Here is a 57671-nt window from a genome sequence, read left to right on the forward strand (position 1 = left end):
TTAGCTAAATACCCATAAATTAATTCAGCAAACATTACTACAAAAGTTACTATAAAGCTTAATAATAATGCTTTTTTATTCTTAGTAAAATCATAAGAATGAGTATGAGAATGATTGTGGTCTTCGTGGGAGTGATTATGGTGTTCTTGTGAGTGATTATGGTGTGAGTGATTACAAGAATGATTGTTTGAATGTTGTTTTATTGGTTTATGAATTAAGTCTTGATAGGTGCAAGTCATTGTTGTTCCTTTAAATTTAGTTTTAGGATAACTTTAATCCTTTTTAATTTTTGTGATTATAATTCATATTTAAGTAAATGTAAATTACTTACGAATTTGTAAGTATAAAGGAGTTTTTATGCAAATAAATATGAATAATGTAACCTGTCCTTTGCAAGTAGCTGCAAATATGATAAATGGAAAATGGAAAAGCATAATCATTTTTCAATTAAGTTTAGGTAATTCTTCTTTATCAAAATTACAAAAAGATATAATTGGAATTAGTCAAAAAATGCTTCTTGAACACCTAAATCAATTAAGAGAAAATGGCTTAGTAGATAAAATAACTTATGATGGCTATCCACTAAAAGTAGAATATTTTTTAACAAATCGTGGAAAGCAAATGTTAAAAGCTATTATTATTTTTCAAGAAATAGGCATTGAAGTTTTAAAAGAAAAGAAATTATTTAATGCTTTAAATGAAAAAAGCTTATCATACATACGAAAAAGTAAGTAATTTACAATTATTTTTAAAAAAGATAATATCTATCCTTTAATTTAAATTAAGGAGATTTTATGAATACAAAAGTTCAATTAATTAGAAGTGCTTGTGTAAAAATCACTATAAATAATGTGTGTTTTTTAATAGACCCTATGTTAGCACCAAAAGGCACTTATGAAGGTTTTGCAAATACTTATAATTCACATTTAAAAAATCCTTTAGTGGATTTGCCATTTAGTTTTGAAGAAATTATAAATGATGTAAATGCTGTAATAATTACTCATAATCACTTAGACCATATAGATGAATATACCTATAAAAAATTAGATAAAAATATTAAAGTTTTCGTTCAAGATAATCAAGATTATAATTATTTTAAAGATTTAGGATTTAAAAATCTTGAGATTTTAAGCGATACTTTAGAATTTCAAGGAGTAAAACTAACAAAAACTAAAGCAAAACACGGAAGCGAAGAAATATATAAAAACGAAGAATTAGCAAGGCTTTTAGGTGATACTATGGGAGTTATTTTTAGTGCAAAAGATTGTAAAAGTGTTTATTTAATAGGAGATAGTGTTTTAACAAAAGATGTTGAAAATACTTTAAAACAAAATTATGATATTGTTATTGTAAATGCTGGAAATGCTATGGTTTTAGGATTTGATGATAGTATTATTATGAATGAAAACGATATTAAAAATATTGCTAAAATATCAACTAGTAAAATAATAGCCGTTCATTTAGAAGCTATTAATCATTGTATTTTAACTAGAAAAGCTTTAAAAGAATTTGTAAATAAGAATAATTTAAACGATAGAGTTTTAATCCCAGATGATGGGGAAAGCTACATTTTTTAAAGGAGATAAAATGAAAAAATATGAGATTTTTAATGTAAATTGCAATCATTGTGTAAATAAGATAAAAAATGCTTTAGAAGAAGATTTCGGAACAATTAATTTTAGTGATGATTTAAAATATATTTTTATAAATGCGAATAAAGAAGAATTTGAAGATGAGCTTTTAGAATTAGGATTTAGATTAGGTAAATTAGTATGAAAAATGTAAGGCTTTTTATTAACAGAATGCATTGTGTAAATTGTGCTAATTCAATCAAACAAGAAGCCTTAAAATTAGGCGTAATAGATGCAAGGGTTGATTTTATCAATAAATTTGGAGAATTTAGTGTAAATGATGATTTTGATAGTGAAAAGCTAATTTTTACTATCAAAAAACTAGGCTTTGAAGTAAGCTTAGAAAAAATAAATGCAAAAAAAACTTACGAAGGCATTAGGCTAATTTTTTTAGCGATTTTTAGTGTTTTAACTTTTATTGATTTTAGCTTTTTATTCTCTTGTGTTTTTGCAAGTTTGGCTATTTTACTTTCGCTTGATTTTTATAAAAGAGTAATATTTCATAAAAGCTATGGAATGGATTTACTTGTAGTGCTTGGAATTAGCATTAATTATTTTTATTCATTTTTTAGTATTCATCATCATTTCTTTTTTGAAAGCACTTTTGTCTGCTTTGTGATTAGGCTTGGAAAATTTATTGAAAATAAAGCAAAAGCTAAAGCAAATTCTTTAATCACACCAAGCAAAATCCCTACAATAACCCTAGCAAACAATAAAATAATAAAAGCAAATCAAATAAATAAAGATGATGAGCTACTTATTAAAAACGGCGAAGAAATCTTAGTAGATGGAATATGTCTAAATGAAGCCTTAATTGATGAGAGCGTTATTAGCGGAGAAAGCTTTAGTCTAAGCAAAAAAATAGGAGAATTAGTCTATGCAGGTAGCATTAATAAGGGCGAATTATTAAAGATAAAAGCAACTAGCACTTATTATGAAAGCTCACTTGAAAAGCTTAAAGATGAAGCAATGAAAGCTAATAATAAGGATTTAAAAGCCTTTAAATTAGTTGATAAGATTAGCAAATATTTTGTATTAATAATTTGTATAATTGCTAGTATTACAGGACTTACTTGGTATTTTATAGATTCTTCTAAAGTGTTTTTTTATGTTAGTAGTGTGTTGTTAATCTCGTGTCCATGTGCCTTAGGACTTGCAATTCCTATGGTAATAGTAATTTGTATTAATTTATGCTTTAAAGAAGGAATAATTTTAAAAAATCCAGAGCTAATTAACTCAATAAAAGATATAGAATGCTTTGTTTTTGATAAAACAGGCACACTTACAAATTCCGTGCAAAAAATATCACACGATTTAAGCGAAGCTGATTTTAGGCTAATTGCAAGTATTGAAAATACTCAAAATCACCCAATAGCTAAGAGTATTACGAATAATTTTACTGATTTTTTAGATTTAAATGGAACTTGTGCTTTAAAGGATAATTCTTTAATTTATACTGATGAGAATTTAAAAGTAGAAATAAAACCTTGCGAAAATGAGTTTTTATGCTATAAAAATGATTTATATTTAGGCAAAATTACTTTAGAAAACGAAATTAATGAAAATGCAAAAGAATTAATTAGCTTTTTAAAATCACTCAATAAAAGAATAATAATAATTAGCGGAGATAGTAAAGAAAGAGTAGAAAATCTAGCAAACAAACTAGAAATTAGCGAATATTATTTTAGAGTTACACCTGAAAATAAAGCTGCAATAATAAAGAATTTAAACGCAAAAAGCGTATTTATTGGGGACGGGGCTAATGATATTAAGGCATTAAGAACGGCTAATTTTGGTATATCATTTAGCAACGCAAATGCAATTGCTAAAAATAAAGCCGATGCGATATTGCTAAAAAATGATTTGATTAAAATCATAAAACTTTTTGAGATTTTTGATAAAGCTTATAGTAAGATTAAGCAAAATTTATTCATATCCTTTTTTTATAATTTCATAGGAATTGCTCTAGCTTGTGGGATTTTTAGCGAGATTAATTTGCATTTAAATCCTGCACTTTGTGCTATGCTTATGAGTATTTCATCGCTTGTTGTGGTGTTTAATTCTTTGCTTTTGTTTAGAAAAAATAATTTATCTAGTTAGTAGTAACTAGATAAATACTAAATACTAAAATTTTTAAAATTCTGCCTTAAGGCTTCCGAGCTTAAAAACGCAACGCTTTGAGCTAGATTAAGCGACCTGCCATAGCTTTTCATAGGTATTAAAAAGGTATTTTCATTACTTAAAATCTCTTTAATTTCAGGCTGCGGCAAACCAAAACTCTCGCTTCCAAACACTATGAAATCTCCTTCATTAAAACTAGCGTTAAAATAAGGATTTTTTGATTTTGTGCTAGCGAATTTCATTTTAGCAATATCATTATTAGCTAAAAAATCCTTTGCATTATCCCAAAAAATCGGCTCAAGTTTATCCCAATAATCAAGACCTGCGTGCATAATCTTTTTACTTGAAAAGTCCAAAAAATGAGGTCCAACAAGATGTAATTTAAAACCTAAGTTATAGCACATTCTACCTATTGTCCCTACATTTCCTGCAATTCTTGGCTCAACTAAAACTATATTAAACATTTTTCATATACTCCTTAATGGCTTTTTCTTCGCATATTAGTGCTTCTTCTTTTGAGCTAATATTTTCATATACGACTTTTATTTTGTCATTATAAATTCCTAATTCTTTAGCTCGTTTTACAATATCCTTATTTAGTCCAAGCCACTCTCTAAGCGGCATTTTAATAGCAATTTTACATAAATTATAGTCATTTAAATCATTAAAATTTGGCTCTTTTGTTAAAAAGAAAAGCATTTTTTTATAAGGCATAAATTGATAATATATATTAAAATAATCAATAAAATAAAAAAACATTAAAGCAAATCTTTTTTCCTTACAAACTAAATTCTTATTATCTTTAATCTTTTTTAAAATAGCAAAAAATTCATATTTGCTAACACTAAAACCAAAACATTTTTCAAATAAATTTAGTTTATATAAATAATAAAGCCCAATTTCAGGGTATTTTGCTTCAAATAATTTTATTAATTCATTATAAATTCTATCCTTGCTAAGGTTTGAAATATCAATTTTTTTTAGATACCTTAAATCCTTTTTCTTAGTCTTTAGCTTAAATCTTGCGATAAATTGAATAAATCTTAAAAGCCTTAGCGAATCTTCTTTGAATGTAGAATAATTCACTATTCTAATTAGCTTTTTTTTACAATCTTGAATGCCTTTATGTAAGTCTATTATTTCTTGTGTAAAAATATTAATCATTATTGTATTCATACGAAAATCTCTTCTAAGCGAGCCTTTGTATATGCTTTTTTCAACTTTTACACGAAAATCCGTATGTAAATCGCCTGTTTTTTTCTCTGTTCTTGCAAGTGCTAAATCATAATTTGCTTTTTTATATACAAAAAAGCTTTTGCCTACACCTAAAGCGTTTAATTCTTTAGCAATCTGCTCCATTTTACTAGGACTTACATCATAAATCTCTATATCATAATCATTTGTATTATTACTTAGATAAATATCTCTAACACAACCACCCACAAAATAAGCTCTTTTTGTGTATTTTGATAAAATTAATTGTATTGTTAAAAAAGTCTCATCATCCCAAGGAAGCATTAATTTTTTAAACGCTCTTCAATACTTGCTAGTAAAAATTCAATAAAAGATATTGTTATTTCTAATCTTTTTTGTAAATCTTCTTCATTTTGCTTGGTGTTTAAAGCTTCAAAAAGAACTAAAATTCTTTCTTTAATTTTCAATAAATATTGCTTTTCATAAGTTGATAGCATAGCTGTGCTAGTAGTTTCTTTAGCTCTTTGAATATCTTCAATCTTAGCTATTATCTCTTCTTCGCTACTGATTTCATTTACTGCTTTTACTTCATTTATTTGCTCTTCTTCAGTTTTTTCATATTCTTTTTTAATCTCTTCTGCTGCTACTTGAGATAATCTATCAATCATTTGTGATAATTCTTCATTATTCATATATTTATTAGCCACCTTTTAAACTCATTATATTCTTGTTCGCTTTTAGCATTCATAAAAAAATCATACATTAATAAATTAAGCTCAAGTTTATGCACCTTAGCACCACTTAATCTATAAATACCTTCTTTAGCTGCTTGATTGTTTTTATCACGCTTTAAAATATTTTTATATATTTCAAGGGCTTCTTCTCTTAGCCCTTGTTCTTCATAAATCTTTGCTGCGGTTATTGTTTGCATTAGCAATACTTCGCTACTAATTCGCCCATTTCTTGGGTATTTAATTTAATTTTTGCATTAGCTAAATCAGCACATCCATAGCCTTCGCTTATTACTCTTTTTACTGCGTTTTCTATTTTTGATGCTGATACTTCATCGTTTAATGCAAATCTTAGCATCATAGCAGCACTCAAAATTGTAGCAATTGGATTTGCTATGCCTTGACCAGCAATATCAGGAGCACTTCCGTGAATTGGTTCATAAAGTCCAACTTTTCCACCTATACTAGCACTTGCAAGTAATCCGATTGAGCCAACTACCATACTAGCTTCATCACTTAAAATATCTCCAAATAAATTCTCTGTTAAAATCACATCAAATTGCTTTGGATTTTTAATAAGTTGCATAGCAGCATTATCTACATACATATAGCTTAATTCAACTTCAGGATAATTTACAGCCAACTCATCGCAAACTTCTCTCCATAAAGCCGAAGTTTCAAGCACATTAGCCTTATCTACCATACATAATTTTTTGCGGCGTTTCATTGCACTTTCAAAACCAATTTTTGCAATTCTAATTATCTCATCACGAGTATAAACCATTGTATTATAAGCTCTATCTTCTAATTTTTCTCTAGGTTGTCCAAAATAAATTCCACCCGTTAATTCTCTTACTACAAGTAAATCAACGCCTTTTACAACACTAGCTTTAATAGTGCTAAGCTCTTCAAGTCCATCATATACAAAAGCAGGACGAAGATTTGCAAATACTCCTAAAGCTTTTCTAAGCGCTAATAATCCACTCTCAGGTCTTAAATGGCGTTCTAGCTTATCCCATTTTTCTCCACCAATTGCACCAAATAAAACTGCATTAGAATTTAATGCTACATCAATAGTTTCTTGTGGTAAAGGAACTCCAACAGCATCAATCGCAGCCCCACCCATTAAGCATTCAGTATATTCTAAATCAGGGCGAACTACTTTTAAAACTCTTATAGCTTCATTGATTATTTCAGGGCCTATTCCATCGCCTTTAATTACACAAATTTTATTCATTTTGCAACCTTACTAGCGTATTCAATCAAACCACCCGCATTTAATAATTCTTGCATAAATACAGGGATTGGATTTATTTTATAGCTTTCGTTTTTTGTGATATTTTTAATAATTCCATTTGTAATATCTATATCTAATTCATCATTTTCTGCAATTTTATCAGTATCGTTGCACTCTAATATTAAAAGCCCAGTATTATATGCGTTTCTATAAAAAATTCTCGCATAAGTTTTTGCGATTACACATTTAATATTTGCAGCTTTAATAGCAATTGGTGCGTGCTCACGACTAGAACCACAACCAAAATTCTCTCCTGCAACTATGCAATCATTTTCTTTAATTTCTTTAAAAAATCCAGGTCTAGCATCTTCCATAACATAACTAGCTAATACTTTTTCATCACTTGTATTTAAATATCTTGCGGCTATGATTAAATCTGTATCTATATTATCGCCAAACTTAAAAACTCTCATTAAAGCTCCTTAAAAATTATAATTAATACCCAACATAAACTTATTAGCAAAATAATCTTTAGCATAATTTAACTTATAATTTATCCCAAGATTAAGCCTATCGTTAAAAGAATAACCTAAACCTAAATTAATATTAGTTAATAGTTTTTTTGAAAAACCATTACTAATATCAATGCTATTTTGATAGCTTATATTTTTTGCCTTTAATAAATAATGTTTGTAAAAATTATATTCTAAATCAACACTAGCTAACAAGTTTAAATAATTTAAATTTTTCTTATACTCAAGTCCTATATTTGAATAAGTAAAAAACTTTTTAAAGCTATTAACACTTACGCTAAAATCATTACCTAATTCATTAAAAGAATTTTGTTTATAAAAAATACCATTTAAAGCGACAAAAGGATAAAAATCATTCAATTTATAAGCAAATTTTAAAGTATATGCTAAAGAATTATCATAAAATTTCGCATAATTGCCAAATCTTTCTGTCTTATTTAAAGTATTAATATAACTTAATTTATTATTGATATAAAAATCATCTAAATTAAAATTCGCATTAGCAATTAAGCCAAGAGTTCTTGCATTGTTTTTAAAATCATCATTATAAATATTTGAATTATTATAAACAAAACCTAAAGCGAATTTAAAATCATCTTTTATTAAAGCATTGCTAATTAAAGTCTCATTTGAGCTTTCTTTTAAAGAATTAATTTTATTATATTTATAGCTTTGTTCTATATTAAAATCATCTTTTAAATCATTTGCTTGAATACTTTTAACCTTTGCAATATTCATTAAACTATTATCGTATAAATCATTAGCAAAAAGCTTATTTGTATTTTTTGCTAATTCGTCTTGGGTAGTATTTAAAATACTAGCATAAAACAAATCAGCTCTTCTTAAATTGTATTCAGCTTCGCTTAAATGCCCATCTAAATTAATATTATTATAAGCTAAATCATCACTTGTTTTATCTCTTTTGCCAACTTCGTATTCTAAATAATTATCAAGTTGATTAAACAATAATTGATAATTTTTGCTTGCAAAATCATTTAAATTATTAATTTTATTCAAATCAATTCTTTTAACCATAACGCTTACTTTATTATCAGTATAAGTTGGCTCATTAATTTCTAAAAAGGTTACCAATGATTGCACTGATTTAAATCTATTTTCAATGCTTTTTGCCGTTAGAATATCTACATTTTGACCTTGAGTTATATTTGCACCTGATTTAACACCTACTAAATTAAATTCCCCGTCTAATTTAGCATTACCTAAAACTCTAAAACTCTCGCCTAAATTAGAATAAATCTTGCTATTTGCACCTAATTCAAGGCTACCTAAAGTTAAACCTTCGTTTATTAAAACACTATTATTTGTAATACCACTTGCAGTTGTATTGCTTACTCTTAAAACACCATTTGTATTTGTAAAATGCGCTTGATTTTTCTTGCCAGTTAGCCACAATGTGCCGTTTTTAATCTCGCTATTACCTTTAAAAGTATTATCCCCACTTAATACTAAAGTCCCAATTCCATCTTTAATAAGACCAAAATCACCTTTAATATTATTTGAAAATACATATAAATTATCTAAATCCACATTAGCATAAAAGTCTTTTCTAAACTCAGCAACCCCATTCATAGCACGAGTAGGATTTAAAATCCCTACCCCAAAACGAGCCTTAATATCATCAGCATTATTTGTAGTGCTTGTAACCTTAAATGCAGTTGTAAATAAACTCTCTTTAATATTATCATTACTCATCCAAGGGTATTTTTCATAAATTAAAGCCGCCACACTAGCAGTTATTGGGGTGCTATAACTTGTGCCTTCAACTCCATTTATCTCAAAAGGAGCTGAAATACAATCATCCCAACCATTTTTCTTGCAAGTATTTCCGTGATGAAAAACTTCTTTAATTGCCCCATCATTATCTTGTATGTAAAAATGCTTACCATATTCATCTACTCTTGCAGCATTGGTTTTATATCCTAAAACAATTACCCAACCTTTTCTTAAAGGACTATCAAGTGGGATTGCGTGGGTTGTAAAAGGCTTATTAATATTATCAGTAATATTACCTGCTGCGTTAAAAACTAAAGCATTATTTTTCATAATTGCTGTATAAAATATGCCTGTATTTGGACTTGAATAATCTAAATTACTATATTCATAAGATTGATTAAAAAACCTAACTCCACTATTTGATAAAGCATCAATTGTAGCGGCTAAATTAATATCATCGCCAATTTCACTTTTACTAATAGGATTTACTATATTTGCAAATTTAATCTCACTTGCAATTGTATTTGCAGTATTCATTACATTTTTGCCGTGTAAAATAGGACTATTATTGCTATCTTTTAAAAAAGAATTTGAATAGTTTTTACTTATAAAATTATCATCATCTATCCTATTTGCCAATGAATTCCATTTAGTTTGATTTGTCTTTTTATAATCAAAATGCTTATTTACTAAGACATTTTTTAAATCATCAGTCCCCGAATCATTTACCCCGATAATTATTCCTTTTCCTAAAAAGCCTTGATTCCAATTAGGGCTAAATCCATAGCTAGTTTGATTATTATTTGACCTTAAAACTTCTTTGTTTGAATAGCTTGATGGATTATTTGCACTTTGAAAAGTAGCTAAATTTGTATCATAAAGCTTAGCAAAAACACTAATAGTAGCAGTATCAGTTTTAGTGTTTAACTTAGTGGCTATATTGGTTTTTTTAGGTGTATTAATTACAGGCAAATTAGAATAATCCGAAGTTATTTTGGCATTTTCAACTATGTTTTGAAAATTCTCATTAGTTGATACTTTAGCTGTAGGTTTATATGGTCTTGAAGTAGAAGTATCTTGTGAAGATTTTATATTAGGAGTTTGAGTATTAGCTTCGCCTCCACCACCACAAGCACTTAATAAAAATATAGAAGCAATTAATGATAGTTTAAAATTCATATAAAAATCCTAAATTAAATTTATTTGCAAAATAATTCTTAGCAAATGAATTATTATAATCAAAATTAAAATTAACTTTATCATTTAAACGATAAGATAAATTAATACCTAAATTAAATAAATATTGTTTATAAAAGCCATTTGATATTTTTAATTCATCAGAAAAATCATATTTAGCTAAAAAATAATAATCTTTATTGAAATTATATTCTAAATCAGCATAAGTTTTAAGATTTAGCTTTTTAAAAGCAAAATTAGAATTAATTCCTAAATTAGCATAATAAAAGTCTTTATTAAACTTATTAAACGATAAAGCTAATAGATTGCTATTTTCACTAAAACTATCTTGAAAATACTTCAAATAATTTAACCTAAAATAAGGACTAATATTATTATTTAATCCTAATTCACTTGAGATTAAAAAGGCTTTATTTTTAAATTTTGAGCTTAAATCAAATCTATTTGCATTATTTTTAATATCAAAATACGAAATCAAATTCTTAGAATAATAATCATCTAAATCTATTTTATAACCTGCTAAAAAGCCTAAAGTTCTTGAATTGTTTTTAAAATTATCATTATAAATCCTAGCGTCATTATAAACAAAAGCAAGACCTAAATTATCAAAATTATTAGCTATTTTATATTCACTTGAACTTTCTTTTAAATCACTAATTTTATTGTAATTATAACTTACTCCGAAATTATCAAAACTTATTTTATTTAGTGATTTTATCCTTGCGATATTTAAAATTGAGTTTGTATAAATATCTTCTGCAAATAATAATTTCGTAGTAGATGCTAATTCATCTTTTGTTGTATTTATTATCGCATTTGCAATCATATTGTATTTTAAAAACTCGCTTTCGCGTAAATCACCATTTAAATTCACTTCTTTATAATTTGCCGTATCCAATGGTAAATCAGGCTTTTTTGTTTCATAAAGCAATCTATCAAATTTTGAAAATAAACTTGTGTAATTTTTCTTAGCATAAGCATTTAATTCAGGTAAAGTATTTAAATCATCAATTTTATCTACCTTAATACTTAAATTATTTTCATCATATATTGGTTCGCTTAATTTCAAAAATGTAGAATTTGGTTTTATATTTTTAAACTCACCTTCAATACTTCCTGCTGTTAAGATATTTTCTCTTTCTTTATTTAAAGTATAGCCGTATTTAACCCCAACTACATTTAAATCCCCATTAAGAGTAGCTTTATTAATTACATTAAATTTTTCGCCTATATTTGTATAAACTACGCTTGTATTAGCTAATTTTAGATTATTAACTTCCATTCCTTCATTAACTAAAATTCCATTATTAGTTAAATTTGCAGCACTAGCATTACTCATTCTTAATATAGAATTATTAGTGATACTAGCTTTATTTGAATTACTAAGCCACAAAACACCTTTTTTAATACTTATATCTCCTGTAAAAGTGTTTGCTCCACTTAAAGCAAGAGTTCCAATCCCATCTTTAATAAGCCCTGCATTACCACTAATATCATTTGAGAATACATATAAATTATCTATATCTACATTGGCATTAAAATCATGCCTTAAACTTGCAACTCCATTCATTGCTTTTGCTGGATTTATAATGCCTTCTCCAAAATGAGCTTTAATATCGCTTTCACTTGCTCCATAAACCTTATAAGCCGTTGTAAAAATACTCTCTTTAATATTATCATTACTCATCCAAGGATATTTTTCATAAATTAAAGCACCAAGAGTTAAAATAGCTGGGGCACTAAAGCTAGTTCCTGCATTATTATTTATTACAAAAGGAGCTGCTATACAATCATCCCAACCATATTTTTTGCAAGTATTTCCTGCAGAATATACATATTTTTTAACCCCATTATCCATAATATAATAAATATTTTTGTAATCTTCTTTTGGTTTATCATAATAACCAAGTGCAATTATCCAACCTTTTCTAAGTGGGCTATTAATAGGTAAAGCATGAGCTGAAAAATCTCCTGTTGTTTCCTCATTTCCCGCTGAACTAACTACAAGAGCATTATTTTGCATAATAGCTGGATAAAAATTCCCAACTAATTCTTCGCTTTTATTAATTTCGCCTATTTCTGCAAATGAGCGGTTAAAAAACCTTACCCCACTATTTGATAAATAATCAATTGTAGCGGCAAGATTTATATCATCTCCTGAACTTAACTTATTTTTATATGCATCAAGTAAAGGCAAAGGCACATTAGCAAATCTTATATCCTTTGCCAAATGATTTGCTGTATTCATTACTAGCATTCCATGAGTTGCTTTTGCTTTTGTTTTTTCATTAATCAAAACAGAGCTTTTGTAAGTTTTTTGAGCAAAATTAGCATTATTAACTCTATATTCTAAATCATTCCAATATAATGTTGCGTGATTATTGTAATCATAATGATTATTAAAAGCTAATTTGCTTAAATCACTTGTCCCTGTATCTAGGATAGCTAAGATTATTCCTGTTCCTAAAAAACCTTGATTCCAATTAGAGCTAAAGCCTATATTTGTAACATAGCTTGATGAAGAATTTTGCGGTGTGAATTTTAAATAACTACTATTATATAAACTATCTTCTAAATTAAAATTAGCAGTAGGCAAATAATTTGTATAATCTTTATTAATTGTGCTTTGATTATTTGAATTATTTGGCTCTACACTAGCAGCACCACCGCCACCACCACAAGCACTCAAAAACAATAAACTAAGTAATAAAACACTATATCTCAATTTAAATTCCTAAAAAATAATTTCGTGTAAAACATAAAAAACACAAGTTGCTAAAATAATGCTAATAAAACCTTTTTTAAACATTATATGAGAGATTAAGGCAACAAGCCCAGCCACCAAATAATCACTTGCATAAGGTGGGTTTTCATAATCTAATCCTTTATATAAAAAGCAAACTAAGATAACCATAATCAAAAGTGGCATATGTTTTTCAAGATACATTAAAAGCTCATTTGGTTTTTTTGTCCCAAAAAATATATAAGCTAAAGCCTTTAAAACAACAGCACTAAAACCAGCAATTAATAAAGCACTCATCGTATAAGACATAATTTCTTTCCTAAAATCAATATAAAAATTCCTGAAAAAATACAACTTAACATCATATATTGTTTATCTATGAAAAATAAACCTATAAGCCCAAGAGTTAAAGCTATGAAAAATACTTTATTTTCTTTATGTTTTATGTAAAGTTCGTAAGCTAAAACTATAAATAAAGCATTTAAAGAAAATCCTAAAGCACTATAATCAGCCTTAGCAAAACTTGCTATAAAATACCCTACAATACAACCAAAAATCCAATAAAAATGATTAAAAGTTAGAATTAATACGGCAGTTTTTTTATCATAATCTTTTGCACTAAGTAAGGCAAAACTCTCATCAGTTAAAGTAAAAATCGCATAGTATTTTATAAAGCCTAAATCTCTAAAATATTTTAAAGCTCCTAAAACATAGAAAAAATGTCTAAGATTTAGCAAACTTGAAGCTATTAAAATCTCTACTAAACTAGCACCCGAGCTAAGTAAAGATAATAATAAAAATTGCAATGATGCAGAAAAAACAAAAACAGCAGCCACAAAAACTTCAAAAAAACTAAAAGAATTTGAATAAGCAAGAATGCCAAATGCAATACCAATTACTATATAAGCAACAGCAACGGCAAAAGTATCAATTAAAGCTTGTTTTATCATTTTGTATACTTTTTGATATATTCATCTACATTGCTTACTTCTTGTTTTTTTATAACTTTTTCTTGTTTTACATTATTATCATCATCTTGAAAATATATGTAATCAATCCCAAAAAGTATTCCTATAAATATAATTAATGGTATTAAAAAAATCATTTTCTCTCCTAAATGTATGCTTATAAATAATAACAAATTTTTTTAAAAAAACAATTCAAAAATTTTAAAAAAATCCCCTTAAAATAGAACTTTTAAAAGGATTTATAATTTATTATTTAATTCATAAAACTTTTAAAAATAATTAATACTTTAATTATTTTTCATCAATCAATCTAGTAATTTCACTATCTTTTAAATCTTTTGCTAATTCGCTTAATTCTTTTTTGTTTTTAATACCTAAGGCTTTTAGATTTTCTAAACGAGAACTAATACTGCCTTTACCATATAAATGAGTATCAATTTTTAAAAAACCATTTTCGCATTGTTTTTTTAATTTTTCATAATCTTCATAAAAACTAGCATATTTATCATAAAATTTACCAAATTCATTAAAGACTTTTAAAGCGTTTTGATTTACTTCATAGTTTTTCCAGCCAAAATAAATCATTTTAAGTCCCATAAAAAGTGTCGTAGGACTTACTAAAAATATCTTTTTAGCTTCGGCTTTTTTAAAAATCTGCGAATCACTTTCTAAGGCTAAATCTAAAATATTTTGATAAGGCACAAATAAAATCACATATTCATTTGCAAAATCAACTGCTAATTCATAATCTTTTTTCGCAAGTTCATTTATCCTAGCATTTAAATTATTTGCAATTTCATCTTTATAAACTTCTAAATTATCACTACTTGGTAAAGAAAACTTAGAATCAATAATAACGCATTTGTTAGGTTCAAAATACACAATCGCATCTGGTCTTTTTGTATTATTATCACTATCTTTAAAGCTTTCTTGCATAAAAAAATGCTCGTTTTCAATAAGCCCACTAGATAATAAACACTGCTTAAGCATAATCTCGCCAAAATCCCCACGAGCCTTTTTATCACCTTTTAAAATATTAGCAAATTCATCAGCCTTTTTGCCCAAATTCTGACTTGTTTCAAACATTGTTTTTATATTGTTTTCTATACTTGTATTTTGCTTTAATAAAGCTTTTTCATATTCGCTAATTTGCTCTTTTAAAGGGCTAAAAATCTTGTTTAAAAGCTCATTTGAATTATTTAATAATACTTTTGTGTTTTCTTCATAAATTAATTTTGAGCTTTTTTCATTTTGCTCTTTTAGGTTATTTTCTAAGGTTTTTAAAGTATTTTCATATTTTTCTTCTAAAGATTTTAAATTGTTTTCATACAATTTTACTTTTTCGTTTAAAGCTTCGTTTTTAGCATTTTCTAAATGGTATTTAGAAGATAAATTATCTAAAATATCTTTTGTATTTTTTAAGTTTTCGCACTCTTTTTCAAATTGCTCTTTAGTATTTTTAAGCTCTTCATTTAGCCTTGAAAGTTCTGTATTTAAAATTTCATTTTGATTACGCTTGTTTGCTATTTCAGCATTTATAAAATTATTCTCGTTTTTTAATTCTTTATAATCATTTTCAAGATTACTTATTTTTTCGCTTAAAGCCGAGTTTTGAATATTTAAATTATTTCTTTCATTTTCAATTTGCACTAAATTATTTTTATAATTATTTAATTCTTGTTTTAAATTCTCACTCAAAACACTCAAATATTCTTTATCTTTAGCAAGAGATAAAAACTCGTTTTTAAGCGAGCTTTCACTCTTAAAAATATTTATATAACGAATATAAAAAATAATGCAAACTATAAAAAATACAATACTAATAATGGCTAAAATTAGCTCATTTGTCATTTTCTAAAACCTGCAATAATCTTTCGTAATCAGCCTTTGTATCAATACCAAAAGACTTTGTATTAATCTCGCACATTTTAATGATTTTGCCATTTTCAATAGCTCTTAATTGCTCTAATTTTTCAATATGTTCTAAGCTTGATTTAAGAGTTATAAATTCTTTTAAAGACTTAGCTGTATAAGCATATATGCCTAAATGATGATTGTATTTTACACCCTTTTTATCTCTATCGTAAGGAATTGATGCTCTTGAAAAATATATAGCATTTTGCTTAGTATCAAGGACTACTTTTACCATATTTTCATCACTTGGAGTATCTTTTATAGTATAGCAACTCGCCATAAAAAATTCATTCTTAAATTCATTGCAAAATTCTTTAAACTTAATTAAATTGCTAAGCTCAAATAAAGGCTCATCTGCTTGAAGATTTATAATTAACTCATCATCATTAAGACCTAAAATATCAACGCATTCAGCTAATCTTTCAGTCCCACTTTCGTGAGTTTGCTTTGTTAAAATAGCTGTTAAATTATATTCTTTTGCTAATTCTAATACCTTAGAACTATCAGTGGCAATCACAACCCTATCAGCCTTACTAGCATTTAAAGCTGTGTAAATACACATAGGAATGCCTTTGATTGGCACTAAAATCTTTTCACTAAAACGACTTGATTTAAGTCTAGCAGGAATTATAATCATTGTTTTATCCATTCTATTATTGTTTTTTTAATCTCATCTACTTTTATATCTTTTGCATAATAATTAGTTGAATTTAAAGCATTTAAAAGACTATCATTAAGCTTATAATTATACTTTTTAGCCAAATCTTTAATGCCACTTAATTCATCTTTAAATATACCTAAAGCTTTTTGAATACTAGGGGTAAACTTAGTCCATTCAGCAGTAGAGCAAATCACATTAAAACTATCATCAAGAGCATTAATAGCTGTTGCTGTGTGTGGGTCTAATAAATAATTTTTATAAGCTTTAATATTTTCTAAAGTTTCGGTATCACTGCATTTATAAGCTATAAAATGTTCTTTTAATCTAGCAAGTTCATCTTTAGTAATTTTAAAATATTTATCACTTTCAAGACTTAAATATAATTGTTTAGTTCTACTAGCTCCGAAGAAATAATACATTAAGCGTTCAAGATTTGATGATTTTAAAATATCCATAGCAGGAGAATAAGTGCATTTAAACTCACGATTTCTTAAATCATATTCACCTGTAGTAAAGAAATCATAAAGAATTGTATTTTCATTGCTTACGATTTTGATTTTATCTATATTTGCACCCATTTGCTTAGCATAAAAACAAGCAAGTGCATTACCGAAATTCCCACTAGGAATTATCACATTTATTGGGTTTTTGTATTGAAGACTAAGATAATAATGATATAGCAATTGATAAGTAATTCTTCCGAAATTAAGTGAATTTGCAGCACTTAGATTTAAGCCTTGATTTTTTACAATTTCTTTAAATTCTTTATCATTTAATAGATTTTTTAATGTGCTTTGAGCATCATCAAAATTACCATCAATTGCTAAAACTAAAGAATTACCATAATCTACATTAGCCATTTGACGCTCTTGAACAGCACTTGTTTTTCCTTTTGGGAAAATACAAACTACTTTTGAGCTTTTGTTTTTACTAAATGCACTAAGAGTTGCTGGGCCTGTATCTCCGCTAGTAGCACAGATAATTAAATGTTTATCATTATCCATAAGTCTTGCAAGTGGTGCTAATGCTAAGTCCTTAAAAGCTCTAGTTTTTCCGTGAAATAATTCACATATATCAGTTTTACTATCAAGTTTTTTGATAACAAAAGGCTCTTTAGTATCAAAATCTAAATATTCATCTAAACTCTTTTCAAAATTACTCAAATCATCACTCAAACTTGAAAAAATCTTTTTAGCAAATTCTTTATAACCCAAACCTTTTAATTCATCTTTATTAAATACTTGCAATTTACTAGGGCAAAACAATCCCCCATCGCTTGAGAGTGGATTTTTAAGTGCATTTGCAAAATCACTTGTAATATTTTCATCTCTACTTGAATAAAATATCATTATTTCTCCTTTAAAAATTCTAAATACTTATCTTTTGCTTTAAATTTATAATACACAAACTCAAAACATTCGTAATTATGGTGTTTTTTGATTATTTTATAAACCTTTTTTATATTTTTTGATTTTATTTCTAAACTAAACTCATCATCGTTAATAATTTTTCCGTCCCATTTATAAATACTTGTAATTTTAGCAATATGAATACACTTGCTAAGCTCTTTTTTGATTATTTTATTTGCAATTTTTTTAAGCAATTCTAAATCATTGCTGGTTGTCTTTATAAGATACATTAAATTCCTTTAAATAATTAAATATAGCTGTTTTTAACTCATCAAAAATTATTAATTCTTCATCAATTAATATAGTTTCTAAATTAAAATCTTTTATTTTTACATAATCTTTTTTGGTTAGCAAAATATATTTTGCATTGTGCTTTTGCATAAGATTTATTAGCTCTTCTTTATTAAAGCTTGAATGGTCGTTATAAAAATAATAAGCTTTTACTAAATCTTTATATTGCAATAATCTAAAAGGCTTTGCAATAGCTGATATTAAAATCATATCTTCTTTAATGTCTTTAATAAAAGAAGTCCTTTTAAAATGTAAATCTTGATAAGCATTAAAATCTGCAAATTTTTCATAACTTTTAGGAAGTCTATAAGCTCCACTTGGAAGGGTAAAATTATATTTATATTTTATATTTGAGTTTAATAAAATATCAAATTTTTTTATATTTGTCTTAGAAAAAGCATCATCTAAAATAATACATTTTGCACCCAAACTAATAGCCTTTTGAATGCCTTTAATTCTATCTTCACTAACTATTACATTTGCTTTTGTAAATAAAGCGTGTTCTAATGCTTCATCACCTGCGTTTAAATAATCGCTTAGAATTTGATTACGCAATTTTACTACAAGCAAACCTTTGCTTTTGCGTTTATAACCACGAAGAATAATAAAAATATCATCGTTATAAATAGGATAAAGCATATCGCTTAAAGCCTTGCAAAATGGGGTTTTACCATTACCGCCTACGCTGATATTTCCTACGCTAATTATTGGAATTTTAAAATCATTTTTCTTTGTAGATTTAAAGTTTTTACTAGCAATAAAAGAATATATATAAGAAAATGGCAAAAGAGTGAAAATTAAAATCTTTTGCCATAAATTAGGATTAAAAAAATATCTATCAATAAAACCCATTAAATCCAGCTTGAATCAAGAGTTTTTATAGCATCACAAACTCTTTTTACATCTTCATCGCTAAGATTTATATGAATTGGTATTGATAAAATCTGAGCATAGTTTGCTAAAGCATTTGGAAAATCATTGATTTTTAGATTATATTTTTGTTTATAGTAGCTTAAGAAATTTAAAGGTATAAAATGAATTCCTGTATTTATCCCCATTTCTTTTAGTTTTTTAGCAAAATTATCTCTATTTTTATCAACCTTTATTATGTATCTTAAAAATGTGTGTTCTGGGGTTGTTGTAGGCAATTTAATATGTTTTAAACCTTTTAGCTCTTCATTATAAATATTTGCTATTTCTCTTCTTCTTTTTAAGTAATATTTATAATTTTTTACTTTAGATAAAGCTAAAGACGCACATACTTTAGTGATTTCATACTCGTGTCCAATATCTGTTACATCATAAAAATATCCAAGATTGCCATCATCTCCCCAAGCATTTGATGAAATTCCATTTGAGTTTAATAATTTTGCTCTTTCATAAACTTTTTCATCATTAATTACTAAAAATCCGCCTGCAAACACAGGGTCTTTTCTCATCGCATTAAACCCAAAAGAAGATATTAAATCCTTAGTTCCTACTAATTCGCCTTTATACTCCATACCAAGTGCAAAACCACAATCATTTATTACAGATACATTGTATTTTTCACATAAAGCTCTAATTTCATCAAGTTTTGCTGCAAGTCCTGCGGTATGATTTACAAAAACTGCTCTTAATTTCTTGTGATTATGTTTAATTAATGCTTCTTCTAAACTCTTTATATCAATATTAAAACTATCAAGCTCAACATCTACAAAAATAGGTTCAGCATCAAAATATCTAATACTTTGAGCAATTGTTGGAAATGAATTTACAGAGCAAATTACCTTATCTCCACGCTTTAAATCAATCGCACTTAAAGCTAAATGGTGTGCTGCTGTGTGATTATTGGTTAAAACTATACGAGAACCTTTATAAATTTCACTTAAACTATCTTCTAATAATTTAATACTATTTATATCATTATCTAATGATTTAATTAAAAACTCTTTATCATCTTCTGTAATTACATTTAAAAAACAAGAAATTTCTTTCATATTTATGACCTTTTAAATATTTTTATATTTTCTCTTTTGAACTTATTTTTATTTATTCTATCTAATAGTTTTATATAATTATTATCAATTATATTTTTTTCATAATTTTTTAAAAACTTATCAATTTCTGTATAAGTAAAACCAATATCACTCTCATCATCTTGACCTTCATAAAGGTCTGCACTTGGTTTTTTACTAATTATATTATTAGGTAGTTCTAAAAATTTAGCAAACTCAAATAATTCACTCTTGTAAAAATCACCTAAAATATTAAAAGCACAGGCTAAATCTCCCCAAATAGTGCCATATCCTAACATTAATTCACTCTTATTGCTTGTCCCTGCTACTAATAAATTATGCTTAGCTGAATAATCATATAATAAAGTCATTCTAATCCTAGCTGCAAAATTTCCTATTAATACCTTGTCATTAGAACCACTTGCTTTAATAAATTCATCTAAAATATTTTGAATATTTATAATTTCATATTTTAAAGCATATTTATTTGCTAAATTAATAGCGTCATCAAGATTTGTTTTATTTGAAATATTAGTAGGCATTATAAGACAATGTGGCTTTTTTTCGCACTCGCTTAATATTCTTAATACAATAGCACTATCAAGCCCACCACTAAGCCCTAAAACAGCACCATTAAAATTTTTTAATATTTCATTAGCAAATGAAATCATTTGATTTTTAATATTTTGCATTATTTATCCGTTTTTAGGGGCATTTTATAAAATAAATATTAATCAATTCTATTATAACTTGGCTTTAAAAAACCATCTTCTATTAATTGATTAATAGCAAGTGCTGCAACAGGTAAAGCTGTTTGGGCTGCATAATATCCTTCTTTATCTTTATCAGGACTCATTACTAAAACACCAATTGTGTATCTATTGTTTTCATCATTTGCAAAACCGAAGAAATTTGCATTATATTCTCTTTCATATTTTCCACTAACGCTAATTCTTGCCGTTCCTGTTTTACCACCTACACTAATTCCTAAAGGCCAATATTTTGCTAAAGATTTTTGATTTGCAGTTTTTATTAATATCCTATTCATCTGCTTTGCAATTTCAAGTGGCAAGACTTCTTTTTCTGTTTTAGTATATATTTCTTTTAATTCCTTATCTTCATTATAATATTTAGCAATTTTAGGACTAATCCAAATTCCACGATTATTAAATACATTATAAGCTGCTAAAAGTTGTATAAAGGTGGTTCTAAAACCATATCCATAAGCCATAGTGTTTTTTTCTACTTCATAAGTTTTTTTAGCATCTTTTATAAAACCTGCTTTTTCATAAGGCAAGTCAATACCAGTTAAATTTCCTAAATTAAATTCCAAATAACCATTAATTAATTCTTTTATATTTTCTTTATTAGAAATTTGAACCATTCCTATATTTGATGAATGAACTATAATATCTTCAGCAATCATACTATCCATAGGATGTGTATCTGTTATGTAAAACTTATCAAGCTTCATTCTTCCGCCATAAGTCTTTACCCATTCAAAAGGGGTTATACGATTTAGTTTTAATAAATTAGCAAAAGCAATTGGTTTAATTACCGAGCCTGGTTCGTATTCAAATTCTACAGCATCGGTATTTAGATACGATAAATCACTTTTTCTATGATATGGGTCATACCTTTTGCTAGTTGCTAGTGCAATTACACTTGCGTCTTTGCTATCTAAAATGCCTATTATTACTTGCTTAGCACCAAAATTTTTTCTAGCAACACTTGCTATATTTTCTAATCCTTTTTGAAGCTTTAAATTTACATTTAAATATACATTACTACCATTAATTCTATCACTTAAAAAGCTATCAGAATTTATAATTATATTTCCACCAATATCCTTACTACCTGTTATTTTATAATCACTTTTAGGGCTTAAATACTGCTCATAATATTTTTCCAAACCTTTTTTTGGAATATTTGAATATATCCCATCTTCTAAACTTAGTTGAGAATAACCAAGAATTGGGGTTAAAATATCTCCTTTAGAAAAAACTCTTTCTTCTTTATGTTCAATTATCTCAAGTCTTCTTGTGCTTACTTTTCCATTTGCATTTTTAAAGGATTTAAAAAATCCTGAAACATAAAGTTTTTTAGATAATTCTTGTAAATAACTTGCAGCTTTTGAATCAATATCTTTTGATAAAACAAAATTATAAACCTTTTTTTGCTTTAAAGCTTTTAATAATCTTGCTTTAATATCTTTCATTTCTTTATCATCAATAAAGGCATAAATCTGAAATAATTTTAAAAAATAATCTAATTTATCTAAATTAATACTTCTAATATCAATTTCAGCTCTATAAATTCTTCTACTAGTTACTAATGTATATCCATCAGCACTAATAATATCTCCATTTAAAGCACCTACTCGCTCACCTCTTTCAATACTACCTACATTCCTTTCATTAGTTTTGCTTCTAACAAAAGAAAAAATAATAAAAAAAGAAGCGAGCAACAAAAAAAACAATACTATAAAAGTCTTTTTACTAGGCTCGTAAGGTGTTTGCATTTTTTATATTTGAGTTCTACTTATCTCTTTGTATGCGTTAATAGCTTTATTTCTAACTTCTAACATAAATTTCATACTTGTTTCAGCCTTGTTAATAGCAATAGCTGCTTGATGTAAATCTTTCACATTTCCAGTAGCTACATCAGCCATAGCTTTATCTGATACAACTTGTTCTTTATTTAGCTCTTCTAATTCTTGTTTTAAAGCATCTGCAAATGAAAAACCATTATCAACTTTATTAGAATTTGATTTGGTATTTTCAATACTTTGAATCAAACTTGGATTGATTTTAATATTATTCATATTTTAAATTCCTATCTTAATAAATCAATAGCACTTTGAGCTATTGTTTTAGCACTTGTAAATGCTGCCACATTTGCTTGATAAGCCCTTGTTGCCTCAATTAAATTACTCATTTCTACAACAGGATTTATATTAGGATATGCTACATATCCTTTAGCATTTGCATCGGGATGATTTGGCTCGTATTTTAATATAAAATCCTTATCATCTCTTACTACTTTATCTACTACTACACCCATAACAGCAGGCTTTGCTTCAGGAAAATTTACAGGGTCATTTAAAGGATTTTCATACTCAAAAAAACTATTTTTAGAATTAATTTCTTCATTTAAAACATCATCAAAATTAACGGCTTTAAACACTACATCTTGCCTTCTATAAGGACCACCTTCATTTGTTCTAGTAGTATTTGCATTAGCTATATTTGAGCTAATTAAATTCATTCTAAATCTTTGAGCGCTTAGTCCATATCCACTAATATCAAAATCGCTTAAAAATGCCATAAATTATCCCTTAACTTAATTTAGAACTACTCTCAATTATAGTTCTTACAACTTCACTTTGTTTTTTTAGCACAGAATCAAGCGCACTAATCATAATTGCGTTTTTGCTTAATTCACTTGTTTCTACATCTAAATCAACGGTATTTGCATCATTTCTTTGCAAATGTCCATCTCTAGCAAAAATAGTTCCATTTTCGCTATTTTCAAATTCTAATGGTTGTAAATGCCTTTCATTAGTAACTGCTAGTTTATTACTCATACCTTTTCCAAAATGCATAAAATTTGTAGCTGCAATTTGTGCATTTTGTGTAGTTTTGTAAAGTTTATTTGCATTTTCGTTTAAGGCTGTTTCAAAATCAATATCTCTTGATTTATAAAAAGGAGTATCAATATTAGCTATGTTTGAGCTAATTAATTTATTTCTTAAATCTCTACCGGCTAAGGCACTTACAATCAATGGTTTAGATTTATAAAATTCCATTTTCTCTCCTTAAATTAAAATGCAAAAATCCCGTAGCAAATAATATTCCAAAACTATTAATAATAATATACTCTTGTAATATTTACCCAATTTTCACTAAACTAGCTATTTATTTTCAAATTTTATGAAAGGATAAGTATGGCTAGTAGAAGAAGCTTTATGGGCTTTACATTAGGCGCTGCTGCGGCTGTTGGTGGTGTTTTTACACTAGTGGGTATGAAAAAAACTTGGGATCCACTTCCTAGTGTAAAAGCAGCAGGTTTTACAACCGTTGATTTATCGCCTTTAGCTGATGGAGAGCTAAGAACTGTTGAATGGAGAAAAAAACCAATATTCATTCTAAAAAAATCAAGTGATATGGAACAAAGCAATACAGATATAATAGCAGGAGATGCAAGATATACGGTAGTAATTGGACTATGCACTCATTTAGGTTGTATTCCAGCATATCATTCAGCTGATAAAGAATTTGTTTGTGCCTGTCATGGTGGAAGATTTAATGTAAGCGGAAAAAATATGTCAGGACCACCTCCTAAACCACTTGAAATTCCACCTTTTTCAATTGATGGAACTAAATTAGTTTTAGGAGAAGTTGGCAAAGAGTATGAAGAAATTATGAAAAATGTAGGAAAGGCTTAGTCATGGCACATTTTGAAAAATCAAATGGAATTGTTGATTGGCTAGATCAAAGACTTGCTATCAAAAAATTTATGCAAGTTATGATGACACAATACTGGATTCCTAAGAAAATTAACTTTTTATGGGCAATGGGAGTAATTTTACTTACTATGTTTGCAATACTATTTATTACAGGACTTTTACTTGTAATGTATTATAAACCTGATGTTGCACTTGCTTTTGATAGTGTAAATAAAACTATTATGCAAGAAGTTGAATATGGTTGGCTATGGAGACATATGCACGGGGTTGCTGCGTCGGTAGTATTTTTAGTAATGTATATACACTTATTAACAGGTATTTATTATGGCTCTTATAAAAAAGGTCGTGAAATCATTTGGATAAGTGGTATGGTATTATTCGTATTATTCTCTGCTGAAGCATTTAGTGGTTATATGCTACCTTGGGGACAAATGAGCTATTGGGCTGCTATGGTTATTACTAATCTTTTTGGTGGTATTCCTTTCATAGGACCTGAATTAGTTGAATGGATTAGAGGTGATTACGCTGTTGGAGATGCTACATTAAATAGATTTTTTATGCTACATGTTTGCTTATTACCAATAGTTGTTATTGCATTTGTTGCAATTCACTTTTATGCTTTAAGATTTCCACATGTAAATAACGAAATTGCTGAAGAAATTGATTTTGATTTAGAAGCTGAAAAATATTTAGCTGGCAAGAAAAAAGAAGCGAAAGTTATATCATTTTGGCCTGATTTCTTATGTAAAGATATTTTTTATGTTTGCTTATTTATGATTTTCTATTTTTATCTAGTATGCTTTCACTATGATTTTGCTATGGATCCAATTAACTTTGAACCAGCAAATGCACTTAAAACTCCACCACATATTTATCCTGAATGGTATTTCTTATGGAGTTATGAAATCTTAAGAGGATTTTCTTATGAAGTTGGTCTTGCTTGCTTTGGTATAGCTCAAATAATTTTCTTTGTATTACCATTCCTAGACCGCTCAAATGTAGTAGCGCCTGCACATAAGCGTGGAGCATTTTTTGTATGGTTTTGGCTATTAGTAATTGATATGATTGTTCTTACTATTTATGGTAAATTACCTCCTGTTGGAATTAATAATACAATAGCAACTATTGCTTCTGTTACATTTTTAGCATTATTAATAGTAGTTTTACCAGTAATTACTCTTATGGAAAGAAAGGCTAAGTAATGAAAGAGTTAAAAATATTTGCAATATTAGTTATATTCACAGGTATTGTTTATTGGGGAGTTGAGCCTTACGCTCATTCACAAATGCACGAACATACTAGCGAAGTTAATTTTGATTTTAAAGCAGGCGATATAGCTCAAGCTGAAGTTGAATTAAAAAAAGCTAATGAAAGTGGTAAAAAAGATGATATTGATTTTGCTACAAAAAAATTAGAAGATACTAAAAAACTTTGGGCTAATGTTGATAAAATAGCTAGTTTAAAAACTGATGTTGAAGCTGGAAAGGCTGATTTTGAAGCTAATTGTGCTAGCTGTCATAGAGTTGAATTTGATGAATTAGTAGCTGCTGATGATGGAATTAGCGCTCAAGGTATTATTTATCCTGATTTAAGCACAGCAGGAGCTATTTATGATAGTAAATTCTTAATGGCAATTTCTCTTAATCCTGCACTTGCTATGAAAAATAACAAAAAATATAATGATGAAAATCCACATCCTATGATGACAGCATTTTTAGAAGATGATGGCAGTATAAGTGATGAAAATGCTCAATCAGTTGCTAATATAGTAGGATATTTAAATAGTATCGGAAAAGCTGCTCTTGAAGCAAAAAAAGCAAAAATTGCTAATGAAATAAATGCAAGTAAATTAAGCGATAGCGAAAAAGTTGCAAAAATTAATTTTGAGAACAAAAAAGTTATCTTTGAAGAAGCTTGCGGAAGATGTCATGATGTTAAATATGATGGTTTTATTGCTAAAGTAAATGGCGGAGATTTAAAAGATTATATGGGTTCAACGCCACCTGATTTATCAATAATAATTCGTGCTAAAGGAGATGAGTATTTACATAAATTTATAAACGATACTCAAAAACAACTTCCAGGAACTGCAATGCCTAGAGTTGGACTTAACGAACAAGCTCAAAATGATATTGTTGCTTATTTAACTAGCGTTGGAGATAGTAAAAAAGCTGAACGCGAAGATTTAGGATACAAAATAATGGCTTATTTTGCATTATTAGCAATATTAGCTTATGCTTGGAAAAACGCAATCTGGAAAGAACTACATTAAAAAATTAAGCTAGGTTTTCCTAGCTTAATTTCAATATAATTACTCATATTCATAAAAACACATTAAAAGTATTAAAAATATTTAATTATCCATTTTAAATTCTAAGAATTTAAAAATCATATTTTAACTTTTAAACACACTTGCAAACCAAGAAATATTCTTAAATAATGATATGATATGAAAAATAAAGGAGAGTTATGTTTAAAATATTAATGATTTTACTAATTACAAATATTTATTCATATCAAATAAATAAGTTAAAAATAGAGCTAGATAGTATTTATAAAAGCTTTCCTTGTATTACAAAAGAAATAAAGCAAGACCAAGATGAATTTTTAAAAAACATTAGTGATTGCAAAGATGATAATAATTGCATTATAAATTCTTATAAAACTAGAATAAAAGAGCTTAGCACTAGTCTTGAAAACTCAAAAACCTATCCTAAAGAATTAATAGAACATATAAAAATAATTCAAGAAAACTCAACTGATTGTTATAAGCGTAAATGCACAGTAGATTGCGAAGAGATATCAATAAATAATTTTTGGCAAAATTTTTTTAGATACAAAGATATAAAAATAAAGCCAAAAATTGTAGATACTAAGCCATACTCTAGCCAAGAAGTAAAAGATACTCTTAAATACTGCTGGGATTTAGGGCTTGATAGAAAAGTTTATAAAGATATAGGGCGTGATAATATCTATGGTGTTGATAATGATGTGAGTTATTCTTTTTATGAAGTTGATAAAAATGGAGAGCTCTATTTTGCAAGTAAAATTAAGGGTAAAAAATACATAAAAAAACACAAAAATATAACTATAAGTGATGTGGTTTTAGATAATAAAAATTACTTAGCTTTATTAGGTGAAATTGGAAATATTTTGTTTATAGAAAAAGATTTTTGCAATCATCCTATGAAAAATAAGGATTTATTAAAGCTTTTAAAAAAATCTAATAAAATGAAAATGTCAATTGATTATTATGAAAAAGCAAAAGGCACTTTTACAATAAACTATAAAGGACGAGATTATATTTTAAATTATGATATTATCCGTTATGATACGGATCCGACTTGCGTAATTTATATGCATAGTATCTTAAATATGGTATCTAATGCTTATCAACCTTTTGCAAGATCATACCCTTATATGGATAGTATATTAGAATCTTTACATTGTGAAACAAATTTAAAAAAGGAGAAAATTTGAGCGAATATTTAACTTCTAGTAATTTTACGCCTTTATTTTATTTAAAAGATAAAAACGCTTATATTACTAGTTTAGTTCATTGTAGTGCTTTGTTTATTTGCTTTTGTGTTTTTATGTATATTGGCAATTTTTCTATGAAAGTTTCTAGTATTAATTTATTTATTATTGCTGCATATTTTGATGAGAGATATTTGCATTATAAGTTTAAAAAACTTAATATTTTATATTTTCATAAGGATTTTATACATTTTGTTAATCATAGTTGTAGGCAAAGAGATGAGCTTAATGAAGAAGAAAAAACAATATATTTAAAAAATGCTAAAATCTATAAAACCTGCCTTAATATTCAAAGCAAACAACAATTATATAAATTAAATAATTTTTTAAGTATATTTTATATTTTTATGAGTGTTTGTAATTTTATACTTTTAGTATTTTTTAAAAATATTTATAAAATTTTTACTTTAAATTATCAAAGATTTTATGATACTTTACTAATAGAAGATGATGAGAATATTATTTGTATTTATATGAATAATTATAATTATTCGCTTTTGTATGAATATTTTTTAAATAATTTTAATATTGATATAACAAAGCTTGATGTTAAAATCAAGCCCTTTTTCTTTCATACGCACTTAGTTTATAAATACACTTAAAATAAGCAAATTAATCACAATAGCTTTTATATTAATTAGAATTTGATTTGTTTAATTTATAAAAATTAATATCATTTATTTTCACACATTTTATTATATTTTTATCTACTAATTCATCTAACATTTTTATATCTTTTTCATCAATTTCTTGTGAACTTAATGGTCTTAAACTAATAGTTTTAAGCAAATCATCATATTTATTTATATTAGTATTTCTACTCATAATATTAACTTTTATATTAGTTATCAAACTAGCCAATTTACTTAATTTCTCAAAACTTGCAGCCTTTACATTATAATCACTCGGTCTATCAATAGTTCCTAAATCAAGTCTAGCTGCTTTAATATCCTTTAAAATATCATTTAAAGCAATAAAATCCTTTTCATCATCATTAATACCATCTAAAACCAAGCATTCTAAAATCAACTCACCTTTATAAATTTGACTAAATTCTTTTATACCTTGAACTATTTTATTTATATCTATATTCGTTCTATCAATTTTGCGAAATACTTTAGGATTTACACTATCAATGCTTAGTTTAACGCTATCAAGATTTAATAATGCCTTTTGAATATTTTTATCAAAAATTGTGCTTGCATTACTCAAAATTAATGATTTTGCATTCTTTTTAACTTCATTTATTTTTATAATCAATTCATCTAAATATGGATATAAAGTAGGTTCGCCATTCGCACTAATGCTTATATAATCGCAATCTTTATGTATTTTCAAAGCTTCTTTTAGCTCATTTATTATATACTCAACACTTAAATTTGATTTATTTTCATATTTTAATTTAGCTTTTCCAAGCTCACAATATAAACAATCAAAATTACAGCATTTCTCATTAGGACTTAAATCTATACCTAAAGATTTTTTAAATCTTCTTGAATTAACTGGGCCAAAAATTACTTTCATAAAAATACCTTTAATATTAATTACTATTGAGATTTTAGCACTAAATACTAATGGAATTTAACTTAATCAAGCGTTTATGCTTGATTAAAATTTTTGTTTAGATTTGTTTATACAACGATATATACTTGATTCTGAAAGGTTTAAAAGATTAGCTATTTCTGTAATTGAGCCTTTTATATTAAAAATACCTTTTTCATAGATTTTATCTACTATTATTTGTCTTTGTTTTGGTTTTAGATTAGTATTTTTTAGCTCATTTACGCTAAGCCCTGTTAATTCTTGAATTAGCTCATTTAAGTCAAGGCTCAAAACTTCTTCATAAGCAGCTTCTTCTACAGGTATATCACTACCTAATAATTGTGCTGCTATATTTTCCATTCTACTTTTATCGTAGTTTATACATAGCATTCCACTTAATTTATTACCTTCTTTGATAAAAAATGTGCTACCTCTTATATTTTTTCCACCTGCACTTGCTTTATAATTGCTTAAAAAATCTCTTTCTTCATAAATCTTTTTATTAACAAGCTCAAGTGCAAATCCTGTAATAGGAGAATTAATACTTCTTCCGCTTATGTGATTATTAGCAATTTCTGCAATACTCATTCCATCATCATTTATATCGTGCAAAACTATTTCATAATCCTTGCCTAAAGCTTGTGCTAAAAAATGCACTAATTTTATATATTCTGTTCTTGTTTGTTGATTCATAAAGCCCTCGGTAAATGTTTTGTAAATTATAGTTGCGTAAAGTAATTATAAGCCCTATTTTAGGGCTTATTTTATAATAATTCATCTCCTGTTTTAATAAATTCAGCCATTTCAGCGTCTGGCACCATACTTCCACCTGTTGCCCATATTAGATGAATTGCGTTTTTGTGTTCAGTTTTAAGCTCATTAGAAATCATTAAGCCTTTAACTCCAGCTAAAGCCGAAGGCTCAAGCTTAATACCTTCACTAGATGCAAGTAAGCTTAAATATCTATACATATTCTCATCACTCACCGTAAAGCTTCCATCAATTACACGCTCAAGCACTTTGCCTACAAGACCACTCGCACGACCAACAGCAAGCCCATCAGCAGCCGTAATATTATCAAGCCCAATATCAGCTACACTTATATCATTATGTTTTCCGGTAGCAAGTCCAAGTATCATACAAGGACTATGCGTTGGCTCAGCAAAAAAGCATTTTACACAATCGCCAAATTCAGCCTTAAGACCATAAGCAACCCCGCCAGGACCACCACCAACACCGCAAGGAAGATAAACATAAAGCGGTCTATCTTTGCTGATATTAATATCTAATGCTTGCAATTGTCCTTTTAATCTCTTTGCAGCAACGCTATATCCTAAAAATAAATTATGCGAGTTTTCATCATCTATAAAATAACAATACGGATTATTTTCAGAACTTTTTCTTCCTTGCTCTACAGCAACGCCGTAATCATCTTCATAAGTAATCACGCTGCATCCGTGCTCTCTTAGCATTTTTTTCTTCCATTCTTTAGCACAATCACTCATATGAACTTCTACTTTAAAGCCAAGTTTTGCACTCATAATTCCTATTGAAAGACCAAGATTACCTGTTGAGCCAACTGCTATTTTATATTTACTTAAAAATTCTTTATATTTTGGCTCGGCAAGTTTTGAATAATCATCTTGAATACTTAGCATATTATTTTCTATTAGCAAATCTTCTGCGTGTTTTAATACTTCATATATTCCACCACGAGCCTTAATAGAGCCTGATATTGGTAAATGCGAATCAAGTTTTATATAAACATCGCCTTGAATACTAGCACCGCTTAATTTTTCTAACTCTTTTTTATAATTATTCACACAAGCTAATGGGCTTTCTATAATACCATTAGTAATATTTGTAGCAGGAAAAATTATCTTAAGTAAAGGTGCAAAACGATTAAGCCTAGCCCTTGCATCATCAATTCTATCAAGCTTAATAGCACCTTTGTTTAATTCATTTAATACATCATTACTTAGATTTGTATTAATCCAACTTGTTTCTTTCATTGCTTTTAGATTTTCAATTAACATTTTTACTCCTTATAAAATTATTGATAAAACATAGCTTAAAACTAAGCCACAAATACTTGCTACTAAAGTCGCACTTGTAAAGTATTTAAACATAGCTTTTACGCTCATTCCTAAGCTTTCTTTTACTAGCCAAAATAAGCTATCAGTTACGATAGTACAACCTATAGCACCACTTCCTATTGCAAGGCATAAAACTTCTTTACTAACATTACTATCCATTTGCAAGACAATTCCTGCTGCACTAATCATAGCAACCGTTGCACTTCCAACACTAGCATGTAAAATAATAGCAATTAACCAAGCTAAAAATACAGGATTTAAACTCAAACTTCCTAAAGTCTGCTTTAATGCTTCGCCAATGCCTGAAGCAATTAATATCTCATTAAAAGCTCCACCTGCTCCTATGATTAATAAAATTGAAGCAATTTGCGTAAATGAATTAGAACTAAATTCCATTAAATTTTGCATAGAATAGCCTTGCTTTAAGCCTAAAGTATAGTATGCTACAAAAACACTTATTAATAGTGCGATAATAGGATTTCCAATGAATGCAAATACTGCATTATCTTTAAATACTAAAGTCTTAAGCAACATTAAAACTAAAGGCAAAAGTATTGTAAAATAAGTAATTGCTGTGCTTGGCATAGAGTTATAAGTAGAACTTGTATTATCAAAAACACTCATCTCATTATCTTTTGAAAAATCAAAGAATTTCAAAAACAAAACCCCACCTATAAAAGCACATATCATACCCACAACTATACTCATCCAAATTACTTGACCTATATCAGCACCTAAAGTAGCTACTATGCTAGTAGCTGCTGGGTGTGGTGGCACCATACAATGAACTGCCATTAGTGAAGTTGCTAATGCTATGCCTATTTTTATTCTGCTAACACCTATTTCTTTAGCTACAACTAAAACTAAAGGCACTAATAAGACAAATCCAACCTCAACAAATACAGGAATACCAGCAATAAATCCAACCAACATCATAACAATATCAGCTCTTTTTTTACCAAGTAGATTTAATAATGATAGGGCTATTTTTTGCGCTCCGCCACTAACTTCTAGCATTTTTCCTAAAATACTTCCACAACCAATAATAACAGCTAAAAATCCTAGCGTCCCACCTACTCCATTTTCAATAATAGAACCGATTTTTGTTAAATCAACACCAGTTATAAGTGCGACAAAAATACTTGCTAAGCTTAATGATAAAAAAGCGTGGATTTTAAGTTTTGTAATACAAAACACAACTAAGGCAATAGAAGCTATTAAGACCGAAATTAAAGCAAAATTGCTCATCTTTTCTCCTTTATTTAAAAATCATCATTTGATTATACCCCCCCCCATCTTTAAAATTTTCTTAAAATAATAATTTTTTTGATTTTTTTTAATAAATTTTCTTAATTTTTCTTACTTTTTCATAAAATATTACAAAAAGTAACAAATTTTTATTAATTTTAGAAAAAATAATAATAAAATTTTATTATTTTTATATAATGAAAATAAGTTAATTTTAAAAAAAGGAGAAATTATGAGATTTAGGTGGCTTATAGCCTTTGTATTTTTCCTAATAGGCTTAATTGCTTATATGGATAGGGCAAATATTTCTGTCGTTGCTAGTTTTATGATGCAAGAATTTAATATAGATAAAACTCAATTTGGCTTATTAAATTCTGCATTTTTTATAGCTTATGCCGCAGCTCAAATTCCAAGTGGTATTTTAATTCAAAAATTTGGCAATAAATTTATGACTATTTTTGCATTAATTTTATGGTCAATTTTTACTATTTTAACGCCACTTGCAGGAACATTTATGCTACTTTTAGTAGTTAGATTTTTATTTGGTTTAGGAGAAGCTCCTATATATCCTAGCAATGCAGCATTTAATAATAACTGGTTTGGCAAAAAAGAAAAAGCAAGAGCAGCTTCATTTTTACTAGCAGGTTCATACTTTGGGCCAGTAATTGCTCCATTTATATCTGTTTGGCTTGTCAATAATTATGGTTGGCATAGTGTATTTTATGTATTTGGTGCGATTGGAATTTTAATCGCCTTGATTTATTATTTTATAAGTTCGTCAAGACCTGAAGATAATAAATTTATTAGTAAAGACGAACTTTTATATATTCAAAGTGAAAGATTTGTAGATGGTATTAAAAAAACTCCTTGGAAAGCATTCTTAAAAAATAAAGAATTTTATGCACTTGGAATTGCATACTTTTTTTGTGTTTATATGACAGGTATGTTTATGACTTGGCTTCCTACATTCTTACTAGAAGCTAAAGGGCTTGATTTAAAAGCTATGGGATTTTACGCTGGAGCTCCTTGGCTTGCTATTTGTATATTTGTTGCACTTGGTGGTGGATTAAGCGATAAGATTTTAAAAATTACAAATAGTTTTAAAAAAGCTAGAACTTATTTAGCAGTTGCTGGATTTTTAATATTTGATATATGCTTATTTTTAGTTGTATATGTTGAAAATACAATGCTTAGTATTTTATTTTTAAGTCTTGGTTTTGGGTTTTTAGGACTTCCTGTTGTTGTATCTTGGGCTGTTGCAGCTGATAAAGGTAGAAGTCAAGCAGCAGCGGTTAGCTCTTGGATGAATTTATGGGGAAATGTAGGTTCAGCGTTTTCGCCTATTTTAGTTGGCTGGATGGCACAAAAATATGGATGGAATATAGCTATATTATTTAATATAATTCCTGTAACGCTTGCTATGATAGCTTATTTATTTGTCAAACCTGACAATGCTTTAGAAAGTAATTAATTTTAATAAAAGGAGAAAAAATGTTTATTTTAAACAAAAGAGTTAGTAAAGTTTCAGATGAAATTCTTAATCTTTATAAAGAGGTTTGCCCTTCAACTATAGGACATATGCAAGATTGTGGTTTTATTAGAAATTTAAAGCCACTTCATAGTGGAAAAAAATTAGTAGGAACTGCTATAACCGTTAGAATACCACACCTTGATTCTACTGCTGTTCATAAAGTATTTGATATTGTAAATGAAGGTGATATTGTAGTAATTGATACTAATAAAGATTATGAAAGAGCACCTTTTGGAGAATTAGTTTGCTATATGGCAAGACACAAAAAAGTTGGTGGGGTAATCATTGATGGTTGTGTAACTGATTTGAATGCTATTAAAAATCTTGGCGTTAATGTTTGGTATAGAAATGTTAGTGCTTTAACAACTAGAATTAAAGGAATTGAAGGCTCAATTAATGTTCCTATTGCTATTGATAATGTTGTTATAAATCCAGGAGATTTGATAGTGGCTGATGATGATGGAATACTGGTTTTAAATCCAGATATTGATAATGTTGAAGAACTTGGCAAAAGAGCAATAAATGTTCAAATCGGAGAAATTGAAACAAAAGCAAAAATAGATAAAGGCATTCCACTTAGCGAAATTTTAGGTGCAAACAAATATTTTGAGGGTTTATGATGAATAAATTAAAAATTGCTTTAGCTCAAATAAAAACTGATAGAAATTATAAAATTAACCTTGAAAAAATTATTGATTTTATGCAAAAGGCAAAATCTTTTGGTGCTGAGCTTGTGGTGTTTCCAGAAACTTCACAGGCTTTTGTGCCTAGTAATGAAGGGATTAATTTTAATACCATTGCTCAAAATATTGATGAAGAATTTGTAACAAGCATTATTAATAAAAGTAAAGAGTTAAATATCGCAGTTGTTTTTGGTTTTTATGAAAAAGATAATGAAAAAACTAAAAATAGCGTAATTTTTGCTGATTGTGGCAAAATAATCCATAAATACTCAAAAACTCACCTTTACGATGCTTTTAGCTATGATGAAAGTAAAGATATAAATGCAAGTAATGAAAAAATAAAAGCCTTTGATACAAAATGGGGCAAAATGGGGATAATGGTGTGTTATGAACTTCGTTTCCCTGAAATTGCTAGAACTTTAGCACTTGATGGTGCAAGGCTTGTATTAGTTCCTACTGCTTGGGTAGATGGCAAATATAAAGATGAGCATTTTATGCTACTTACTAAAACAAGAGCTTTAGAAAACACAATATATTTATGTGCTAGTAATCAAACAGGTAATATCTACACAGGTCGCTCGTGCCTAATAAATCCACTTGGACTTGAAGAAATAAAACTTGGCGTTGATGAAGGTATTCAAATATTTGAAATTGATTTTAATAAAATTGATGAAGTTAGAAAAGCCTTGCCTTGTATATCTCAAAGAAAGCCTAATTTATATAGCCTATAAACTAAATTTCGTATGCCTTAAACATACGAAATTTATAATAATTCAATTAATTGTATTTCATCACTAGCAAGTGTTTTTAAATCATTTGTAAAACCGCTTTTGCTAAATAAAATATATTTTTTAATAGGTAAATTACTATCTATTTTAGTAGCTTTTGCTTTTAAATCTTCTAAAACATTAGTTCCTACTGCTTTATTTTTATATTTACATTCAGCAACTATTAAATAATCTTTAGCGACCCCAACCGCATCAATTTCTGTATTTTTATCCCACCATCTACCGCATTTTAAAAGGTCTTTATGCGTATTTAAAAGATAATTAATCGCTAAATCTTCATACACCCTACTTATAAATTCCATAAAACTTGTCTTAATTATATTAATTACATAATCTGTATTATCAAGTTCAAGTTGAGATTTATAAGGAAATATATATGCAAAATAAAATCTTAAAAAATTATCTTTTATAAAATATAAACTTTTTTTTGATTTTTCTGGATTTTGTTCGGTTATAGGAATAATTTTATAAATAATATCAAGCTCAATTAATTTATCTATAAAAGATGTTATATTATTTGGACTTTTACCTAATTTACTAGCAATATTTCCAATCTTGTGTTCTCCACTAGCAATAATTTTTAAAATTGAAAAATAAGTTATAGGTTCATTGATTTCATTTTGCAATACGAAACTAGCTTCATTATATAAATATGAATTTGGATTTAAAATATTTGCTTTAATATTTTCATAAATATCCCCTTTATCATTTATAAGCTCAAGATATTTTGGAATACTATAAAACACACTATATATTTCTATAAGCTCATTTTTAGTTTTATTAGGAAAAAAATCTTTTAAATACCTAAACTCAAGTGCTTCAAGCTTAATAGCACTAGTTCTTCTACCATATAAAGGAGAATTATATGATAATGTATATTCATATATCATAGAAATAATTGAGCCACATAAAATCAAATGAATATTTTTATTCTTAAATATCTCATCACAAATATACTGAAATTGCGATGGAATAGAATTATCAAGCTTTGCAAGATATTGAAACTCATCAATTACTATTACTATTTTTTCATCTATTTTATTTGCTACATATAAAAATAAAGTTTTAATATCATTTATTTGAATTTGTTTTAATAAATCATCATTATAAAAATTAGCTAATTCATCTTTCATTCTATTAATTGTAATGTTAATATTTTCAAGGCTTGATAAAAAATAAAAAGCTTTTTTATCTTTTATATATTCTTTAATAAGTCTAGTTTTTCCAACCCTACGCCTACCATAAAGAATAGTGAAAGTAAAACCGATTTTATTAAATTCATCGTTTAAAGTTTTTAAATGTTTTTCTCTATTAACAAACATATTTAACCTTTATCGTTTTTAAATTATTATAATCTAAAAACGATAAATTTTAATTTATTCAAAACTTTTTATGTTTTCTAAATCTAAGACTTGTTTTTTAATTTTTTCTGAAAGATTTTTATCATTTACATTTGCATTAAATTTCTCAAGTAATTCATCTAAACTTAAAGCATTATCTGGATTACCTTTATTAATTTTTACTTCTTTAATAATAGTGCTTCCATTATTAAGCGTTGCTTTAAATTTGCCACAAAAATACTTTGGAAATCCACCTGAAATATATTTTTCATATTTAATTTTTTTAGCAAAATTAACAATCTCTTCACGATTTAATTCATTATAAGAATTTAAATTCACTTTACCATCTATAAACATATAACTTATTAAATACGCAAATGAAAATTTTGCTTCATAATCTGTTTTTGGATTGTGCTTTTTTTCTATAGGGTCGCATATAAAAGAAATAGGAACGCTATCTACATAGCATAAAATCTCCTTTATATCATCAGGCTTTAAACCATCATTTTTAAGTTCTTTAGCACAATCAATAAGCCCGTGTGCGAAATGACAACTTGGATATGGCTTAATTGATACTTCTTTTACCATATAATCTTTTCCTAAATTTTTATCAAGCCTTGTCTTATCGCATTCATCTTCTATACCAAATGCTCTAAAGATATTATCACGACCTTCAAAAATACTAACAGGAGCAAAAAGACCAGCTTTTGCATATTCACAAGCTCTAATTCCATTTAAAACCGCACTTGCTATATGAAGTATTTTAGAATTACTTCCATTACTTAAAAACTCATTTATCCCACCTGCAAAACTAGCAGCAAAACCTAAAGCATTGATTGTTTGCGAAACACTTAAATCATTGATAACACAAGCTGCAGCACTTGCTCCAAAAACTCCAGCAATAGCACTTGTATGAAAACCATTTTTATGAAATGTCCCATTACTAGCAACCCCAATTCTTCCTGCAACTTCCCAACCCATAATAAAAGCTTTTAATATTTTTTTACCATCGTTTGTTTTAGAAAATCCATAACTAAGACAAAGCGGGGTTAAAATAGCACTTGCGTGAAGTATAGCTTCTGTTAGAGTATCATCAAAATCAAGTATATGAGAACTCATAGCATTTATCATAGCAGCATTAAGTGGGGTAGCCTTAAATTCACTACCCCAAATGCTTGTATTAGCATTCTCTTCTTTAAATGCCTTAATGGTTTTTAAAATAGCATCATTTTTGCTACCCGCAAGAGCAACTCCAATGGTATCTAACATCAATTCTTTTGCTCTAGTTTTTACATCAGCTGGTATATCTTCATAACTTTTATTTACTACAAATTCAGCTAATTTTTCACTATAAAGCATAATTAATCCTTTAAAATCTCTGCATTTTTAATTTTTTCTAAAAACTCATCAACTAATTTTGGTGCATATCCAACATAAGTAGTAGCATCAAGTAAAGCATCTATTGATTTTTCATCTAAAACTTCTCTTACTCTGCTATCTGCTAATAAAACTTCTTTGAATGTTTTATTATTTTCAATTCCAATCATAGCATTTTCATATACAATCTCATGAGCGTGTTGTTTTCCAAAATGCTCACTTAATGCAAACATAACCCTTTCGGCTAAAACAAAACCTTTTAAAGTATTAAGGTTATTTAACATTGAATCTTTTTTAACTTCTAATCCGCCTAAAGCTGTTTTCATATTATCAAGAACACAAGAAAGCATTAAAAAGATTTCAGGAAGTAATTTCCATTCCATTTTCCATACTTGTCCATCTCTTTCGTGTTCGTGTCTTTCAATATCGCTTAAAATTGCAATATTTGCTTTTAAAGTATTGCTAACTGTTACAGCATTTTCGCTTATTGCTGGATTTCTTTTATGTGGCATTGTAGAGCTTCCTACTTGACCTTTGCCAAATGGTTCAGCCACTTCATTTACTTCATTATGAGATAAAATCAAAATCTGATGAGCTATTTTATTAAATGTAGCATTTATATTAGCTAATACATATCCAAGCTCAATAAATCTATCTCTTGCTGGTTGCCAAGAAATATAAGGAACTTTTAATCCTAAACTCTTTATTGTTAGTTTTTCAACTTCATTATGTTTATCACTTAAACTAGCTTTAGTGCCAACTGCACCAACTATAAGACCTACATAAAGTCTTTCTTCGCATTCAAGTATTCTTTCATAATGTCTATTAAGCTCATCAAGCCAAATAGCAACTTTATGTCCAAAAGTAATAGGAAGAGCTTGAAGCGCTAAAGTTCTTCCCATCATAGCTGTATTTTTATGCTCTACTGCTAGTTTTTTTAAAGATTTTGCTATGATTTTTAAATCATCTTTTATAAGCTTTAAAGCTTCTTTAAATTGTAAAACAAACCCAGTATCCATAATATCTTGAGTAGTTACCCCAAAATGAACAAATTCTCCATATCCATTCTCGCAAGCTTTTTCTAAGCCCCTAACGGTTGGAACTAATGGATGTTTTGTCTTTTTATATTCATTAAATATAAAATCCATATCCATATATTTATAAAATGATTTTTTAGCTATTTCTGTAGCTGCAGCTTCTGGGATAATGCCAAGCTTTGCTTGAGCTTTTGCAAGTGCAGCTTCAACATCAAGCCATTTTTGAATTCTATTTTCTTCACAAAAAATATCACGCATAGCTTTTGTGCTCCAAGAATCACCTAATAATCTCATATCAAATACACTAATACCTGTCATAATTTCTCCTTTTATTTAATTTTATTAAATGCTTGCTCTAAATCAGCTATTAAATCACTAACATCTTCTAAACCTATATGAAATCTCACAAAAACCCTACTACTATCAACTTTAGTAGCAGTTCTTGGTGGCATAGTAACCGTTGCAAGACTTTCATATCCACCCCAACTAGCACCTATTGAAAAATATTCTAAATCATCTACAAATTTAATAGCTTGTTCTTTGCTAATTCCTGAATTAAATTCTATAGTTACCATACCATTAGTTCCTATGAAATCTCTTTTAAATATTTCATTGTTTGGATGGGTTGGTAATTTTGGATAAAAAATATTTTTAATTTCTTTTCTTGTTTGTAAAAACTCAACAACCTTATCTGCATTTTCTTCGTGATTTTTAAGTCTAATTCCAAGAGTTCTCATACCTCTAAGAACCAAATAACAATCATCAGGACTTGTAGTTAAACCTAAAGCTTCTGGTAATTCATTAAAATTTTTGTATTCTTTTTCATTAACAATCACACAACCCATAACAACATCAGAATGTCCGCTAAGGTATTTTGTAGCTGCAATTACGCAAATATCAACCCCAAGTTTTATAGGATTTGATAAATATGCACTTGAATATGTGCTATCAATTGCTACAGGTATATTGTGTTTGTGTGCTATTTCGCATAATTTAGGAACATCAATTATTTCATACATAATAGAACCAGGGCTTTCACATAAAATAAGTTTTGTATTTGGCTTTATTTTACTTTCAACATCACTAGCATCTGCTTTTAAAAACTCAACTTCTACTCCAATTTTATTTAAAAACAAATCACATATAGTTCTAACAGGTCCATAAATTCCATCAGTTATTAAAAAATGTGCGTCCTTACTTGCATAATTTAATAAAACCATAGCAAGTGCTGCAAGTCCTGTTGGATAAAGCGAAGCTCTAAATCCACCTTCTAGCTCACATAATAATTTTTCAAGTTCAAAAGTAGTTTCAGTTCCCCTTGCACCATAACTTAAAACTCTTTGCGTTTTTCTAAGCTCACGATATTCTTGCCAAGTTTTATGGTCTTTAAATAATATAGTTGAAGCTCTCATAACACTAGGATTTACTGCTTTTACAGGTAAATCCTGACCACGACCTAAATGAATTAATTTTGTTTTAGTTTTCATATTCTCTCCTTTTTTTAAATATAAATACAAGTGCAAATAATATTTACAATACCAGCTACTATCATAGGTATTGCTGTTCTTTTTACAACCGCAAATGGGCTAACTTTAGCAATTCCTGCTACTGCTAAAATAGCAGGTGCAATTGGACTTACGCATCTTCCAAATCCTGTCATTATTTGAATAGGTGCTATCATCATAATTGTTTCAACATTAAAAGATTTTGCAATATTTGGAATTAATGGTGCAAAACTAAAAAATGCTGCATTTCCTGAACCCATCAAAAATGCTGATAAAGAAAGTAAAATTGATACAAATATAATTATTGCTAATACACCAAATCCAGCGTCTTTTGCAAAATTAATTAAAGTATCCACAAAACCTATTGATAAAAGCCCAGCAGCAAATACTTGACCGCATACAATAAGGCTTACGGTTATTACAAATAAATGTCCCATACCTTTAAAAAATACCATAATAGAATTTAAAGTTTCAATTACGCTTTTATATCTAATCATTTCAAAAATAATTGCTGCAAATGTAGAAATCATCATAGCTACAGGAACATTCATTTTTATGCTACTTCCAACAACTTTTGAAAATCCTAATATTAAAATTAGTGGAATTATTGGCAATATCGCATAAATTTTTGGCGGATATTTTGTTTTATTTTCGCCATTTTCACTAAGTTCTTTTTCAATTTCATCTTTATTAAACACAAAATTATCTTTTTTATCAAAATATTTAGATGTAAAATAAATAGCAATCGCAACAGCTAATATAATAGGTATAGTAGTTGGTAATTGATACTGAACAAAATAAGTAGCTGGATCAACTCCTGCTGTTTTAGCAGCTAATATAACATTACCACTTCCAGGGCCATGGTCAATATATTGACAAGTCCCAATAACTGTTAATGCTGATAATTTTGAAACACCAGTCCTAACCAAAATAGGATACATAGTAACCATAAGTAAAAGTCCAAGTCCAGCGTGAGATGGTATAAAAATTACCAAAAATTGTGTAACAAAATAAGAAACTATTAAAAGCATATAAGGAGATTTTACCATACTAAGTGGCTTTTCAAAAACCTTAAATAAAGCATAACTAGCCCCAACATGCTCCATATACGCACTAAAACCTGCTATACACATAAGAGTAAGCCCAAGACCACTAAGTGTAGAAGAAAGGTTTTTATTAAAAACTTCAAAAAGATTAAAAAACCAAAAATTTAAATCCCCTTTAGCGTCTAAAACTTTGCTAGTAAAAATAGCATTACTATCGTGCATAGTCGCAACTAATAATAAAAACAAACCACTAAGCAACAACGCCATATGAGCATTTATCTTTTTTGCAAGCATAAAAACTAATATAGCAATTGCTACTAGTGAAAACAAAATGCTAAACATCTCAACTCTCCTTTAAAAATAAAATTATTATTTTGAAGTAAATTTAATAAAATTTTCTTAAAATTAGATAAATTTAAGAAAATTTTAGTAAAAAAGTAATATTTTTTATTATTTTTTATCAATTAATATTTTTTTGCTAATATTTTTGCAAAATTTTTCAAAAAAGGAGAAAAAATGAATTATCCAAAGGCTATTGGACCTTATAGTGTGTGTGGTAAATCAGATGATTTAGTATTTGTTAGTGGTCAGCTACCAATTGACCCTAGTACAGGAGAGTTTGTAAAAGGCGATATTAAAGAGCTTACAAGACAAAGTTTAAGAAATATAAAAGCTATCTTAAACGAGCAAGGTTTAGATATGAATAATGTTATAAAAACAATGGTTTTATTAGCTGATATAAATGATTTTGCAGCAGTTAATGAAGCTTATGCTGAGTTTTTTAAAGAGCCTTTCCCTGCTAGAAGTGCATTTGCAGTAGCAGCATTACCAAAAGCATCAAGAATAGAAATAGAAGCGATAGCTAAAAAATAATTCCGGTGAAAATCCGGATTTAAATTCCGTAAAGTATTTTTACTTTTAAAATCAAGTTTTTATTAATTGTTTATAAGATAAAATCAGTTCTTTAATTTAAGGAGATGAGATGTTAAATAATTTATTAGTATTTGATTATGAAGACGTGCAATTAATCCCTGCAAAATGTATAATCAATTCAAGAAGCGAATGCGATACTAGCGTAAGGCTTGGTAATAGAACTTTTAAACTACCTGTAGTTCCTGCAAATATGCAAACAATCATTGATGAAGAATTAGCGATTTCATTTGCTAGAAGTGATTATTTTTACATTATGCATAGATTTGAGCCTGAAAAAAGATTAGACTTTGTAAAAAAAATGCAAGAATTAGGGCTTTTTGCGTCAATTTCTGTTGGCATTACTCAAAAAGAATACGAATTTATTGATGAATTAAAAGCAAATGAACTATATCCTGAATATATTACAATTGATATTGCTCACGGACATAGCGACAATGTAATTAAGATGATTAAATACATTAAAAGCACATTAAAAACTAGCTTTGTAATAGCAGGAAATGTCGGAACTCCTGAAGCTGTTAGGGATTTAGAAAATGCTGGAGCTGATGCAACTAAGGTTGGTATTGGACCTGGTAAGGTGTGTATTACTAAGCTTAAAACCGGTTTTGGGACTGGCGGTTGGCAGCTTGCAGCGCTTCGCTGGTGTGCTAAAAGTGCTAAAAAGCCAATAATTGCAGATGGTGGTATTAGAAATCACGGAGATATAGCAAAATCAATTCGTTTTGGAGCTACTTTTGTAATGATAGGCTCATTATTTAGCGGACACGAGCAAAGTCCTGGAAAAACCATAGAAATTGATGGTAAAAAAATGAAAGAATATTATGGCTCAGCAAGTGAATTTCAAAAAGGTGAGCGTAAAAATGTAGAAGGTAAAAAAATGTATGTTCCATTTAGGGGAAATATTTTTGATACCTTAAATGAAATGAGAGAAGATTTGCAAAGCTCAATTTCTTATGCAGGTGGAAAAGAACTTCGTGATATTAGAAAAGTTGATTATGTAGTTGTTAAAAACTCAATCTTTAACGGAGATACTATCTAATTAATAAATTTTCCTAATTTAGCTATAAATTAGGAAAATACATACTCTATTAAATAATTTTTTTAATTTAAATTCTAAGCTAGTAGTTATATTTCTTACAATAAAGAGCAATAATCACATAAATACAAGCTATAAAATATAAAAACAAAAAGCTAAAAACAGCTATTGCATTAACAATATCATAAAATAATCCAATCCTATCAAGGGTAATAAAACTAATATAATAAGAAAGAATTGAAATAACAAAAACAAATCTAAAAAATCTCTTATTTAGCTTAGAAAAATCATTAAAAATATAAAAAATCTCACAATATAAAAACGGAGTAAAAACTACGAATAAATGTGAAGCTAGTATGAAAATAGCAAAACCATATTTCTTCTCAATCAATGTTATCAAAATTAGCAAGATTGCAAAAAAATTAAAAAATATGAAAAATCTAGGCTTGATTTTAGTATCAAAATTAAGCATAAATGCATTTGCAAATGAGCTTGAAGCTTGTATTTCACTTATATTTTTATCTTTAAAGCACGATAAAATTAGCATAAAAATTATGTTTAAAACAAAAGTTAAAATAAAGAATAAAATAAAACTACAAATATTAAAAATAATAAATCCAAAAATCACAAAAAACCTTAAATATTTATTAGTAATAACCGCATTTAATCTCTGAATATTAGTTATTGTTAAAAATAAATTAATCACAAAGGATAAATATAAATACAAACAAGAATAAACATCACTAGCAAGATTAAAAAACGGGTCATTATTAAATGTAAAAATAGTGTATTTAGCTAAGATAAAACGGACAAAAACCCCAGTGCATTTTAAAACGAAAAAAGACAAAAGACACAAAATTACGATATTTATACTTGATAAAATATGAGTTGTTGAACTGATTTTTGATTTTAAATCCATATTAAGTGCTGTTATAATACTAGCTTTCATATTAATTCCTAATTTAAATTCTTTTAATTTTAAAATATAAAATCATCACAAGATTGAATTTCAACTAAAATTCCTAGTTTATATGCTTAAATTAAACTTAATTAATTCATATATTAAATTATCATTATAATTTTTCTAATTTTTATTTTGCTAATTAATAATTTTTATTATAATAAAATAAATTTAATTTAAAAGGAAATAAAATGTTAGGGAAAAATCTTTCTTTAAAAGCTCAATTATTCATTGGTTTTGCTAGTATTCTTGCATTTATTTTAATCATATTTTTTAGCGGATATATTAAAATTAATAGCGTAAATAATGATTTAAACGAAATTAGCGATGTAAATGCTGTAAAACAAAGGTATGCAGTTGATTTTAGAGGTAGTGTGCATGATAGAGCAATAGCTATTAGAGATGTTGTTTTATTAAGTGATAAAAACGAGATAAATAATGCTATATCTTTAATTGATAAATTAGAAAACAATTACAATGTAGCAGCTAATAATATGGCAAAAATATTTGCAAATGCTAATTTGGTAGATGATAAAGATAGATTGATTTTAGAAAAAATTAAAGGCGTAGAAGCAAAAACTCTTCCTTTAATAAAAGAAATAATTCAATATAAAAACAATAATGATACAAATAAAGCTCACGAAATATTATTATCTCAAGCAAGAGATAGTTTTGTTACTTGGCTAAATGTTATTAATGAATTTATTGATTATCAAGAAGCAAAAAATCAAGCATTAACAAAACAAGCAAGAGGGACAATTAGCAGCTTTTTAAGTAGTAGTATAGCAATTAGCATAGTTGCATTTTTAGTAGCGATTTTCTTAGCACTTTATATAACAAGATTGATTATTAGCTCACTTGGTGGAGAAGTAAAAGACGCAGTTAAAGCAGTAATTAGCATATCACACGGGAATTTAGATACTAAAATTGATACTAAGTATAAAGATAGTATGCTATATGCTTTAAAAGAAATGGAAAATAAATTAAAAGATATTGTAGGAGAAGTAATTCATTCTTCAAAAGAATTAGAAAATAGTGCAAAAGAAGTAACAAATGCTTCAAATAATGCTAGTAAATTATCAAACGAACAACAAAACAAATCAAGAGAATCTTTAGAAAATATAAACAATGCTAGAATAGCTATGCAAGATGTATTAAATATAGCAAATCAAACGAAAGAAAATTCTCAAAAAACGGTTGAATTATCAAATAATGGAATTAATTCTATGAGAACTACAATTAAAGAAATAGAAAAAATCACAGAAACCGTGCATTATTCTTCAGAGCAAATCAAAATGCTAGATAAACACTCAACCGAAATTAGCAATAGTGCAGAATTGATTAAAGAAATCACAGAGCAAACAAATCTTCTTGCATTAAATGCTGCAATTGAAGCAGCTCGTGCAGGAGAGCATGGGCGTGGATTTGCAGTTGTAGCTGATGAGATTAGAAAATTAGCAGAAAAAACTGACACAGCAACAAATGAAATATCAAATATGATTTCAATAATACAAAGCGAAACTCAAGCAACGGTTGATGCTATTCAAACAGCAGTTCCACAAGTAGAAAGCGGAATGAGACTAGCTAATGAAGCTAATTTGATTTTAGAGCAAATCAGCCATCAAGCAAATGATTCATTATTAAAAGCTAATGAAGTAAGTAATGCTGCTAACGCACAAGTAGAAAAACTTCAAAGCCTAAATAACGATATGATAAGTATCACAAAAAGCTCTGAAAATACCAATAAATCTATGCAAGAAAACACACACGCAGCAAATAGCTTAAAAGAAATTGCAAATACCTTAACACAACATATAAAATATTTTAAAATATAAAAAGATTTTTATCCTAGTTTTTGCTAGGATAAAAATTAAATATCAAAACTTATCAATAATCTTTATTAATAATTCTTGTAATTTAATAGCAATACTAGGAGTATAATCAATATCTTCAATCAAATTATCAGACACAATTCTAATAGCTAAAAACGGCACATTAAAAGCTTTAGCAACTTGAGCAGCAGCTACACTTTCCATCTCTTCAACGCTTGCATTATAGGTTTTATTCCAAAGATGAAGCATTAAGATTTCTTTATTAAACGCATCAGCACTAGCTATATTTACCTTTAAAACCCCTTTAGGAGCTAGGCTTATAAATTTATTTACTAAAGTTTCATCACTTGTAAAATACTCATTTTTTAAATCTTCATTATTTGCATCTAGCAAAGTTAGTGGAGCTATCATTGGCTCTTTTGCTAAAGGGTTGATAGTATATAAACTCTTAGGAGTTTTGTAAGAATTTGCATTATAAATTCTATCTCCTACAACTATATCTCCTAATTTAAGACCTTCTACAATAGCACCTGCTGTGCCTTGATTTATAATAATATCAGGCTTAAAATAAGTTATGCCTAAAGTTGTGGCTGCTGAAGCATTTACAAGACCTATTAAAGTCCTTGATACTACAATATCTTTTCCTTTAATTTTGCCTTCATAAAATATATAACTACCGATTTTAACTACCTTTTTATCACTCATAGCATTTACTAAAGTATCAATCTCAATAGGCATTGCACCTTGAATTAAAATCCTAGCAAAAATAAAGCTAGGAATTAATAATATTAATAGTTTTCTCATTTATTATCCTTAGGTAATAAAATCTCAAGCAATATAGCACTAAATCCTGCAGTTGCAACTGCTGAGCCAAATAGATTTTTAAACACATCAGGTAAATGCTCTAAAATAAGTGGTTGAGTGCTTACTCCTAAACCTAGAGCAAGTGAAATTGAAAGTATCATAACAGAACGCTTATTTAATTCTTCTCTTGAAATTATCTTAATTCCAGTTGCAGCAATTGTTCCAAACATTACTAAAATAGCACCACCAATTACAGGTTCAGGTATTCTTAAAGCAAACTCTGCAACAATAGGAAAAATCCCACAAATCATAAGCATAATACAAACAATATATCCAACATAACGACTTGCAACCCCGCTTAGTGCAATTACTGCGTTGTTTTGACCAAAACAAGAATTTGGAAAGGTATTAAAAAATGCTGATACTAAAGAGTTAAACCCATTAGCAAATACCCCACCCCTTAATCTTCTTTCATATATTTCGCCTTTCATTGGCTGATGACTTAGCTCACTTGTAGCACTAATATCGCCAATGGTTTCTAGTGAAGTAACTAAAAATATTATCGCAAATGGCAAAATTAGGCTAGTTTCTATGCTAAGACCATAAAACAATGGTTCAGGAACTATAAATAAATTAGCTGAATGCACATTACTTAAATCAAATCTACCTAAAAATGTAGCAAGTATTAAACCAATAATAATTGAGAAAAATAAAGCTCCAACTCTAAAAATAGGCTTTTTAAAAGAGTTAAATACTACAATTGATAATAATACTACCCCACTTAAAGCTAAGTTTTCTAAACTTGCAAATTGTAAATTCGCAGGAATATCCTTGCTCATACTAGCAAATCCACCGCCTGCACTAATAAGTCCTGCACTAATTAAAGTAAGACCTATTATCATTACAACAATTCCACAAACTAGATTTGAAATAATTCTTTTCACATATTTTAAACTAATTGATACTAGCATTTCAGTGATACTACATAACATAAGAGTTCCAAAAATTGCTGCTAAAATCTCTGCATCACTTAGGTTTTGATTTCTTAATACTAAGCCACCTGTAATGATTGCTGAAACGAAATTAAAGCTTGTTCCTTGAACACTTAATAAACCTGAACCAATTTGAAATTTTCCAACCTTTAAAGTCATCATTTGAATAAATCCAGCCACCCCACTAGCAAATAATGACATAGAAATAATCCTAGTAGCATTTTCAGGGCTAAGTCCTAATTCTTTTCCTATTAATAATGAAGGAGTTATTACTGCTACAAACATAGCTAATAAATGAACAAGTGCAGCTAAAACAGCACGCACAAACGGAGGCCTATCTTCTAATTTATATATTAATTCATCTTTCATTTTATTCCTTTGTAATCTTTAAAAACTCTAATAACCTAAATGCTACATACTCATAGCCCGACTTAGTAAGATGTGTATTTTTTAATGATTTTTTATCATTTATCCAAGCAATTTTTCCCCCTTCTTTTTGCATTAAATTATCTATATCAAAAATATAAACACCACTTGTCTTTGCCACTTGTTTGATTAAAGTTTTTACTAAAGCATTATTCTCTCCTTTAACATAGTTTTTATTCACAAATAATGTTGGTTCTGGTGGGATTAATAATATTATTTTTGATTTTTTTGTTTTGAAAAGTTCTATAATATTTAAATAGTTATTAATGAAATTCTCTTGATTAATCTTATTTGACACACTCTCATTTGTGCCAAAAGAAAATATTATTAAATCATAATCTAATTTCTTAGCAACACTTTTAGCTAAGTTATAATCTATTCTTGAATAATTAAAAATACTAGCTCCATTAATACCTAAATTATCAATATAACTAGAATTATTAGTAATAAAACCACCGATTTTATTTGCCGTTGTAGAAAAATTAATCTGATTTGTATTTTTTTGATAATTTTTTATATTCCAAATTCCTGATTTAAATTCTAAATACTCAACATTATTAGCCTTGAATTTAAGATTTATATTAATTTCACATTTTGCATTGCAATTTGCATTAATTCCACCAAAACTTAAATTAGTTTTTGTATTTATCAAATACTCTACATTAAATCCTAAATTATTATAATCTGCTAAATACTGATTGTGCCATTTAGGTAAAATCGCAGGAACAAATCCTAAAGAGTGAATATTTAAAGCCTTTCTAAAATATTCGGGAATATAATCACTTGCTAAATGAGAATCTCCTATAAATGCTATTTTTTTATAAGGAATTAAAAGATTGCTTTTAGGTTTTACTTGGATTTCTTTTGGTTTATCAGACTGAAAATTAACTAAATTTGTTTTAACTTTTGCTTCTTTGCTTACAAGAATTTCATTTTGGCTTTTTTGAGATATTTTAGGGGATTTATAAATCTTATCTGTTTTTATCTCTTTTATAAATAAACTATCCACATAACTACAAGATGAAAAAAATATAACTATACTAAGATAAATAATAATTCTCATTGTATTTCAACTGTTTTAAAAAAATCTTGTGAAATCAACTCATACCCAAGTGGAGTAAAGTGTATGCCATCATTTGACCTAATCCTTTTGCTTTTGCCATCTATCTTGATATAAAAATCAAAATGCTCGGTTAATACAGAATCTAATTTTATGAATTGATAATTATTTTTTTTAGCCAATTCATAAAATACTTCATTTAATATTTTTATTTTTTCATTTTGCTCATCGTTTTTAACTACAGGTAATTCATACCAAAAAATATTAGCGTTATAATCTCTTGTAATTTTTACAAGTTCATCAATTCTTTTTGTATAAAAACTCTTCCATTCACTATCGCCAAATTTTAATACCTTGTTGTTTTCATTAGCATTCCATAAATCATTTACACCTACTAAAATTACTACATTTTTAATTGCACTTTCTTGTAAAGAAGATTTTAAAACCTTTGCATAATCATAGTATTTTTTCCTAAGTAATCCTGTACTTTGCTTTGCTAAATTCTCACATTTAATATTTTGTTTTTTTAAAGAATTGCATATGCTTAGCCCAACACCTTGCATTAAACTATCGCCTAATAAAATTACTCCATTATCTTTACTTAAAACTAATTTTTGATTATTGTGAATTTCTTGCTTAGCAATTAGCTTAATCATATATAAAGTATCAAGATAGCATTTATGAAATACCTTTATTTTATTATTGTTTTCATTGCTTATTTGTGGTTTTATTTCTTTTACCTTTGTAAAAAACACATTGTATTCTAAGTATTCTTTAAATTCATTACTTTTTTTAAAAAATGCAAAATCTAAATCTATATTTTTATGATAATTTACTTCATAATATTCTTTTAAAGAGTCGTTAAATAAGCTAATAAAAATAATGCTTGAACTAATAATTATTAAAACAAATTCTCTCATTAAAACCCTGCATATATAAAGTTAGGAATTCCACTTGGCATATAAATAAACACAATTAATAAAACTAGATTAATTACAATAATTTTTATAAAAATATTTAAATGTCTTAAAATATTTACAACCAATGCTAAGTGGTTTTTAGAATAAAAATTAATTATAAATAAAATAAATACTACTAAAAATATATAAATTTCTCTTTTATCAATGAAATTAAATTTCAAGAAAAATGAAAAATATTCTCTAACCTCATCAAAACTCACAAAATAAAAAAAGCTCCAAACAATGCTAATATAAGTAAAAGTTATAAATGAAGCTACAAATTTATTAAACCTATAAGAAAATAAAGAAATAAAAATCAGCCCTAAAGCGTGAGCTAAACCCCATAAAGCAAAATTATACGAATTTCCGTGCCAAATACCCGAAATAACAAAGGCAATAATAATATTTAAGCTTGTTCTATTTACCCTATTTCCACCAAGTGGAATATAAATATAATCACGAATAAAACTTGATAAACTAATATGCCATCTTTTCCAAAAATCTTGAATATTTCTAGCTTTAAATGGATTATTAAAATTCTTAGGCAATTTAAAGCCAATCATTAAAGCAAATGCGGAAACTAAATTAATATAAGCACTAAAATCTAAATATAGTTTGATTGAATACAAGTAAAAACAATTTAATAAACCTAAAAAACTTAAATTATTTAAATCATTTAAAAATGCGTAAAAATACTTATCCACAATAGGTAAAATCAAAAATACTTTTACTAAAGCAAATAATAAATTAGCTAGTATTAAATCCTTGTGTTTAAAGCGTTTTAAAGTATTAAATTGCTTAATAAAATCAACATATCTAAATATAGGACCACTAACAAAAGTAGCAAAAAAACTAAGATAAGTAAAAAGCGTTAAATAACCAACTGGCTCTTGTTTTTCTTTATACACCCAAACAATATAAGTAATTGCATTAAAAGTATAAAAACTAAGCCCTAAAGGAAAAATTATATCAGCAATCATAATATCAAAATAGCTTAGAACATAATCAACACTATCTTTAATACTTGAATAATATTTGAATATACATAGATTTAACACTATAAAAAATATAGCAGTATAAAAGATATTTTTAGAATTCCTAACATAAACGCTCAAAGCAAAAAAATGAATAAAAAAACTAAAAACAAGCACTACTAATAAGCAATAAGGATTAAATAAATATAGTATTAGTATATTAAACCCTAACAATAAAGCATTTTGCTTATTTTTGCCTAGCAAATTAAATACAATGAAAAATATAAATATTAATATTAAAAACTCAACAGAAAAAAAGCTCAAATCAATATTCCTTTAAAACATTTGCTAAGAATTTAGCACCATTTACATTTTCATATTCATATAAATTATTAGCGTATTCTAAGGCATTTGTTTTAAGTAAATTCAATACAAATTCTTTATTTAAATTCTTTTCTTCACAAATAAATGCTAGTTTGTTTTCTACTAAATGCAAGGCATTAAAATATTGATGATTTTTATAAGCATATTTATACGGCACAAAAAGTGTTGGCAAAGCTATGTTTATTAGCTCAAAACTAGCACTAGCACCTGCTCTACTAATAGCAAAATCAGCTTCTTGCATATATTTATCAATCTCTTTTGAAAAACCTATTAGTGTTGGTTTAATTTCGTATTTCTCATACGCTTTTTCGTATTTATCATACTCTTTAGCACCACATTGATGAATTAATTTAATATTTAATTTTAATAATTCAGGATAAAGCTCTAATGCAAAATCATTCAAAAATCTAGCTCCTTGAGAGCCACCTATTATTAAAATTGTTTTAATTTCGGTTCTTTTTCTTTTATTGAGTGCAAATTTTTCTTGCACAGGGTAAGGGCAAAACTCTTTTTCATAAGCTGAAAAAAACCTTTTAGCAAATGGTTTTGTAAGGCGATTTGCAAGACCCATTTTTGAGTTTTGTTCGTGAATTATTAGTGCTTTAAAACTAATAATTGCAGCTATACTAGCAGGCACACTTGAATATCCACCAACGCTTAAAACACAAGTAATTTTATGCTTTTTAAATATTTTAAGGCATTCAAAAACTAAAGCTATTAAAGAAAATAAAACTTTAATCTTGCCTAAAATTCCTTGATTTACGAAACCACTACTTTTTAAAAAATAGCAATTGCTACCTTCAAACCATAAACTATCTTGTCCTTTAGTGCTACCTATATAAACAAACTCATCTAATTCTTTTGACACAGCTTTAGCTACTGCTAAATGCCCGCCTGTTCCACCACCAGTAATTGCTATCATTCTTTATTTTCCAAATTAATATTTTCTCCTGTATTTTTAAAAATACTTAATAATATTCCAATAGCTATAGAATTAGCCAACATAGAGCTACCCCCGTAGCTTAAAAACGGCACTGCAATTCCTTTTAAAGGAATTAAAGAAATAATTCCACCAATATTCATTAAAAAAGTAGCCATAATACAAACACCATAGCCTATACAAAACAAATAATTTTGCTTATTTTTCATATAAGTTGATAGTTTTAATACCGAAGCTATTAAAAAACCAAATAATAAAGAAACAAACAAAAATCCTAAAAATCCTATTTCTTCGGCAATGCCTGATAGGATAAAGTCAGTATGAACCTCACTTAAAAATCCTAATTTAAAAACCCCTAATCCAAATCCTTGCCCTAATAAATCTCCATTTGTAATAGCATTTAAACTATGTGATATTTGATAAGGCTCACTTGAATGGGCTATTTTAAGACTTTCTTGAATGCTTTCAGGGAAAATTGGTAAAACAAAATCTTGAATACTACCCCACCACTCAAGCCCTCTTTCAAGTCTTCTAGGATTATAAGCTATTAATGAAATTCCAGCAGCAATTGCAGCTAAAAATAAATATAAAATATTTCTAAACCTAACCCCAGCAGCTAATGCCATAATAAACAATGTAACAGCAGTTACAACACATTGTCCTAAGTCATTTTGAGTAATATAAGCATAGCCAAAAATAAAACAATATATAGCTATAGTTGGAGCTAATAATCGCAAATCTTGTAAAAATTTTCTTTTATTTTCATCAATCTTTCTTGAATATGTAAAAGCCAAAAAAGCTATAAAAGAAATTTTTACAAATTCTAATGGTGCAATGGAAAAACCAAAAAGCCTAATCCATCTTCTAGCTCCTTTAGTTTCAACAACTAACGAAGCAGGTAAAAATGGTAAGACAAAACAAGCTAAAACACTGCAACCTAAAATAACATATAAAATTCTATAACAAGCCTTTTCGCTAATTAATTGAAAGGTAAAAATAATAAGCACTCCAACAATCGCAAAAAGGGTTTGAGAAAATAAAAAACCATAAGGAGATTTTTGTCCCCCATAGTTAAAAAAACCCATAGAAAAAACAAAAACTATGCTAAACATCATAAGTATTAGCACTATTTCAAAAATTCTTAAATGGGTTTTAATCAATTTTATTGCCTTTTGCCACTAATTGATTGTAAAGCTATTATTAATTCATCTAAATTTTCATAAGGAATATGAACTTTCCATTCTGGAATATTTTCTTTTAAACACACAGCTATGCTTAAAACATCATTGCTACCATCTCCATAAGGGTTTTTAATATTAGCTAATGATATTTTGCCACTTTGAGTGCCTTTGAGTAAAATTGAACTAATTAGTTCAGCTTTCATTTATTAATCCTTTTTAATTTTGCTTGCATTTTTAGCCACTCACTTTGCTCCATTATAGGAAATCCACCATAAACCTTACCACCAGCTAAATCTTTACTAACTCCGCCCCTAGCAGCAATAATAGCACCATCGCCAATTTTTAAATGCCCACTCGTTGCACTCTGACCGCCCATTACGACAGCATTTCCAAGCTCACTTGAACCCGCAAGTCCTGTTTGAGATACTACTAAGCAACCTTGACCTAAAACACAATTATGTCCTATTTGAACTAAATTATCAATTTTAGTGCCTGTTTTTATAAGTGTTTTTGAAAACACTGCTCTATCAATACAAACGCACGAACCAATCTCAACAAAATCTTGTAATTCTACATAACCATTATGATAGATTTTAAAATGTCCTTTGCTATTACTTGCATAGCCAAAACCATCGCTTCCAATAACACTTCCAGCGTGAATTATACAATGATTTCCTATTACACTATCATTGTAAATTGTAACATTTGGGTATATTATTACATTATCTTTAATACAAACTCCATCGCCAATATAAGCACCTGCTAAAATAGTGCAATTACTTCCTATGCTAACATCTTTACCTATATAAACATTTGGCATTATTGTTGTATTTTCGCCTATGATTGCGTCTTTACCAACTCTAATTAAATCCTTAGAAAATACCTTACTAAACAATGCAAAAATATATTTTGGGTCTTCGCAAATAACTGCTTTTACATTTGTTGGTAAAAGATTTGCTAATTTTTCACTAATTAATACCGCACCTGCTTTTGTAGTTTTTAAAGCATCACATTCTTTTATACAAAAACTAAGCTCATTTTCATTTGCATCTTCTAAGGAATTTAGATTTGAAATTTGCATTTCAAATTCTATTTTAATTCCTACATTTTCACATAATTCTTTTAAACTTTTCATATTAATTTTCCATCAAAACAACGCCGCTTCTAGCACAATCTTTAGGATTGTATTTTTTAATTGTCTTTAAAAAATTATCCACTCTATCGCTAGTATCATTTACGCAAATTGTCATATATTCATCATTTGAGTGAGCTATTGTTCCATTATAGCCTTTTAATAAACTATCAAGACCAGCTAGATTTTGGTCTATATTGATTTTTACCAAAACACATTCACGCTCAACAAATTCGCAATCTTCAAAAACTTTATAAGTAGAAATTAATTTGTGAAGTTGTTTAGTAATTTGCTCAAACACAGCTTCATCTCCACTTGTAATTATATTAATTCTTGAAAACTCTGTCCCTGCAATAGGAGCAACAGTTAAGCTATCTATATTATAACCACGACCAGAAAATAACCCTACTACTCTACTTAAAACCCCGTGTTGGTTTTCTACAATAACGCTTAACGCCCTTCTCATTTGCTATCCTTTGTGATTAATTTTTGTGGTAATATCATATTATAAATTGCAGCACCTGCTGGAACCATTGGTAAAACATCTTCAAATCTTGAAATAACAACATCAATCACGCAAGTTCTAGGGCTTTTTAAACATTCGTGATATGCTTTAATAAATTCATCTTTACTTTTTACTCTAAAGCTATCACAGCCAAAACTTCTTGCTAACATTTCATAATCAGGTTGCACATCTTCAAGATTAGTTTCTGAATATCTTTCATTATAAAATCTAGTTTGCCATTGGCGAACCATTCCTAAATAAGCATTATTTAAAATAATATTAATTACTTTTTTACGCTCTGCAGTTAGCGTCATTAACTCTTGAATATTCATCAAAAACGAACCATCGCCAGCAAAATTAAGAACTACTTCATTATTTTTTGCAAATGCAACTCCTAAAGCAGCAGGAATTGAATATCCCATAGTTCCTAAACCACCACTTGTACTAAGTCTTCTTGGCTCATTGAATTTAAAAAATTGTGCTACCCACATTTGGTGTTGCCCTACATCGGTAATAATATTTGCATTAGGAGTAATTTTCGCACATTCATTAATTACCCATTGTGGTTTTAAGATTTCATCGCTATCTTCATAACTAAATGATGGATATAAACTCTCGTGTCTATCTAAAACACTATGCCAAGTTGATAAATCAAATTCAAATTCTTTTACCTCATCTAAAAGATCGCTAATAACACTACCAACATCTCCAACTATAGGAAAATCAGCTTTAATGATTTTAGAAATTGAAGTTGGGTCAATATCAATATGAGCAATTTTTGCTAATTTTGCAAACTCGCTAGTTTTACCTGTAATTCTATCATCAAATCTAGCACCTAATGAAATTAATAAATCACATTCACTCATAGCCATATTAGCTCTATAGCTTCCGTGCATTCCTGCCATTCTTAGATTATACGGATTATCGTGTTCTAATACTCCTAAACCCATTAAAGTGCAAACCGCAGGAACTTTAGTTTTTTCCACAAATTTA

The 57671-nt window shown here is 27.7% G+C and carries 58 protein-coding genes and 1 pseudogene (1 of these 59 running past the window's edge); 15 read left to right on the top strand and 44 right to left on the bottom strand.

What is annotated here, in order from left to right:
- Positions 1–239 (bottom strand): annotated as a pseudogene (locus AVBRAN12647_RS04620) (hypothetical protein); the annotation flags it as partial.
- Positions 240–357: 118 nt separating this feature from the next.
- Between AVBRAN12647_RS04620 and AVBRAN12647_RS04625 the strand changes: the two are divergent.
- Genes AVBRAN12647_RS04625 through AVBRAN12647_RS04640 form a run of 4 tightly spaced genes read left to right on the top strand, consistent with a single transcriptional unit; the run spans position 358 to position 3731 of the window.
- Positions 358–735 (top strand): winged helix-turn-helix transcriptional regulator, encoded by a 378-nt coding sequence (locus AVBRAN12647_RS04625; RefSeq protein WP_250325158.1) that lies wholly within the window; start codon positions 358–360, stop codon positions 733–735.
- 59 nt (positions 736–794) lie between these two features.
- On the top strand, positions 795–1577 hold the full coding sequence (locus tag AVBRAN12647_RS04630) for an MBL fold metallo-hydrolase (RefSeq protein ID WP_336614765.1): 783 nt from the start codon (positions 795–797) through the stop codon (positions 1575–1577).
- A 10-nt stretch (positions 1578–1587) separates the two neighbouring features.
- A complete protein-coding gene (locus AVBRAN12647_RS04635) occupies positions 1588–1776 on the top strand; it encodes a heavy metal transport/detoxification protein (protein WP_214120494.1) in 189 nt (62 codons plus the stop codon).
- Positions 1773–3731: a heavy metal translocating P-type ATPase gene (locus AVBRAN12647_RS04640; protein WP_336614766.1), complete on the top strand. Its 1959-nt coding sequence runs from the start codon at positions 1773–1775 to the stop codon at positions 3729–3731. Before AVBRAN12647_RS04635 ends, AVBRAN12647_RS04640 begins: the two co-directional genes overlap by 4 nt.
- Before the next feature lie 17 nt (positions 3732–3748).
- Here the strand turns inward: AVBRAN12647_RS04640 and AVBRAN12647_RS04645 are convergent, their stop codons facing one another.
- The 22 genes from AVBRAN12647_RS04645 to AVBRAN12647_RS04750 all read right to left on the bottom strand — a co-directional run bounded on the left by AVBRAN12647_RS04645 (position 3749) and on the right by AVBRAN12647_RS04750 (position 24169).
- Positions 3749–4216: a tRNA (cytidine(34)-2'-O)-methyltransferase gene (locus AVBRAN12647_RS04645; RefSeq protein ID WP_214150474.1), complete on the bottom strand. Its 468-nt coding sequence runs from the start codon at positions 4214–4216 to the stop codon at positions 3749–3751.
- Positions 4209–5270, bottom strand: a complete 1062-nt coding sequence (locus tag AVBRAN12647_RS04650; RefSeq protein ID WP_336614767.1) for a CCA tRNA nucleotidyltransferase — start codon at positions 5268–5270, stop codon at positions 4209–4211. Before AVBRAN12647_RS04650 ends, AVBRAN12647_RS04645 begins: the two co-directional genes overlap by 8 nt.
- A complete protein-coding gene (locus tag AVBRAN12647_RS04655) occupies positions 5270–5638 on the bottom strand; it encodes a CiaD-like domain-containing protein (RefSeq protein WP_214117842.1) in 369 nt (122 codons plus the stop codon). Before AVBRAN12647_RS04655 ends, AVBRAN12647_RS04650 begins: the two co-directional genes overlap by 1 nt.
- On the bottom strand, positions 5635–5877 hold the full coding sequence (locus tag AVBRAN12647_RS04660) for a hypothetical protein (protein WP_214117843.1): 243 nt from the start codon (positions 5875–5877) through the stop codon (positions 5635–5637). The genes AVBRAN12647_RS04655 and AVBRAN12647_RS04660 overlap by 4 nt, the downstream gene beginning before the upstream one ends.
- Positions 5877–6914 (bottom strand): 3-isopropylmalate dehydrogenase, encoded by a 1038-nt coding sequence (leuB, locus tag AVBRAN12647_RS04665; RefSeq protein WP_214117844.1) that lies wholly within the window; start codon positions 6912–6914, stop codon positions 5877–5879. Before leuB ends, AVBRAN12647_RS04660 begins: the two co-directional genes overlap by 1 nt.
- Positions 6911–7387 carry a 3-isopropylmalate dehydratase small subunit gene (locus AVBRAN12647_RS04670; RefSeq protein WP_214117845.1) on the bottom strand — a complete coding sequence of 159 codons (477 nt, stop codon included), beginning with the start codon at positions 7385–7387 and terminating at the stop codon, positions 6911–6913. Before AVBRAN12647_RS04670 ends, leuB begins: the two co-directional genes overlap by 4 nt.
- Before the next feature lie 9 nt (positions 7388–7396).
- The gene (locus AVBRAN12647_RS04675) at positions 7397–10360 is read right to left on the bottom strand and encodes a S8 family serine peptidase (RefSeq protein ID WP_336614768.1); all 2964 of its coding nucleotides are present in this window, start codon (positions 10358–10360) and stop codon (positions 7397–7399) included.
- Entirely contained in the window at positions 10350–13103 is a 2754-nt protein-coding gene (locus AVBRAN12647_RS04680) for a S8 family serine peptidase (protein WP_336614769.1), read from the bottom strand. Before AVBRAN12647_RS04680 ends, AVBRAN12647_RS04675 begins: the two co-directional genes overlap by 11 nt.
- Positions 13104–13112: 9 nt before the next feature.
- On the bottom strand, positions 13113–13430 hold the full coding sequence (locus tag AVBRAN12647_RS04685; protein WP_214117848.1) for an AzlD domain-containing protein: 318 nt from the start codon (positions 13428–13430) through the stop codon (positions 13113–13115).
- The gene (locus tag AVBRAN12647_RS04690) at positions 13415–14071 is read right to left on the bottom strand and encodes an AzlC family ABC transporter permease (RefSeq protein WP_214120295.1); all 657 of its coding nucleotides are present in this window, start codon (positions 14069–14071) and stop codon (positions 13415–13417) included. The genes AVBRAN12647_RS04685 and AVBRAN12647_RS04690 overlap by 16 nt, the downstream gene beginning before the upstream one ends.
- A complete protein-coding gene (locus tag AVBRAN12647_RS04695) occupies positions 14068–14226 on the bottom strand; it encodes a hypothetical protein (RefSeq protein ID WP_214117850.1) in 159 nt (52 codons plus the stop codon). Before AVBRAN12647_RS04695 ends, AVBRAN12647_RS04690 begins: the two co-directional genes overlap by 4 nt.
- 154 nt (positions 14227–14380) lie before the next feature.
- Positions 14381–15940 carry a DNA recombination protein RmuC gene (rmuC, locus tag AVBRAN12647_RS04700; RefSeq protein ID WP_214117851.1) on the bottom strand — a complete coding sequence of 520 codons (1560 nt, stop codon included), beginning with the start codon at positions 15938–15940 and terminating at the stop codon, positions 14381–14383.
- Positions 15930–16640 (bottom strand): 3-deoxy-manno-octulosonate cytidylyltransferase, encoded by a 711-nt coding sequence (gene kdsB / locus AVBRAN12647_RS04705; RefSeq protein ID WP_336614770.1) that lies wholly within the window; start codon positions 16638–16640, stop codon positions 15930–15932. Before kdsB ends, rmuC begins: the two co-directional genes overlap by 11 nt.
- Positions 16637–18013 (bottom strand): threonine synthase, encoded by a 1377-nt coding sequence (thrC, locus tag AVBRAN12647_RS04710; RefSeq protein WP_214117853.1) that lies wholly within the window; start codon positions 18011–18013, stop codon positions 16637–16639. Before thrC ends, kdsB begins: the two co-directional genes overlap by 4 nt.
- Positions 18013–18303 (bottom strand): divalent cation tolerance protein CutA, encoded by a 291-nt coding sequence (gene cutA / locus AVBRAN12647_RS04715; RefSeq protein WP_214120292.1) that lies wholly within the window; start codon positions 18301–18303, stop codon positions 18013–18015. The genes thrC and cutA overlap by 1 nt, the downstream gene beginning before the upstream one ends.
- On the bottom strand, positions 18275–19216 hold the full coding sequence (locus AVBRAN12647_RS04720) for a tetraacyldisaccharide 4'-kinase (RefSeq protein ID WP_336614771.1): 942 nt from the start codon (positions 19214–19216) through the stop codon (positions 18275–18277). Before AVBRAN12647_RS04720 ends, cutA begins: the two co-directional genes overlap by 29 nt.
- On the bottom strand, positions 19216–20343 hold the full coding sequence (locus tag AVBRAN12647_RS04725; RefSeq protein WP_214117856.1) for a DegT/DnrJ/EryC1/StrS family aminotransferase: 1128 nt from the start codon (positions 20341–20343) through the stop codon (positions 19216–19218). Before AVBRAN12647_RS04725 ends, AVBRAN12647_RS04720 begins: the two co-directional genes overlap by 1 nt.
- A gap of 2 nt (positions 20344–20345) precedes the next feature.
- A complete protein-coding gene (nadE, locus tag AVBRAN12647_RS04730; protein WP_214117857.1) occupies positions 20346–21053 on the bottom strand; it encodes an NAD(+) synthase in 708 nt (235 codons plus the stop codon).
- Between the two features lie 38 nt (positions 21054–21091).
- Positions 21092–22882 carry a penicillin-binding transpeptidase domain-containing protein gene (locus AVBRAN12647_RS04735; RefSeq protein WP_336614772.1) on the bottom strand — a complete coding sequence of 597 codons (1791 nt, stop codon included), beginning with the start codon at positions 22880–22882 and terminating at the stop codon, positions 21092–21094.
- Between the two features lie 3 nt (positions 22883–22885).
- Entirely contained in the window at positions 22886–23185 is a 300-nt protein-coding gene (gene fliE / locus AVBRAN12647_RS04740; protein WP_336614773.1) for a flagellar hook-basal body complex protein FliE, read from the bottom strand.
- A gap of 11 nt (positions 23186–23196) precedes the next feature.
- A complete protein-coding gene (gene flgC, locus AVBRAN12647_RS04745; RefSeq protein ID WP_214117860.1) occupies positions 23197–23688 on the bottom strand; it encodes a flagellar basal body rod protein FlgC in 492 nt (163 codons plus the stop codon).
- Positions 23689–23698: 10 nt separating this feature from the next.
- Positions 23699–24169, bottom strand: a complete 471-nt coding sequence (locus AVBRAN12647_RS04750; RefSeq protein ID WP_214117861.1) for a flagellar basal body rod protein FlgB — start codon at positions 24167–24169, stop codon at positions 23699–23701.
- Between the two features lie 138 nt (positions 24170–24307).
- On the opposite strand from AVBRAN12647_RS04750, the gene AVBRAN12647_RS04755 reads away from it, so the two are divergent.
- From AVBRAN12647_RS04755 to AVBRAN12647_RS04775, 5 genes are all read left to right on the top strand, one after another.
- Positions 24308–24808, top strand: coding sequence for a Rieske 2Fe-2S domain-containing protein (locus tag AVBRAN12647_RS04755; protein ID WP_336614774.1), 501 nt, complete (start codon positions 24308–24310; stop codon positions 24806–24808).
- Positions 24809–24810: 2 nt separating this feature from the next.
- Positions 24811–26031, top strand: a complete 1221-nt coding sequence (locus tag AVBRAN12647_RS04760) for a cytochrome b (RefSeq protein ID WP_214150323.1) — start codon at positions 24811–24813, stop codon at positions 26029–26031.
- Positions 26031–27101, top strand: a complete 1071-nt coding sequence (locus tag AVBRAN12647_RS04765; RefSeq protein WP_214150322.1) for a c-type cytochrome — start codon at positions 26031–26033, stop codon at positions 27099–27101. Before AVBRAN12647_RS04760 ends, AVBRAN12647_RS04765 begins: the two co-directional genes overlap by 1 nt.
- 197 nt (positions 27102–27298) lie before the next feature.
- Positions 27299–28309 (top strand): hypothetical protein, encoded by a 1011-nt coding sequence (locus tag AVBRAN12647_RS04770; RefSeq protein WP_336614775.1) that lies wholly within the window; start codon positions 27299–27301, stop codon positions 28307–28309.
- Positions 28306–28968, top strand: coding sequence for a hypothetical protein (locus AVBRAN12647_RS04775; RefSeq protein ID WP_336614776.1), 663 nt, complete (start codon positions 28306–28308; stop codon positions 28966–28968). Before AVBRAN12647_RS04770 ends, AVBRAN12647_RS04775 begins: the two co-directional genes overlap by 4 nt.
- A gap of 31 nt (positions 28969–28999) precedes the next feature.
- On the opposite strand, the gene AVBRAN12647_RS04780 is transcribed toward AVBRAN12647_RS04775, so the two are convergent.
- The 4 genes from AVBRAN12647_RS04780 to AVBRAN12647_RS04795 form a co-directional block, all read right to left on the bottom strand.
- Entirely contained in the window at positions 29000–29890 is an 891-nt protein-coding gene (locus AVBRAN12647_RS04780) for a radical SAM protein (RefSeq protein ID WP_214117867.1), read from the bottom strand.
- Between the two features lie 84 nt (positions 29891–29974).
- Positions 29975–30601 carry a helix-turn-helix transcriptional regulator gene (locus AVBRAN12647_RS04785; protein ID WP_214117868.1) on the bottom strand — a complete coding sequence of 209 codons (627 nt, stop codon included), beginning with the start codon at positions 30599–30601 and terminating at the stop codon, positions 29975–29977.
- A 71-nt stretch (positions 30602–30672) separates the two neighbouring features.
- Positions 30673–31944, bottom strand: a complete 1272-nt coding sequence (locus tag AVBRAN12647_RS04790) for a D-serine ammonia-lyase (protein ID WP_336614777.1) — start codon at positions 31942–31944, stop codon at positions 30673–30675.
- Positions 31945–31953: 9 nt separating this feature from the next.
- On the bottom strand, positions 31954–33252 hold the full coding sequence (locus tag AVBRAN12647_RS04795; protein WP_214117870.1) for a GntT/GntP/DsdX family permease: 1299 nt from the start codon (positions 33250–33252) through the stop codon (positions 31954–31956).
- Between the two features lie 232 nt (positions 33253–33484).
- On the opposite strand from AVBRAN12647_RS04795, the gene AVBRAN12647_RS04800 reads away from it, so the two are divergent.
- Genes AVBRAN12647_RS04800 through AVBRAN12647_RS04810 form a run of 3 tightly spaced genes read left to right on the top strand, consistent with a single transcriptional unit; the run spans position 33485 to position 36197 of the window.
- Positions 33485–34723, top strand: coding sequence for an MFS transporter (locus AVBRAN12647_RS04800; protein ID WP_336608043.1), 1239 nt, complete (start codon positions 33485–33487; stop codon positions 34721–34723).
- Between the two features lie 20 nt (positions 34724–34743).
- The gene (locus AVBRAN12647_RS04805; RefSeq protein WP_214117872.1) at positions 34744–35403 is read left to right on the top strand and encodes an RraA family protein; all 660 of its coding nucleotides are present in this window, start codon (positions 34744–34746) and stop codon (positions 35401–35403) included.
- The gene (locus AVBRAN12647_RS04810) at positions 35403–36197 is read left to right on the top strand and encodes a nitrilase-related carbon-nitrogen hydrolase (RefSeq protein ID WP_214149770.1); all 795 of its coding nucleotides are present in this window, start codon (positions 35403–35405) and stop codon (positions 36195–36197) included. The genes AVBRAN12647_RS04805 and AVBRAN12647_RS04810 overlap by 1 nt, the downstream gene beginning before the upstream one ends.
- Before the next feature lie 32 nt (positions 36198–36229).
- On the opposite strand, the gene AVBRAN12647_RS04815 is transcribed toward AVBRAN12647_RS04810, so the two are convergent.
- From AVBRAN12647_RS04815 to dcuC, 5 genes are read right to left on the bottom strand one after another with little or no spacing between them, the layout of a single operon-like run.
- Positions 36230–37576 (bottom strand): ATP-binding protein, encoded by a 1347-nt coding sequence (locus AVBRAN12647_RS04815; protein WP_336614778.1) that lies wholly within the window; start codon positions 37574–37576, stop codon positions 36230–36232.
- Positions 37577–37630: 54 nt separating this feature from the next.
- Positions 37631–38953, bottom strand: coding sequence for an MmgE/PrpD family protein (locus AVBRAN12647_RS04820; RefSeq protein WP_336614779.1), 1323 nt, complete (start codon positions 38951–38953; stop codon positions 37631–37633).
- 2 nt (positions 38954–38955) lie between these two features.
- Positions 38956–40326 (bottom strand): adenylosuccinate lyase, encoded by a 1371-nt coding sequence (gene purB, locus AVBRAN12647_RS04825; protein ID WP_214117876.1) that lies wholly within the window; start codon positions 40324–40326, stop codon positions 38956–38958.
- An 11-nt stretch (positions 40327–40337) separates the two neighbouring features.
- On the bottom strand, positions 40338–41495 hold the full coding sequence (locus AVBRAN12647_RS04830; protein ID WP_336614780.1) for a trans-sulfuration enzyme family protein: 1158 nt from the start codon (positions 41493–41495) through the stop codon (positions 40338–40340).
- Between the two features lie 14 nt (positions 41496–41509).
- The gene (dcuC, locus tag AVBRAN12647_RS04835) at positions 41510–42901 is read right to left on the bottom strand and encodes a C4-dicarboxylate transporter DcuC (RefSeq protein WP_214117878.1); all 1392 of its coding nucleotides are present in this window, start codon (positions 42899–42901) and stop codon (positions 41510–41512) included.
- A 174-nt stretch (positions 42902–43075) separates the two neighbouring features.
- Between dcuC and AVBRAN12647_RS04840 the strand changes: the two genes are divergently transcribed.
- A complete protein-coding gene (locus tag AVBRAN12647_RS04840) occupies positions 43076–43432 on the top strand; it encodes a RidA family protein (protein ID WP_214117879.1) in 357 nt (118 codons plus the stop codon).
- Positions 43433–43541: 109 nt separating this feature from the next.
- Positions 43542–44531 carry a GMP reductase gene (locus tag AVBRAN12647_RS04845; RefSeq protein ID WP_214117880.1) on the top strand — a complete coding sequence of 330 codons (990 nt, stop codon included), beginning with the start codon at positions 43542–43544 and terminating at the stop codon, positions 44529–44531.
- A gap of 79 nt (positions 44532–44610) precedes the next feature.
- Here the strand turns inward: AVBRAN12647_RS04845 and AVBRAN12647_RS04850 are convergent, their stop codons facing one another.
- Positions 44611–45477 (bottom strand): hypothetical protein, encoded by an 867-nt coding sequence (locus AVBRAN12647_RS04850; protein WP_214117881.1) that lies wholly within the window; start codon positions 45475–45477, stop codon positions 44611–44613.
- Positions 45478–45680: 203 nt separating this feature from the next.
- Between AVBRAN12647_RS04850 and AVBRAN12647_RS04855 the strand changes: the two genes are divergently transcribed.
- On the top strand, positions 45681–47324 hold the full coding sequence (locus AVBRAN12647_RS04855; RefSeq protein WP_214117882.1) for a methyl-accepting chemotaxis protein: 1644 nt from the start codon (positions 45681–45683) through the stop codon (positions 47322–47324).
- 42 nt (positions 47325–47366) lie between these two features.
- Here AVBRAN12647_RS04855 and AVBRAN12647_RS04860 read toward each other — a convergent pair whose 3' ends face one another.
- The 11 genes in view from AVBRAN12647_RS04860 to AVBRAN12647_RS04910 are tightly spaced (at most 2 nt apart) and all read right to left on the bottom strand, a layout consistent with a single transcriptional unit that may run on beyond the window.
- On the bottom strand, positions 47367–48125 hold the full coding sequence (locus tag AVBRAN12647_RS04860) for a 5'-methylthioadenosine/S-adenosylhomocysteine nucleosidase (protein ID WP_336614031.1): 759 nt from the start codon (positions 48123–48125) through the stop codon (positions 47367–47369).
- Positions 48122–49486 carry a uracil-xanthine permease family protein gene (locus tag AVBRAN12647_RS04865; RefSeq protein WP_214117884.1) on the bottom strand — a complete coding sequence of 455 codons (1365 nt, stop codon included), beginning with the start codon at positions 49484–49486 and terminating at the stop codon, positions 48122–48124. Before AVBRAN12647_RS04865 ends, AVBRAN12647_RS04860 begins: the two co-directional genes overlap by 4 nt.
- A 1-nt stretch (position 49487) precedes the next feature.
- Positions 49488–50606 (bottom strand): GDSL-type esterase/lipase family protein, encoded by a 1119-nt coding sequence (locus AVBRAN12647_RS04870; RefSeq protein WP_214117885.1) that lies wholly within the window; start codon positions 50604–50606, stop codon positions 49488–49490.
- A complete protein-coding gene (locus AVBRAN12647_RS04875) occupies positions 50603–51523 on the bottom strand; it encodes a DUF459 domain-containing protein (protein WP_336607305.1) in 921 nt (306 codons plus the stop codon). The genes AVBRAN12647_RS04870 and AVBRAN12647_RS04875 overlap by 4 nt, the downstream gene beginning before the upstream one ends.
- Complete coding sequence (locus AVBRAN12647_RS04880) at positions 51523–52860, bottom strand: MBOAT family O-acyltransferase (RefSeq protein WP_336614781.1); 1338 nt, start codon at positions 52858–52860, stop codon at positions 51523–51525. Before AVBRAN12647_RS04880 ends, AVBRAN12647_RS04875 begins: the two co-directional genes overlap by 1 nt.
- Position 52861: 1 nt before the next feature.
- Entirely contained in the window at positions 52862–53842 is a 981-nt protein-coding gene (locus AVBRAN12647_RS04885; RefSeq protein WP_214149782.1) for a UDP-N-acetylglucosamine--N-acetylmuramyl-(pentapeptide) pyrophosphoryl-undecaprenol N-acetylglucosamine transferase, read from the bottom strand.
- Positions 53839–55020: an FtsW/RodA/SpoVE family cell cycle protein gene (locus AVBRAN12647_RS04890; protein WP_214117889.1), complete on the bottom strand. Its 1182-nt coding sequence runs from the start codon at positions 55018–55020 to the stop codon at positions 53839–53841. Before AVBRAN12647_RS04890 ends, AVBRAN12647_RS04885 begins: the two co-directional genes overlap by 4 nt.
- A 2-nt stretch (positions 55021–55022) precedes the next feature.
- Positions 55023–55244, bottom strand: a complete 222-nt coding sequence (locus AVBRAN12647_RS04895) for a hypothetical protein (protein WP_214117890.1) — start codon at positions 55242–55244, stop codon at positions 55023–55025.
- The gene (lpxD, locus tag AVBRAN12647_RS04900; protein WP_214117891.1) at positions 55241–56176 is read right to left on the bottom strand and encodes a UDP-3-O-(3-hydroxymyristoyl)glucosamine N-acyltransferase; all 936 of its coding nucleotides are present in this window, start codon (positions 56174–56176) and stop codon (positions 55241–55243) included. Before lpxD ends, AVBRAN12647_RS04895 begins: the two co-directional genes overlap by 4 nt.
- Position 56177: 1 nt before the next feature.
- Positions 56178–56639, bottom strand: coding sequence for an acetolactate synthase small subunit (gene ilvN / locus AVBRAN12647_RS04905; protein WP_214117892.1), 462 nt, complete (start codon positions 56637–56639; stop codon positions 56178–56180).
- Positions 56636–57671: the 3' portion of an acetolactate synthase large subunit gene (locus AVBRAN12647_RS04910; protein ID WP_239803509.1), read on the bottom strand. The gene runs 668 nt beyond the window's last position; only the last 1036 of its 1704 coding nucleotides appear in the window; its start codon lies beyond the right edge, outside the window; the stop codon is at positions 56636–56638. The genes ilvN and AVBRAN12647_RS04910 overlap by 4 nt, the downstream gene beginning before the upstream one ends.

Origin of the sequence: Campylobacter sp. RM12647 (assembly GCF_020138135.1) — a bacterium.
Taxonomy (GTDB): domain Bacteria; phylum Campylobacterota; class Campylobacteria; order Campylobacterales; family Campylobacteraceae; genus Campylobacter_E.

Bases quoted from the DNA above. Each gene is read 5' to 3' on its own strand.
- AVBRAN12647_RS04625 (WP_250325158.1), top strand. From the start codon at position 358: ATGCAAATAAATATGAATAATGTAACCTGTCCTTTGCAAGTAGCTGCA.
- AVBRAN12647_RS04630 (WP_336614765.1), top strand. From the start codon at position 795: ATGAATACAAAAGTTCAATTAATTAGAAGTGCTTGTGTAAAAATCACT.
- AVBRAN12647_RS04635 (WP_214120494.1), top strand. From the start codon at position 1,588: ATGAAAAAATATGAGATTTTTAATGTAAATTGCAATCATTGTGTAAAT.
- AVBRAN12647_RS04640 (WP_336614766.1), top strand. From the start codon at position 1,773: ATGAAAAATGTAAGGCTTTTTATTAACAGAATGCATTGTGTAAATTGT.
- AVBRAN12647_RS04645 (WP_214150474.1), bottom strand. From the start codon at position 4,216: ATGTTTAATATAGTTTTAGTTGAGCCAAGAATTGCAGGAAATGTAGGG.
- AVBRAN12647_RS04650 (WP_336614767.1), bottom strand. From the start codon at position 5,270: ATGCTTCCTTGGGATGATGAGACTTTTTTAACAATACAATTAATTTTA.
- AVBRAN12647_RS04655 (WP_214117842.1), bottom strand. From the start codon at position 5,638: ATGAATAATGAAGAATTATCACAAATGATTGATAGATTATCTCAAGTA.
- AVBRAN12647_RS04660 (WP_214117843.1), bottom strand. From the start codon at position 5,877: ATGCAAACAATAACCGCAGCAAAGATTTATGAAGAACAAGGGCTAAGA.
- leuB (WP_214117844.1), bottom strand. From the start codon at position 6,914: ATGAATAAAATTTGTGTAATTAAAGGCGATGGAATAGGCCCTGAAATA.
- AVBRAN12647_RS04670 (WP_214117845.1), bottom strand. From the start codon at position 7,387: ATGAGAGTTTTTAAGTTTGGCGATAATATAGATACAGATTTAATCATA.
- AVBRAN12647_RS04675 (WP_336614768.1), bottom strand. From the start codon at position 10,360: ATGAATTTTAAACTATCATTAATTGCTTCTATATTTTTATTAAGTGCT.
- AVBRAN12647_RS04685 (WP_214117848.1), bottom strand. From the start codon at position 13,430: ATGTCTTATACGATGAGTGCTTTATTAATTGCTGGTTTTAGTGCTGTT.
- AVBRAN12647_RS04690 (WP_214120295.1), bottom strand. From the start codon at position 14,071: ATGATAAAACAAGCTTTAATTGATACTTTTGCCGTTGCTGTTGCTTAT.
- AVBRAN12647_RS04695 (WP_214117850.1), bottom strand. From the start codon at position 14,226: ATGATTTTTTTAATACCATTAATTATATTTATAGGAATACTTTTTGGG.
- rmuC (WP_214117851.1), bottom strand. From the start codon at position 15,940: ATGACAAATGAGCTAATTTTAGCCATTATTAGTATTGTATTTTTTATA.
- kdsB (WP_336614770.1), bottom strand. From the start codon at position 16,640: ATGATTATAATTCCTGCTAGACTTAAATCAAGTCGTTTTAGTGAAAAG.
- thrC (WP_214117853.1), bottom strand. From the start codon at position 18,013: ATGATATTTTATTCAAGTAGAGATGAAAATATTACAAGTGATTTTGCA.
- cutA (WP_214120292.1), bottom strand. From the start codon at position 18,303: ATGTATCTTATAAAGACAACCAGCAATGATTTAGAATTGCTTAAAAAA.
- AVBRAN12647_RS04720 (WP_336614771.1), bottom strand. From the start codon at position 19,216: ATGGGTTTTATTGATAGATATTTTTTTAATCCTAATTTATGGCAAAAG.
- AVBRAN12647_RS04725 (WP_214117856.1), bottom strand. From the start codon at position 20,343: ATGAAAGAAATTTCTTGTTTTTTAAATGTAATTACAGAAGATGATAAA.
- nadE (WP_214117857.1), bottom strand. From the start codon at position 21,053: ATGCAAAATATTAAAAATCAAATGATTTCATTTGCTAATGAAATATTA.
- AVBRAN12647_RS04735 (WP_336614772.1), bottom strand. From the start codon at position 22,882: ATGCAAACACCTTACGAGCCTAGTAAAAAGACTTTTATAGTATTGTTT.
- fliE (WP_336614773.1), bottom strand. From the start codon at position 23,185: ATGAATAATATTAAAATCAATCCAAGTTTGATTCAAAGTATTGAAAAT.
- flgC (WP_214117860.1), bottom strand. From the start codon at position 23,688: ATGGCATTTTTAAGCGATTTTGATATTAGTGGATATGGACTAAGCGCT.
- AVBRAN12647_RS04750 (WP_214117861.1), bottom strand. From the start codon at position 24,169: ATGGAATTTTATAAATCTAAACCATTGATTGTAAGTGCCTTAGCCGGT.
- AVBRAN12647_RS04755 (WP_336614774.1), top strand. From the start codon at position 24,308: ATGGCTAGTAGAAGAAGCTTTATGGGCTTTACATTAGGCGCTGCTGCG.
- AVBRAN12647_RS04760 (WP_214150323.1), top strand. From the start codon at position 24,811: ATGGCACATTTTGAAAAATCAAATGGAATTGTTGATTGGCTAGATCAA.
- AVBRAN12647_RS04765 (WP_214150322.1), top strand. From the start codon at position 26,031: ATGAAAGAGTTAAAAATATTTGCAATATTAGTTATATTCACAGGTATT.
- AVBRAN12647_RS04770 (WP_336614775.1), top strand. From the start codon at position 27,299: ATGTTTAAAATATTAATGATTTTACTAATTACAAATATTTATTCATAT.
- AVBRAN12647_RS04780 (WP_214117867.1), bottom strand. From the start codon at position 29,890: ATGAAAGTAATTTTTGGCCCAGTTAATTCAAGAAGATTTAAAAAATCT.
- AVBRAN12647_RS04785 (WP_214117868.1), bottom strand. From the start codon at position 30,601: ATGAATCAACAAACAAGAACAGAATATATAAAATTAGTGCATTTTTTA.
- AVBRAN12647_RS04790 (WP_336614777.1), bottom strand. From the start codon at position 31,944: ATGTTAATTGAAAATCTAAAAGCAATGAAAGAAACAAGTTGGATTAAT.
- AVBRAN12647_RS04795 (WP_214117870.1), bottom strand. From the start codon at position 33,252: ATGAGCAATTTTGCTTTAATTTCGGTCTTAATAGCTTCTATTGCCTTA.
- AVBRAN12647_RS04800 (WP_336608043.1), top strand. From the start codon at position 33,485: ATGAGATTTAGGTGGCTTATAGCCTTTGTATTTTTCCTAATAGGCTTA.
- AVBRAN12647_RS04805 (WP_214117872.1), top strand. From the start codon at position 34,744: ATGTTTATTTTAAACAAAAGAGTTAGTAAAGTTTCAGATGAAATTCTT.
- AVBRAN12647_RS04810 (WP_214149770.1), top strand. From the start codon at position 35,403: ATGAATAAATTAAAAATTGCTTTAGCTCAAATAAAAACTGATAGAAAT.
- AVBRAN12647_RS04815 (WP_336614778.1), bottom strand. From the start codon at position 37,576: ATGTTTGTTAATAGAGAAAAACATTTAAAAACTTTAAACGATGAATTT.
- AVBRAN12647_RS04820 (WP_336614779.1), bottom strand. From the start codon at position 38,953: ATGCTTTATAGTGAAAAATTAGCTGAATTTGTAGTAAATAAAAGTTAT.
- purB (WP_214117876.1), bottom strand. From the start codon at position 40,326: ATGACAGGTATTAGTGTATTTGATATGAGATTATTAGGTGATTCTTGG.
- AVBRAN12647_RS04830 (WP_336614780.1), bottom strand. From the start codon at position 41,495: ATGAAAACTAAAACAAAATTAATTCATTTAGGTCGTGGTCAGGATTTA.
- dcuC (WP_214117878.1), bottom strand. From the start codon at position 42,901: ATGTTTAGCATTTTGTTTTCACTAGTAGCAATTGCTATATTAGTTTTT.
- AVBRAN12647_RS04840 (WP_214117879.1), top strand. From the start codon at position 43,076: ATGAATTATCCAAAGGCTATTGGACCTTATAGTGTGTGTGGTAAATCA.
- AVBRAN12647_RS04845 (WP_214117880.1), top strand. From the start codon at position 43,542: ATGTTAAATAATTTATTAGTATTTGATTATGAAGACGTGCAATTAATC.
- AVBRAN12647_RS04850 (WP_214117881.1), bottom strand. From the start codon at position 45,477: ATGAAAGCTAGTATTATAACAGCACTTAATATGGATTTAAAATCAAAA.
- AVBRAN12647_RS04855 (WP_214117882.1), top strand. From the start codon at position 45,681: ATGTTAGGGAAAAATCTTTCTTTAAAAGCTCAATTATTCATTGGTTTT.
- AVBRAN12647_RS04860 (WP_336614031.1), bottom strand. From the start codon at position 48,125: ATGAGAAAACTATTAATATTATTAATTCCTAGCTTTATTTTTGCTAGG.
- AVBRAN12647_RS04865 (WP_214117884.1), bottom strand. From the start codon at position 49,486: ATGAAAGATGAATTAATATATAAATTAGAAGATAGGCCTCCGTTTGTG.
- AVBRAN12647_RS04870 (WP_214117885.1), bottom strand. From the start codon at position 50,606: ATGAGAATTATTATTTATCTTAGTATAGTTATATTTTTTTCATCTTGT.
- AVBRAN12647_RS04875 (WP_336607305.1), bottom strand. From the start codon at position 51,523: ATGAGAGAATTTGTTTTAATAATTATTAGTTCAAGCATTATTTTTATT.
- AVBRAN12647_RS04885 (WP_214149782.1), bottom strand. From the start codon at position 53,842: ATGATAGCAATTACTGGTGGTGGAACAGGCGGGCATTTAGCAGTAGCT.
- AVBRAN12647_RS04895 (WP_214117890.1), bottom strand. From the start codon at position 55,244: ATGAAAGCTGAACTAATTAGTTCAATTTTACTCAAAGGCACTCAAAGT.
- lpxD (WP_214117891.1), bottom strand. From the start codon at position 56,176: ATGAAAAGTTTAAAAGAATTATGTGAAAATGTAGGAATTAAAATAGAA.
- ilvN (WP_214117892.1), bottom strand. From the start codon at position 56,639: ATGAGAAGGGCGTTAAGCGTTATTGTAGAAAACCAACACGGGGTTTTA.